The sequence below is a fragment of the Pseudomonas batumici genome (genome assembly GCF_000820515.1).
In the GTDB taxonomy this organism is placed as follows: domain Bacteria; phylum Pseudomonadota; class Gammaproteobacteria; order Pseudomonadales; family Pseudomonadaceae; genus Aquipseudomonas; species Aquipseudomonas batumici.
Genome location: NZ_JXDG01000058.1, coordinates 56,968 through 113,713, shown reverse-complemented (window position 1 = coordinate 113,713; position 56,746 = coordinate 56,968). Strand labels below are relative to the sequence as shown.

Sequence of the window (56,746 nt, the reverse complement as noted above, 5' to 3'; positions counted from 1 at the left end):
CCGCCCAGTGCGCAAAGCGAACCGTATTGCAGGGTGTCGCAGAGGTCCTTGAGGATGATCGCCTGCTGATCGCGACCGTTCTGGTCGGGGGCGGCCAGCAGACGGTCGATTACCTCCACGCCGCGGGTCGAGCCGATGCGGCAGGGGGTGCATTTGCCACAGGATTCCTCGGCGCAGAACTGCAGGGCGAAGCGGGCCATGTGGGCCATGTCCAGGCTGTCATCGGCCACCACCACACCGCCGTGACCGAGCATGGCGCCGATGGCGGCGAAGGTTTCGTAATCCAGCGGGGTGTCGAATTGGTGGGGTGGCACCCAGGCACCGAGAGGGCCGCCCACTTGTGCGGCCTTCAGCGGCCGGCCACTGGCGGTCCCGCCGCCGTAGTCTTCCACCAGTTCCCGCAGGGTCAGGCCGAAGGCCCTTTCCACCAGGCCGCCGTGACGAATATTGCCCGCCAGCTGGAAGGGCATGGTGCCCAGGGAGCGGCCCATGCCGTAATCGCGATAGAACTGCGCGCCTTTGGCCAGGATCAGCGGCACCGAGGCCAGGGTCAGCACGTTGTGCACCAGGGTCGGCAGGCCAAACAGGCCCTTCAGGGCGGGGATCGGCGGCTTGGCGCGGACGATCCCGCGCTTGCCTTCGAGAGAATCCAGCAGCGCGGTTTCCTCGCCGCAGATGTAGGCGCCGGCACCGACACGCACTTCCATGTCGAAGGCCTGGCCGCTGCCGCTGACATTGGTGCCGAGGTAACCGGCGGCGCGAGCAATCTCCAGCGCTTCGCGCAGTGTGGCGACGGCCTGTGGATATTCCGAGCGCACATAGATGTAGCCGTAGCTGGCGCCGACGCTGAGACCGGCAATGGCCATGCCTTCGATCAGTAGGAAGGGGTCGCCCTCCATCAACATGCGATCGGCGAAGGTGCCAGAATCGCCTTCGTCGGCGTTGCACACGATGTATTTCTGCGCCGCCTGGGCGCTGCGCACCGTGCGCCATTTGATCCCGGCCGGGAAGGCCGCGCCGCCACGGCCACGCAGGCCAGAGTCGAACACGGCGGTGGCGGTCTGCTCGCCGCCCAGGGCGATGGCTTGGGTCAAGCCCTCGAAGCCGCCGTGGGCCCGGTAGTCCTCGAGGGACAGCGGTCGGGTAATGCCGGCGCGAGCGAATAGCAGGCGCTGTTGAGTCTTCAGGTAAGGCAACTGCTCCACCGGGCCCAAGGCCAGTGGGTGAGCGGACGGCTCGCCTTGCAGTGCATCGAGCAGGGACGGCACGTCGGCGACGGTCAGCGGGCCGAAGCCGATGCGGCCTTGCGGGCTGTCGATTTCCAACAGCGGTTCCAACCAGTACAAGCCGCGCGAGCTGGTGCGTTGCAGGTCCAGCGGCAGATTGCGTTCCCGGGCTTGAGTGGCCAGGGCCACGGCCACTTCGTCGGCACCCACGGCACGGGCAACGGAATCAACGGGTAGATAGAGGCTTGGCATCATGCGTCCTCCTGGCAGGCATCGAGCAGGGCATCCAGGCGTTCGGCGCTGAGCCGCGCATGCACCTGGCCATCCAGCTCCAGGGCGGGCGAGCAGGCGCAGGCGCCGAGGCAATACACCGGGCGCAGGCTGATGTTGCCGTCGGCGCTGCTGCCGTGGTCGTCCAGTTGCAGACGTTCGCGCAACTGCGCGGCGAGCTGCTCGGCGCCGCGACTCTGGCAGGACTCGGCCCGGCACAGCCGCAGGATATGCCGGGCCGGAGGCGCGGTGCGGAAGTCATGGTAGAAGCTGATCACCCCGCGAACCTCGGCCTGACTCAGGTTGAGGGCGTGGGCAATCTCGGGGACGGCGGCATCGGGGATGTAGCCGATACCCGCCTGAATCTCATGAAGGATCGGCAATAGCGCGCCGGGGGAGCCTTTGTGGCGCTCCAGCACGTTGTTGACCATGGGCAGGTGCAACATCTCATCAGGCATACGGCATTCCTCACGGTCACGGACGAACCAGGTGGTTGTCGGTTGTCCGAAAGTGTCGGCTGCGGCGCTCACGCCACGTCACGGTATCGTGGCATTTTCAGGCCGTTGGCCAGGCACCCTGGGCGGGTATCTTGTTGGGCCCGGTGCGGTCTTCGCCACACCTCTTCAGGGCATAAAAGGCAGCTTGCCATGCTGTCTTTGATTCGTGCGCACCAAAGCGACGTGGGCGGTTCTTTCTGCGACTGCCCGTTGAGTCTAGAAGAACGGGGCTCAAGGCGTTGTCCCTGAGGGGCGTGATGCTCCTCTTCCCTGAAAGTCGAGACGAAAAAAAACCGCCTTAGTAGGGCGGTTTTTTCCGCAAGTCTGGCATTAAGCCAGCTTGCATATCTCACAGAGACCATCGATGTGGATTTTCAGTGTACTGGTGTCAGCATGCCTCATGCAACGCTGTGCTTGCTTCGTGACAACAAGGATTATTGAGTCCTGATTGACCACGAAATATTTGGCCTCAAACGCTTTCTTGAGCGCTGACAACCGTCCGCTATCCTTCTCCTGTCGCTGCCAATCCAGCGACCGGGCCTGGAAACCTGTGGAACAATGGGCGCATAGGCGCCACCATTCATCACGACTGCTGGTGCCTTTTTGTGCCAGTCTCTGCGTGTTATGGCGGCTGTGCGCGGGAGGCCCTCGGGGTCTGCCGGGTTTTCCTATTGTCCCGGTTTCCAGCCTGCGTACAGCTGCCACCCATTCGCCTGGAAACGAACGTGGTAGCTCCCTCACATTAGGAGTTCTGCGTATGAACGTTTTTGATGGATCGACTTTGCATGTTCTAACCCCCAGCACTCAGCTCAATGCCGGAGGTGCCCAATGACCAAGCCACCCTCAAACAAAACCCTTGGTGTCATCACCTTTTCTCAGTGCGGCTCCCAAGGTCGTGAACTGTTCCGGGTAAACCCCGGCGTTCCCATTCTGGAAGCCATGGAGCATGCATCTCTCCTGCTCTATTGCGCCAAAGCACTCTCCCTCGATGCCGCTCTGGAAAGCGATGGCGAACGCTACGCCTGGGCATCGCATTACCTGGGTGAGATGGGCAAGGCGGTCATTGATGATTTGACGCAGGGAATGTTGCGCGGGACGTCGGTGTAGGCAGGTAGTTTTCGGTTGATGCCGATTTTGGCGGTGGGTCTTGGCAGGCTCACCGCGTTATCGTTCTTCGTCGGAATGCCGCCCGGAGCAAGCTCGGCTCCTACAAGAGGTTGGTGTTTATCGCTTTTCTGGAGGCGAAAAAAAGACCTTGAGGCCCAAGGTCCTTTTAAAACAAGCAACAAGAGAAGACTGGGGGAGCAGGCCTAGACCTTCAGGCCATCCTGACTTCGTTCAGCAGCTCAGGATGACGGTCGAGCACTTTGAGCAATTTCACCAATGCCAACGAGGGTTTGGTTTTACCATTCTCGTACCGGGAGAAGGCATTGATACCCCCACCAAAGATCTCCGCTGCCTCGCGCTGGTCAAGGGAGAGTTTTTTACGCACGCTGGTAATAAATCCGGGATCGACAATTGCCGCGTTCACCTGTTTCGAGAAGGCACGCATTTCACGCATGACTCGATCCGACTCAACCGTATCCAGGACAGACTCGGCGCAGGCTGGGCAGAAGTCTCCCGTCACCGAAGTGATGACTGTGGTTTCGCCTTTGTAGGTGTAGGGCAGGTCGCGGGTATCGTGGATCAGCTCTGCCGCGCCGCAAACAGGACATTTCATGTTCATAGCTCCTTGAAGGATACGATCAGCACGTCATCGATAACCGTCAGCTTCAAATATACGTCGCCCACCTGCGTGCTTGGGCGGTACACGTCTTGCCAGATCGTGTGATCGGCATGAGTCGTCATGCTCTTGTAGAAGTCCGTTTCTGTCAGCGCCGTCACGACAGTCAGCATATCTGACAGCCCAAGCCCCAACTCATTCGCGCCCACTCGTGCAGTGTGGGTGGTGCGTACCTTTCCTGCCCCGATTAAGGCTTTGACTATTGATAGCTTGCAATGAGGGGTGCTTTTTTCCATGAGATTAGATACTAACCTATTAGGTTTTTATTTGGCAATTTGGTTGGCGTTTCGCTTGCACTGTGAGCGAGCTTACTCCGCAGAGGTGGATGCGGCTTCAGGGGTGTATTTCAAGATTTGAATCGCTTGAGGGAGGTATTCGAGAGCAGGCCACGAATGCCTCGATAGCCGGGGTGATGGGCAGTGTGCTGATCGATGATTTGACGCAATGGATTTTGCGCGGGGAGAGGAGTAAGAGCCGGGCGATCTTCGATTGATGTCGAGATTGGCTGCGGTGGAGGGCAGGCTCACCGCGTCATCGTTCATCGCCAGCAAGCCGGCTCCTACAGGGTTGTGGTGCTTTTCTGTAGGCGAAAAAAAAGACCTTGAAATTCAAGGTCTTTTTCAATTTTGGTGCCCCGAGGGAGACTCGAACTCCCACTCCTTTCGAAAACGGATTTTGAATCCGCCGCGTCTACCAATTCCGCCATCAGGGCTCAATGGCGGCGAAGTATAGAGACGTGATTACCGTTGGTCAATCGGCTTTCGTGGTCAATTTTTACGATTTCCGCTAAACTTCCCGGCCCTGCTGAACGAACCCCATCATGCGCGTCGCTGACTTTACTTTCGAGCTCCCCGATTCCCTGATCGCTCGCCATCCCCTGGCCGAGCGACGCCTCAGTCGCCTGCTGACCCTCGACGGCCCCAGCGGCGCTCTCGCACATCGTCAATTTACTGATTTGCTTGAGTATTTACGCCCAGGCGATCTGATGGTGTTCAACAACACCCGGGTCATTCCAGCCCGCCTGTTCGGCCAGAAAGCCTCCGGTGGCAAGCTGGAAATCCTCGTGGAAAGGGTCCTCGATACCCACCGCGTGCTGGCCCATGTGCGCTCCAGCAAATCACCCAAACCCGGCTCGAAGATCCTGATCGAGGGCGGCGGCGAAGCCGAGATGCTTGCCCGCCACGACACGCTCTTCGAACTGGGTTTCGACGAGGAAGTGCTGCCGCTGCTGGAGCGCGTCGGCCATATGCCGTTGCCTCCTTATATAGACCGCCCCGATGAAGGCGCGGACCGCGAGCGCTACCAGACGGTCTACGCCGAACGCCTCGGCGCTGTGGCCGCACCTACTGCCGGGCTGCATTTCGACCAGCCGCTGCTGGACGCCATTGCCGCCAAGGGCGTTGAAACCGCCTTCGTCACCCTGCACGTTGGTGCCGGGACCTTCCAGCCGGTGCGCGTGGAACGTCTCGAAGACCACCACATGCACCACGAATGGCTGGAAGTCAGCCAGGAAGTGGTGGACGCCGTCGCCGCCTGCCGCGCGCGCGGTGGTCGGGTGATCGCCGTGGGCACCACCAGCGTCCGTTCGCTGGAAAGCGCCGCCCGCGATGGCGTGCTCAAGCCGTTCAGCGGCGACACCGACATCTTTATCTACCCGGGCCGTCCCTTCCACGTGGTCGACGCCCTGGTGACCAATTTCCACCTGCCCGAATCCACGCTGCTGATGCTGGTTTCGGCCTTTGCCGGTTACCCCGAGACCATGGCCGCCTACAAGGCCGCCGTGGACAACGGCTACCGCTTCTTCAGTTACGGTGATGCCATGTTCATTACCCGCAACCCGGCGCCTGCCGCACCCAAGGATCGGGCCCCAGAGGATCAAGCATGAGTCGCACCTGTCGTATGTCGTTCGAGCTGCTCGCCACCGATGGCAAGGCTCGTCGCGGTCGCCTGACCTTTCCCCGTGGTACCGTCGAAACCCCGGCCTTCATGCCGGTGGGCACCTATGGCACGGTCAAGGGCATGCTGCCACGGGATATCGTCGCCACCGGCGCCGAGATCATCCTCGGCAACACCTTCCACCTGTGGCTGCGCCCCGGCACCGAGGTGATCAAGGAGCACGGCGACCTGCACGACTTCATGCAGTGGAAAGGCCCGATCCTCACCGACTCCGGCGGCTTCCAGGTGTTCAGCCTGGGCGCCATGCGCAAGATCAAGGAGGAGGGCGTGACCTTCGCCTCGCCGGTCGACGGCGCCAAGGTGTTCATGGGCCCGGAAGAGTCGATGCAGGTGCAGCGCGACCTGGGCTCGGACATCGTGATGATTTTCGACGAGTGCACGCCGTACCCGGCTGACGAAGACGTCGCCCGCGTGTCCATGGAGCTGTCGCTGCGCTGGGCCCAGCGCTCGAAAAATGCCCACGGCGACAACACCGCCGCGCTGTTCGGGATTGTCCAGGGCGGCATGCACGAGAACCTGCGCAAGCGCTCCCTCGAAGGCCTCGACAAGATCGGCTTCGACGGCCTGGCCATCGGCGGCCTGTCGGTGGGCGAGCCCAAGCACGAGATGATCAAGGTGCTGGATTACCTGCCCGGCCTGATGCCTGCTGACAAACCTCGTTACCTTATGGGTGTTGGCAAGCCGGAAGATCTCGTGGAGGGTGTGCGCCGCGGGGTGGACATGTTCGATTGCGTGATGCCAACCCGTAATGCCCGCAATGGGCATCTGTTCATCGATACCGGCGTGCTGAAGATCCGCAACGCGTTCCATCGCCACGATGAGTCGCCGCTGGATCCGACCTGCGATTGCTACACCTGCCAGAACTTCTCCCGCGCTTATCTGCATCATTTGGACAAGTGCGGCGAAATGCTGGGGAGCATGTTGAATACGATCCACAATTTGCGCCATTACCAGCGCCTGATGGCTGGTTTGCGCGAGGCTATTCAACAGGGTACATTGGCCGCCTTTGTCGATGCCTTCTACGCCAAACGCGGACTTCCCGTGCCGCCTTTGGACTGAATATTCAGAATTGAATTCTTGCAACTGGAGTGCTAAATGAGCTTTTTCATCTCTAATGCGTTCGCGGACGGCGCGGCACCTGCTGCTGCGGCGCCCACGGCTGGCTTCGAATGGATCTTCCTGGTCGGTTTCCTGGTCATCTTCTACCTGATGATCTGGCGTCCACAGGCCAAGCGCGCCAAGGAGCAGAAGAACCTGCTGGGCAACCTGGCCAAGGGCGACGAAGTGGTCACCACCGGTGGTATCGCCGGCAAGATCACCAAAGTGACCGACGATTTCGTGGTTCTGGAAGTGTCCGACACCATCGAAATGAAGTTTCAGAAGGGTGCTATCGCGGCCACCCTGCCTAAAGGCACGCTGAAAGCGATCTAAGTTTCAACTTTCAACAATCGACGGGGCGCGCAAGGCGCCCCGCGTCATAAGCGGGCGGCGTGATGCTGAACAAATACCCTCTGTGGAAATACCTACTGATCCTGGCGGTGCTGGCGGTCGGTTTTATTTATTCCGCTCCCAATCTCTATCCTGACGATCCGGCGATCCAGGTCAGCGGCGCCAGCACGGCGTTGCAGGTCAACCAGGCCGATCTGGATCGCGTGAGCAAGGCGCTCACCGACGCCGGGATTGCCGTCAAGGGCGCCACACTGGCCGCCGGCGGCAAGGGCGGGCTGGTGCGTCTGACCAAGCCGGAAGACCAACTGCCGGCCAAGGATGTGGTGCGTAAAGCCCTCGGCGACGACTATGTCGTGGCCCTGAACCTGGCACAGACCACCCCGCAATGGCTGCGCGGCCTTGGCGCGCACCCGATGAAGCTGGGCCTGGACTTGTCCGGTGGTGTGCACTTCCTGCTGGAAGTGGACATGGAAAAGGCCGTGGACGCCCGCCTGAAAGTCTATGACGGCGACGTCAAGAGCCTGTTGCGCAAGGAGCGTGTACGTTATCGCACGCTGCCGCCGTTCAATGGCGCCATCCAGCTGGGCTTTGCCGACGCGGATACCCGTGACCAGGCCCGTGTGCTGATCCGCAAGAACTTCAACGATTTCGACATCGTACCGGCCGACCTCAACGATCAGCTGGTGCTGCGTCTGGCGATGACCCCGGCCAAGCTGGCGGAAATCCGCGAATACTCCATCAAGCAGAACCTGACCACGGTGCGTAACCGCGTCAACGAGCTGGGTGTCGCCGAGCCACTGGTGCAGCGTCAGGGTGCCAACCGCATCGTGGTCGAGCTGCCGGGCGTGCAGGACACCGCTGAAGCCAAGCGGATCCTCGGCAAGACCGCCAACCTGGAGTTCCGTCTGGCCGCCGAGCCGGGTGCTTCCAAGGCCACCTCCGAGGAATTCGAGTTCCGTGAAGGCAAGCGTCCTCCCGCGCAGATCGAGCGTGGCCTGATCATCACCGGTGACCAGGTGACCGACGCCCAGGCGAGCTTCGACGAACACGGTCGTCCACAGGTGAACATCAAGCTGGATGGCCACGGCGGCGACCTGATGAGCCGCGCGACCCGCAGTAACGTCGGTCGCAGCATGGCGGTGATCTTCATCGAGCAGAAGCCGATCACCACCTACACCAAGCAGGTCGTGAATGGCGTCGAGAAAGACGTGCCGGTGCAGAGCTTTAAGGAAGAGAAGAAGATCATCAGCCTGGCGACCATCCAGTCGCCGCTGGGCAGTCAGTTCCGCATCACCGGCCTGAACGGCCAGGGCGAATCCTCGGAACTGGCGCTGCTGCTGCGTGCCGGTGGTCTGGCCGCGCCGATGTACTTCGCGGAAGAACGTACCATCGGTCCAAGCCTGGGTGCGGACAACATCACCAAGGGTATCGATGCGTCGCTGTGGGGCATGCTGTTCGTCTCGCTGTTCATCATGGCCATCTACCGCTTCTTCGGCATCATCGCCACCGTGGCGCTGGCCTTCAACATGGTCGCCTTGCTGGCGCTGATGTCCCTGCTGGGGGCGACGCTGACCCTGCCGGGTATTGCCGGTATCGTCTTGACCATGGGTATGGCGGTGGATGCCAACGTGCTGATCTTCTCGCGGATACGTGAAGAGATTGCCGCGGGGATGACGGTGCAGCGGGCAATCAATGAAGGCTTCAGTCGCGCCTACACGGCGATTGTCGACGCCAACCTGACCACGCTGCTGGTGGGTGGCATCCTCTTTGCCATGGGTACCGGTCCGGTCAAGGGCTTTGCGGTGACCATGTCCCTCGGGATCTTTACCTCGATGTTCACGGCCATCATGGTGACCCGCGCGATGGTCAACCTGATCTTCGGCGGTCGTGACTTCAAGAAGTTGTGGATTTAAGGGGCTGCCATGTTACGTACTATCAACTTCATGGGTGTTCGCAACGTTGCGTTCGGCGTCACCCTGTTCCTGACCGCATTGGCGTTGTTCAGCTGCTTCCACAAGGGCATGAACTACGGCCTGGACTTCACCGGCGGTACGCTCATCGAGCTGACCTACGAGCATCCGGCGGATGTGGCCAAGGTCCGCGCGCAACTGACCGAATCCGGTTATCACGAGGCGATCGTGCAGAGTTTCGGCGCGACCACCGACTTGCTGGTGCGGATGCCGGGTGAAGATCCGCAGCTGGGCCATCAGGTGGCCGATGCGCTGCAGAAGGTCGGCGGCGACAACCCGGCGCAGGTCAAGCGCGTCGAGTTCGTCGGTCCCCAGGTGGGTGAAGAGCTGCGCGACCAGGGCGGCCTCGGTATGCTCATGGCGCTGGGCGGCGTGCTGATCTACCTGGCGTTCCGCTTCCAGTGGAAGTTCGCGGTGGGCGCCATCGTCTCGCTGGTCCACGACGTGGTGGTGACCGTGGGTATCCTGTCGTTCTTCCAGGTCACCTTCGACCTGACGGTACTGGCGGCGGTGCTGGCGATTATCGGCTACTCGCTCAACGACACCATCGTGGTCTTCGACCGGGTGCGGGAGAACTTCCGTGTGCTGCGCAAGGCCAGCCTGATCGAGAACATCAACATCTCGACCACGCAAACCCTGCTGCGGACCATGGCAACGTCGATCTCCACCCTGCTGGCGATTTCCGCGCTGCTGTTCTTCGGTGGCGACAACCTGCACGGCTTCTCCGTTGCCCTGTTCGTCGGTGTCATGGCGGGTACCTACTCGTCGATCTACATCGCCAACGTGGTGCTGATCTGGCTGAACCTGAACAGCGAGGATTTGATTCCTGCTGTCAGCACCCAGAAGGAAGTCGACGACCGTCCTTGACGGAAATCCTTCCCCGGGTTGTCAGCTGAAAAGGCGCGAGTGTTGAACTCGCGCCTTTTTTTATACTCCAAAGCCATAGAGAAGCGCGGGGAATGGACCCGCTTGTGATGGTCAGGAGGTTCACGTGAACAAGTCGTTGCTGGTAGGTGCGGTATTGGGTGCTGTCGGTGTGACTGCCGGGGGTGCTGTTGCTACCTATAATCTGGTAAAAAGCGGCCCTGAGTATGCGCAAGTATTGGCGGTGGAACCGATCAAGACACAAATCAAGACCCCGCGCCAAGTCTGTGAGGATGTCGCGGTGACCCGGCAGAAGCCGGTCCAGGATGAGCACCGTATCGCGGGTACCGCGTTGGGTGCCATCGGTGGCGGTCTGCTCGGCAACATGGTCGGTGGCGGTCGCGGCAAGACCCTGGCGACCGTGGTCGGTGCGGTAGGCGGTGGTTATGCCGGTAACAAGGTGCAGGAGGGCATGCAGCAGCGTGACACCTATACCACGACCCAGAAGCGTTGCAACACGGTCAGCGATGTCAGCGAAAAACTCGTCGGCTACGATGTGCGCTATCAGGTGGGCGGCAAGGAAGGCAAGGTGCGGATGGACCATGATCCGGGTAACCAGATCCCGCTGGACAAGGAGGGTCGCCTGATCCTTGGTCAGAACCAGGGCCAGCCAGCCCAGTAATACTGGCCGTTGAGGCATAAAAAAATGCCCCGTATCGCAAGATACGGGGCATTTTTGTGGGCGGTGAAGGCTTAGCGCTTCAGCGACGCCGGCAGGTGCGGCTGGATCGCCGTCAGTACTGCCTTGAAGCACTTGGTGTTGCCGGCAACGATATGGCCTTTTTCCAAGAAGTCGTGACCGCCGGTGAAGTCGCTCACCAGGCCGCCGGCTTCTTGAATCAGCAGGGCACCGGCTGCCATGTCCCATTCGGACAGGCCCGACTCCCAGAACGCATCGAAACGACCGGCGGCCACGTAGGCCAGGTCCAGGCTCGCAGCACCGGCGCGGCGGATGCCGGCGGTCTGGCCGACCAGGGCGCGGAACATGCCCAGGTAGTTGTCCAGGTTGTCCATCTGGTCGTCACGGAACGGGAAACCGGTACCCAGCAGGGCGCCGTCCAGGCTGGTGCGACCGCTGACGCGCAGGCGACGGCCGTTGAGCTGGGCGCCACGGCCGCGGGAGGCGGTGAACTCTTCCTGGCGAACCGGGTCCAGGACCACGGCGTGCTCCAGGCGGCCACGGTATTTGCAGGCGATGCTGACCGCGAAGTGCGGGATGCCACGCAGGAAGTTGGTGGTGCCATCCAGTGGGTCGATGATCCACAGGTATTCTTCGCCTTCACCGCTGCCGGCATGGAAACCGGTTTCTTCGCCACGGATGCCGTGGGTCGGGTAGGCCTTGCGCAGCGCGTCGATGATTTTCTGCTCGGCGGCGCGATCCACTTCGGACACGTAGTCCTTGGCGTCTTTTTCGTCGACCTTGATGCTATCCAGGCGCTCGATGGAGCGGAAAATCAATTCACTGGCGCTGCGGGCGGCGCGCAGCGCGATATTCAGCATGGGCTGCATGGACATTTCACCTAGAGTGTTAAAGAAAGCCGAACATTCTACCAGAAAAGTCCCAGGGGAGAAGGACGACATTGGCGCTCGTGGCGCAATCCCCAGTGCTTCTGTAAGATTTGCTCCCCTTCGCCGAGTCTGAGAGCGCCTCTCGTGTTGCAAAATATTCGTGTTGTCCTGGTCAATACCAGTCATCCGGGCAATATCGGCGGGGCCGCGCGGGCCATGAAAAACATGGGGTTGTCGCGCCTGGTGCTGGTGGAACCGCGGGTCTTTCCCTCCGCGGAAGCCGATGCACGGGCTTCCGGTGCCACCGATATCCTTGAAAACGCGCAAGTCGTCGCCACCTTGGAAGACGCGTTGGTCGGCTGCAACCTGGTGTTCGGCACCAGCGCCCGCGACCGGCGGATTCCCTGGCCGTTGCTCGATCCCCGTGAGTCCGGGGTGAAGGTGGTCGAGGAGGCCGGGCAGGGCGCCGAGATCGCCTTGGTATTTGGTCGTGAGGATTCCGGCCTGACCAACGACGAGCTGCAGCGATGTCATTATCACGTGCATATCCCGTCCGATCCGGACTTCAGTTCGCTCAACCTCGCCACGGCGGTGCAGGTGCTGGCCTATGAAGTGCGGATGTCCTGGCTGGCGTCCGTAGGGCAGCCGAGCAAGGTAGAGAAGCATGAAGTGGCGTCGACGCGTAGCGAAGAGCTGGCGACCATGGATGAGATGGAGCGGTTCTACGACCATCTGGAGCAGACCCTGGTGGCCATCGACTTCCTCGACCCGGAAAAACCGCGCCATCTGATGGCCCGGTTACGTCGTTTGTACGGGCGCAGTGCGGTCAGTCGCGCCGAGATGAATATTTTGCGGGGCATCCTCACGGAAACCGAAAAAGCGGCCCGGGGTGAGCTCCTTAAGCGGAAGGATCAGTGATGTTCGAGCGTTTGCGAGAAGATATCCAGAGCGTATTCCACCGTGATCCGGCGGCACGTAATGCCTTTGAAGTCCTGACCTGCTATCCGGGCCTGCATGCCATCTGGCTGCATCGCCTGGGGCATGCGTTGTGGGGCATGGGCTGGAAGTGGCCGGCGCGGGTGGTGTCGAACTTCGGTCGCTGGCTGACCGGCATCGAGATCCATCCCGGGGCCAAGGTCGGACGGCGGTTCTTTATCGACCATGGCATGGGTATCGTGATCGGCGAAACCGCCGAGATCGGCAATGACGTGACTATCTATCAGGGCGTGACCCTGGGCGGTACCAGCTGGAACAAGGGCAAGCGTCACCCGACCCTGGAGGATGGCGTGGTGGTGGGGGCCGGCGCCAAGGTGCTGGGGCCGTTTACCGTCGGTGCCGGGGCCAAGGTGGGTTCCAATGCGGTGGTGACCAAGGCGGTACCGCCAGGGGCGACGGTTGTCGGTATTCCGGGGCGGATCATCATGAAGGTCGATGATCAGGTCGAAGCCAAGCGCAAGGCCATGGCGGAAAAGATCGGTTTCGATGCCTATGGTGTCAGCGAAGACATGCCGGATCCGGTGGCACGTGCCATTGGCCAGTTGCTCGATCATCTGCAGGCTGTGGATGGACGCCTGGAAGGTATGTGCGGGGCGCTGAAGGACCTGGGCAGCACTTATTGCGCCAAGGAGCTGCCGGAGTTGCACTGCGACGGGTTTGTCGAGGTGAAAGGCGAGACCGAGGCCAAGGCCGGTTGATGATGTCGGGCTTGCCGGTCTCATCGCTGGCAATCGAGCGTCGACCGGCGCTCCTACAGAGGATTGTGGGTGGCTCGGATAGTGTGTGAGCCGGCTTGCCGGCGATAGCGTCCTCAAGGGCAGCCAAAATCCATTGGTCCAGCGCGATGCCATTACGCCGCGGACTTTGCTACAATTCGCGCGCTCTTTTGCCGGTAAACCCGACTAAAGCACTAGGTCTTATAGTTGACTTAAATACTCGGGAATAGCATACTCTTCCCCATCCCGATCCCGTAACTCCGTGGTACCTGTCCATGCGACTGACTACAAAAGGCCGATATGCCGTGACCGCCATGCTCGACCTGGCGTTGCACGCGCAACGCGGGCCGGTGTCTCTGGCCGATATCTCCGAGCGCCAAGGCATCTCCCTATCCTACCTCGAACAGCTTTTCGCCAAGTTGCGCCGCAGCAACCTGGTGTCCAGTGTGCGCGGTCCCGGTGGCGGTTACCAGCTGTCACGCGATATGCAGGGGATCCAGGTTGCACAGGTGATCGATGCCGTGAACGAATCGGTCGATGCCACCAAATGCCAGGGGCTGGGCGATTGCCATGGCGGCGATACCTGCCTGACCCACCACCTGTGGTGCGACCTCAGCCTGCAGATCCACGAATTTCTCAGCGGTATCAGCTTGGCGGACCTTGTCACTCGCCGTGAAGTGCAAGAGGTCGCCCAGCGTCAGGATCAGCGCCGCTGTAATAGCAAGGCGCCGCACCTGGATAAGATCGAAGCGTCCGCCGTCGAATGACAGCCAAAGAGCCCGCGGTGCGCCAGCCAGCCTGATTTAGGAGAGTGTCCATGAAATTGCCGATTTACCTTGATTACTCAGCGACCACCCCGGTTGATCCGCGTGTCGCGCAGAAAATGAGTGAATGCCTGCTGGTTGACGGAAACTTCGGTAACCCGGCGTCCCGTTCCCACGTGTTCGGCTGGAAAGCCGAGGAATCCGTGGAAAACGCTCGTCGTCAGGTGGCCGACCTGGTCAATGCCGACCCGCGTGAAATTGTCTGGACCTCCGGTGCCACCGAGTCCGACAACCTGGCGATCAAGGGTGTCGCGCATTTCTACAGCACCAAGGGCAAGCACCTGATCACCAGCAAGATCGAACACAAGGCGGTCCTCGATACCATGCGCCAACTGGAGCGCGAAGGTTTCGAAGTCACCTACATCGAGCCGGGTTCGGATGGCCTGATCACCCCGGCCATGGTCGAAGCCGCGCTGCGCGACGACACCCTCCTGGTCTCGATCATGCACGTGAACAACGAGATCGGCACCATCAACGACATCGCCGCCATTGGCGAGCTGACCCGCTCGCGCGGCGTTCTGTTCCATGTGGATGCTGCCCAGTCCACCGGCAAGGTCGATATCGACCTGCAGAAGCTGAAAGTCGACCTGATGTCCTTCTCGGCCCACAAGACCTACGGCCCTAAAGGCATCGGCGCGCTGTACGTCAGCCGCAAGCCGCGGGTTCGCCTCGAGGCGACCATGCACGGCGGCGGTCACGAGCGTGGTATGCGTTCCGGTACCCTGGCGACCCACCAGATCGTCGGCATGGGCGAAGCCTTCCGCGTGGCCAAGGAAGACATGGCCGCCGAGAACCTGCGCATCAAGGCCCTGAGCGAGCGTTTCTTCAAGCAGGTCGAGCACCTGGAAGAGCTGTACGTCAACGGCAGCATGACCGCCCGTGTACCGCACAACCTGAACCTGAGCTTCAACTACGTCGAAGGCGAGTCGCTGATCATGGCGCTCAAGGACCTGGCGGTTTCCTCCGGTTCCGCTTGCACCTCGGCTTCGCTGGAGCCTTCGTACGTTCTGCGTGCCCTGGGCCGCAACGACGAACTGGCGCACAGCTCGATCCGCTTCACCTTCGGTCGTTTCACCACCGAGGAAGAAATCGATTACGCCGCGCAGAAAGTCTGCGAGGCTGTCGCCAAGCTGCGCGCACTGTCGCCGCTGTGGGACATGTTCAAAGACGGCGTCGATATCTCGAAGATCGAGTGGGCGGCACACTAAATAAAGAAGCCGCCACAGACAGGTCCTGTCGCGACGCGGCAATCAACAGCTGGCGTAACGACGGGACCGAGAGCGGCCCTGATGAGTGAGGATTAAGTACCATGTCTTACAGCGAAAAGGTCATCGACCACTACGAAAACCCGCGTAACGTCGGCAAGATGAACGCGGAAGACCCGAATGTCGGCACCGGCATGGTCGGCGCCCCGGCGTGTGGCGACGTGATGCGCCTGCAGATCAAGGTCAACGAGCAGGGCGTCATCGAAGACGCCAAGTTCAAGACCTACGGCTGCGGTTCGGCTATCGCCTCCAGCTCCCTGGCCACCGAGTGGATGAAAGGCAAGACTCTGGATGAAGCAGAGACCATCAAGAACACTCAACTGGCTGAAGAACTGGCCCTGCCGCCAGTGAAGATCCACTGCTCGGTACTCGCCGAAGACGCCATCAAGGCCGCCGTTCGCGATTACAAGCAGAAGAAAGGTCTGATCTAAACGATCCGGCGTTCAAGATTTGGGCGAAGAGTAAGTAAGGAGTCACCGATGGCTATCAGCATGACAGAAGCGGCTGCTCGACACGTGCGACGCTCCCTTGACGGGCGCGGCAAAGGTGAAGGGATTCGTCTGGGTGTTCGCACCACAGGCTGTTCCGGCCTTGCCTATGTGCTGGAGTTCGTCGACGAGGTGGTGGCGGAAGACCAGGTGTTCGAAAGTCACGGCGAGAAAGTGATCATCGACCCGAAAAGCCTCGCTTACCTGGACGGCACCGAGCTGGATTTCGTCAAGGAAGGGTTGAACGAAGGCTTCAAGTTCAACAATCCCAACGTGCGCGGTGAGTGTGGCTGCGGCGAAAGCTTCAACGTCTGAGGCGATTCGTGGGTACTCCTTGTCATTTCGCTTTATTCGAGTTGCAGCCGAGCTTTACGCTGGATCTCGAACAGTTGGCCGCGCGTTATCGTGAACTGGCGCGCGGCGTTCACCCGGACCGCTTTGCCGACGCTTCCGAGCGTGAGCAGCGCCTGGCGCTGGAGCGGTCCGCCAGTCTCAACGAGGCCTACCAGACCCTCAAGAGTCCTCCCAAGCGCGCGCGCTACCTGCTCGCCATGGGCGGCCACGAGTTGCCGCTGGAGGTCACGGTGCACGATCCCGACTTCCTCCTGCAGCAGATGCAATGGCGTGAGGAGCTCGAGGAGTTGCAGGACGAGGCGGACCTGTCTGGTATCGCCTCGTTCAAGCGCCGCTTGAAAGTCGCCCAGGATCAATTGAACGACAGCTTCGCAGCCTGTTGGAACGATGCCGCGCAACGCGAACAGGCCGAACGCCTGATGCGGCGCATGCAGTTTCTCGACAAGCTCACCTACGAAGTGCGCCAGTTAGAAGAGCGCCTCGACGATTAACCCAGTGCCGCCTCGGTCGCACGCCTGATATTCAGATAAGTCCAGATAACGATGGCCCTACTGCAGATCGCCGAACCCGGCCAGAGTCCTCAACCGCACCAGCGTCGCCTGGCTGTGGGGATCGACTTGGGCACTACCAATTCGCTGGTCGCTGCGTTGCGCAGTGGTCTTTCCGAACCGTTGCCCGATGCCGACGGGCAGGTGATCCTGCCGTCCGCGGTGCGCTATCACGCCGACCGCGTTGAAGTCGGCCAGTCGGCCAAGCGGGCCGCCGCCAGTGATCCGCTCAATACCGTCTTGTCGGTGAAGCGCCTGATGGGCCGCGGCCTGGAGGACGTCAAGCAACTGGGCGAGCAGCTGCCTTACCGCTTTGTCGGCGGTGAATCGCACATGCCGTTCATCGAGACCGTGCAGGGCCCGAAAAGCCCGGTGGAAGTCTCCGCGGACATCCTCAAGGTGCTGCGTCAGCGCGCCGAGTCGACCCTGGGCGGCGAACTGGTGGGGGCGGTGATCACCGTACCGGCCTATTTCGACGAGGCCCAGCGCCAGGCGACCAAGGATGCGGCCAGGCTGGCCGGGCTCAATGTGCTGCGACTGCTCAATGAGCCGACGGCGGCGGCGGTGGCCTATGGTCTGGACCAGAATGCCGAAGGCGTGGTCGCCATCTATGACCTGGGTGGCGGTACCTTCGATATTTCGATTCTGCGCCTGACCGGCGGTGTTTTCGAAGTGCTGGCCACCGGTGGCGACAGTGCCCTGGGCGGCGATGACTTCGATCACGCGATTGCCGGCTGGATCATCGAGCAGGCCGGTTTGTCCGCCGATCTCGATCCGGGGGCGCAGCGCCATCTGCTGCAGATTGCCTGCGCCGCCAAGGAAGCCCTGACCGATACGGCTTCGGTCGAGGTGGTGTATGGCGATTGGCGTGCCGCCTTGAGTCGTGAGGCCTTCGACGGGCTGATCGAGCCGATGGTTGCGCGCAGCCTCAAGGCTTGCCGTCGCGCCGTGCGTGACTCGAACGTGGAGCTCGACGAAGTCAGCGCCGTGGTCATGGTTGGCGGTTCGACCCGTGTGCCGCGCGTCCGTGAGGCGGTCGCCGAGATGTTCGGTCGCCAGCCGTTGACCGAGATCGACCCGGATCAGGTGGTGGCCATCGGTGCCGCGATCCAGGCCGATACCCTGGCCGGCAACAAGCGCGATGGCAGCGAGTTGCTGCTGCTGGACGTGATCCCGTTGTCCCTGGGCCTGGAAACCATGGGCGGCCTGATGGAGAAGGTGATTCCGCGCAACACCACCATTCCCGTCGCCCGCGCCCAGGACTTCACCACCTATAAAGACGGCCAGTCGGCCATGATGATTCACGTCCTGCAAGGCGAGCGTGAGCTGATCAGCGACTGCCGCTCCCTGGCGCGCTTCGAGCTGCGCGGTATCCCGGCCATGGTGGCGGGTGCGGCGAAGATTCGCGTGACCTTCCAGGTCGATGCCGATGGCCTGCTCAATGTCACGGCCCGCGAACTGGTGTCGGGGGTCGAGTCGAGCATCCAGGTCAAGCCGTCCTACGGTCTGACCGACGGCGAAATAGCCAGGATGCTCAAGGATTCGTTCCAGCACGCCGGCGACGACAAGGTTGCCCGCGTGCTGCGTGAACAGCAGGTCGATGCCCAGCGCCTGATCGAGGCGGTGCAGGCTGCCGTGGCGGCTGACGGCGACCGCCTGCTCGATGCCGATGAGCGCATGGTCATCGAAATGCAGGTGCAGGAACTGACCGAACTGATGAAAGGTACCGATGGCCATGCCATCGAGCAGCAGACCAAGCGTCTGTCGCAAGTGACCGATGCCTTTGCTGCCCGCCGCCTGGATTCGACGGTGAAAGCCGCGCTGGCGGGGCGCAACCTGAACGAGATTGAGGAATAACGATGCCGCAGGTGATTTTTCTGCCACACGAAAGGTTCTGCCCGGAGGGCATGGTCGTGGAGGCTGAGACGGGGGTTTCGATCCTCGAACTGGCTCATCAGCACCATATCGAGATGGAAAGTGCCTGTGGTGGCGTTTGTGCCTGCACCACCTGTCACTGCCTGATTCGCGAAGGCTTCGACTCGCTGGAAGAGGCCGACGAGCTGGAAGAGGACTTCCTTGACAAGGCCTGGGGGCTGGAAGCCCAGTCGCGCCTGGGCTGCCAGGCAAAAGTCGGGACTGAAGACCTCACCGTCGAAATTCCGAAATACTCGCTCAACCACGCCGCCGAAGCGCCGCACTGATTCTGGGAGCTGACATGAGCCTGAAATGGGTTGATGTGCTTGATATTGCGATCGAGCTGGCTGAAAGCAAGCCCGACGTGGACCCGCGTTACGTAAACTTCGTCGATCTGCACAATTGGGTCGTAGCTTTGCCGGAGTTCGGCGACGATCCTGAGCGTGGCGGCGAAAAGGTTCTCGAGGCCATCCAGGCCGCGTGGATTGAAGAAGCCGACTGAGCCGCGCGGCAGGTTAGGCAATACCCTGGAACCCGCGTATAATTCGCGGGTTTAATTTTTGGCAAATCACTGTCTTTGGAGTTACACCATGGCTGTTCAACGTACTTTCTCCATCATCAAGCCTGACGCCGTTGCAAAAAACGTGATCGGCGAGATCACCACCCGTTTCGAAAAAGCCGGCCTGCGCGTTGTAGCTTCGAAACTCAAGCAACTGTCCAAAGCCGAAGCTGAAGGCTTCTACGCTGAGCACAGCGCTCGTGGTTTCTTCGGCGACCTGGTTGCCTTCATGATCTCCGGTCCGGTTGTCGTTCAGGTTCTGGAAGGCGAAAACGCTATCGCTCTGAACCGTGAGCTGATGGGCGCTACCAACCCTAAAGAAGCCGCTCCTGGCACCATCCGCGCTGACTTCGCTGATTCCATCGACGCCAACGCCGTACACGGTTCGGACTCCGAAGCCGCTGCTGCTCGCGAAATCTCGTACTTCTTCGCAGCTACCGAAGTAACCACTCGCTAAGCACGGGCTTGGGAGTGAGGGTGAATCCATGACTGTATCGATCGGCAAGACAAACCTGTTGGGTCTGACTCAACCGGAAATGGAAAAATTCTTCGACTCAATCGGGGAGAAACGTTTCCGTGCCGGTCAGGTCATGAAATGGATTCACCACTTTGGCGTCGATGATTTCGACGCCATGACGAACGTCAGCAAGGCCTTGCGCGAAAAGCTCAAGGCGGTTGCTGAAGTGCGTGGTCCCGAAGTGGTCAGCGAGGACATTTCCAGCGACGGCACCCGCAAGTGGGTGGTGCGCGTGGCGTCCGGCAGCTGCGTCGAGACCGTCTACATTCCCCAGGGCAAGCGCGGCACCTTGTGCGTTTCGTCCCAGGCGGGCTGTGCCCTGGACTGCAGTTTCTGCTCCACCGGCAAGCAAGGCTTCAACAGCAACCTCACCGCCGCCGAAGTGATCGGCCAGGTGTGGATTGCCAACAAATCCTTTGGCAGCGTCCCGGCGACCGTCGACCGTGCCATCACCAACGTGGTGATGATGGGCATGGGTGAGCCGCTGCTGAACTTCGACAACGTCATCGCGGCCATGCACCTGATGATGGACGACCTGGGCTACGGCATCTCCAAGCGCCGCGTGACCCTGTCGACCTCCGGCGTGGTACCGATGATCGATGTGCTCGCCGAGCACATCGACGTCTCCCTGGCGTTGTCGCTGCACGCACCCAATGACGCATTGCGTAACCAATTGGTGCCGATCAACAAGAAGTATCCGCTTAAGATGTTGCTCGAGTCGTGCCGTCGCTACATGGCGACCCTCGGCGAGAAACGTGTCCTGACCATCGAGTACACCCTGCTCAAGGATGTCAACGACCAGGTCGAGCATGCCGTCGAGATGATCGAGCTGCTCAAGGACACGCCCTGCAAGATCAACCTGATTCCGTTCAACCCGTTCCCGCATTCGGGCTACGAGCGGCCGAGCAACAATGCGATCCGGCGTTTCCAGGATCTGTTGCATCAGGCCGGCTACAACGTCACGGTACGCACCACCCGCGGTGAAGACATCGACGCGGCCTGTGGTCAACTGGTGGGGCAGGTGCTGGATCGCACCCGGCGCAGCGAACGCTACATCGCCGTACGTGAGCTGAGCGCCGATGCCGACAGTGGGCAAAGCGCCGCGAACCGAAACTGAGAGAGGACCTCCATGACCTTGCGCGCTGCGCTCCTTGTTGTATTCGTCGGCCTGCTGGCCGGCTGCGTTTCATCGGGTAATGTCGACCCGTTGAGTACCAGCAAGGGGCGCGATGAAGCGCGCGCGGCTTATGTGCAACTGGGCATCGGCTACCTGCAGCAAGGCCAGACCGAGCAGGCCAAGGTCCCGCTCAGGAAAGCCCTGGAAATGAACGGCTCCGATGCCGATGCCAATGCCGCCCTGGCGCTGGTGTTCCAGGCCGAGGGTGAGCCGAAACTGGCCGAGGAGCACTTCCAGAAGGCCCTGGCGACGCGGCCTGGCGATGCACGGATTCTCAACAACTACGGCAGCTTCCTGTTCGAGATCAAGCGCTACAAGGACGCCTACGAGCGTTTCGAACAGGCCGCCGCCGACAGCCTCTATACCGAACGCTCCCGGGTCTTCGAAAACCTCGGCCTGACCGCCCTGGCCCTTGGCCAGCGGGATCTGGCCCTGCAGCATTTCGACAAATCCCTGCGCCTGAATCGTCAACAGCCACGTGCTTTGCTGGAAATGGCTGAGTTGTCTTACGAAGACAGGCATTATGTGCCCGCACGCGATTATTACGACCGCTTCAGCCTGCTGAGCGAGCAGAATGCGCGTAGCCTATTGCTCGGTATCCGCCTGGCGAAAATCTACGAAGACCGTGACAAGGCCGCCAGCTACGGCCTGCAATTAAAACGACTCTATCCCGGTACGCCGGAATATCAGCAATACCTGTCGGAGCAAAGATGAAAGCGGCGCAACCCGAATTTGTAGCAGCGACTCGCGTCAACCCCGGTGAGACCCTGCGTCAGGCCCGCGAAAGCAACGGTTGGACGCTGGCCGAGGTGGCCCTGAAGCTCAACCTCACGGCGTCGTCCCTGAGTAACCTGGAAGCCGGTGCCTTCGACAAGCTGCCGGGGCATACCTTTGCCCGGGGTTATATCCGCGCCTACGCCAAGTTGCTGGGCATGGACCAGGCCGTCCTGGTTCAGCAGTTCGACCAGTGCACCGGTACCGACTCCCAGGGCAGCAGTGTCCAGGCACTGGGGCGTATCGAAGAGCCGGTGCGGTTTTCCCATACGCTCCTGCGCATTGTCAGCCTGTTGCTGCTGATCGCCGTGATCGGCGGCGGTTTCATCTGGTGGCAGGACCAGGCCAGCCTGCGTACCAAGGACCAGGCCGCCATCAGCATGGAGCACGTCGAAGTCGAAAGCGCCGACGGCACCACGCAGATTCATCCGATCGACGAGCCGGAAGACCAGGCCGTGACCGAGAACCAGGCGGCGCCGGAGCCGGCGGCGACTGAAGGCGCCAGCGAAGCTCAGCCGGCGGCCCCAGCGCCGGCGGCCAGCGCTCCGGCAACGCCGGCTGTCGTAGCGGTGCCCCATGCGGCCCAGACCCAGGTCGTGGCCCCGACGCCTGCGCCGGCCCCGATTGCTCCGGTCGCGCCGAGCGCCCCGGTCAACGCTGCGCCGGCTGCCGCCGAGCCGGTTGCCGGTGCCGGCCAGGTGCACCTGAACTTCACCGCCGATTGCTGGACCCAGGTGACCGACGGTAATGGCAAGGTGCTGCTCAGCGGCCTCAAGCGCAAGGGCGAGAGCCTCGACCTCAGCGGCAAGCCACCTTTTGCCGTGCGCCTGGGCTATGCCCGTGGTGCGCAGATCACATACAACGGTCAGCCGGTCGATATCGCACCGTTCACCAGTGGCGAGACCGCTCGCCTGAAGCTAGGTCAATAAGTCATGCACGGCCAATCCCCTATCAAGCGTCGCGAATCCCGTAAAATCTGGGTCGGTTCGGTACCCGTAGGCGGCGATGCACCGATCTCGGTGCAGAGCATGACCAACAGCGACACCAACGACGTCGCGGCCACCGTGGCGCAGATCAATCGCCTGGAAGCCGCGGGCGTCGATATCGTCCGGGTTTCCGTACCGGACATGGACGCCGCCGAGGCCTTCGGTCGCATCAAGCAGTTGGTCAAGGTGCCGCTGGTCGCCGATATTCACTTCGACTACCGGATCGCCCTGCGCGTGGCCGAGCTGGGTGTCGACTGCCTGCGTATCAACCCGGGCAACATCGGTCGCGAAGATCGTGTGCGCGCGGTGGTCGATGCCGCCCGTGATCGCGGTATTCCGATCCGCATCGGCGTCAACGCCGGCTCCCTGGAAAAAGACCTGCAGAAAAAGTACGGCGAGCCCACGCCGGCGGCGCTGGTCGAGTCGGCCCTGCGCCATGTCGAACACCTGGAGCGCCTGAACTTCAAGGACTTCAAGGTCAGCGTAAAGGCCTCCGACGTGTTCATGGCGGTAGAAGCCTACCGCCTGCTGGCCAAGGAAATCGTCCAGCCGCTGCACCTGGGGATCACCGAAGCCGGTGGTTTGCGTTCAGGCACGGTGAAATCCGCCGTCGGCCTCGGTATGCTGCTGGCCGAAGGGATTGGCGATACTATTCGCATCTCGTTGGCGGCCGACCCGGTCGAGGAAGTGAAAGTCGGCTACGACATCCTCAAGTCCCTGCACCTGCGTTCCCGTGGCATCAACTTCATCGCCTGCCCGAGCTGCTCGCGGCAGAACTTCGATGTGGTCAAGACCATGAACGAGCTGGAAGGGCGCCTGGAAGATCTGCTGGTGCCGCTGGATGTGGCGGTGATCGGTTGTGTGGTCAACGGTCCGGGCGAGGCCAAGGAAGCCCATGTCGGCCTGACCGGTGGCACGCCGAACCTGATCTACATCGACGGCAAGCCGTCGCAGAAACTGACGAATGACAACCTGGTGGATGAGCTGGAAAAGCTGATCCGGCAGAAGGCGGCCGAAAAGGTCGAAGCCGACGCGGCGTTGATCGCCCGCGGCTGATCAAAGAATTTAAGGATATTTTGTGAGCAAGTCTTTGCAAGCCATTCGGGGCATGAACGACATCCTGCCCGAGCAGACGCCCCTGTGGCGCTATTTCGAGGACACCGTCGCGCGCCTGCTGGATAACTACGGTTACAAGCAGATCCGCATGCCGATCGTCGAATTCACCGAGCTGTTCAAGCGCTCCATCGGTGAAGTGACCGACATCGTCGAAAAAGAGATGTACACCTTCGAGGACCGCAACGGCGATTCGCTGACCCTGCGTCCGGAAGGCACCGCGGCCTGCGTACGCGCTGTGCTGGAGCACGGCATCACCGGTGCCGGCCAGCCGCAGAAGCTCTGGTACGTCGGCCCGATGTTCCGTCACGAGCGTCCGCAGAAAGGCCGTTATCGTCAGTTCCACCAGATCGGTTGCGAAGTCTTCAATATCGACGGTCCCGACATCGATGCCGAGCTGATCGTGCTGACCTGGCGCCTGTGGGGCCTGCTGGGCATCCGCAACGCGGTCAAGCTCGAACTCAACAGCCTGGGCACCAGCGAGGCCCGTGGGCGTTATCGCGAGGCCCTGGTGGAATACCTCAGCGCGCGTCTCGAGCACCTGGACGAAGACAGCCAGCGCCGCCTGAAGACCAACCCGCTGCGCGTGCTCGACACCAAGAACCCTGAGACCCAGGCCGTGCTGGTGGATGCGCCGAAACTCGCCGACTACCTCGACGAAGAGTCGCGCGTGCACTTCGACGGCCTCAAGGCCCGTCTCGATGCCGCCGGTATCCCGTACGTGATCAATCCCAAGCTGGTGCGCGGGCTGGATTACTACAGCAAGACCGTTTTCGAATGGGTCACCGACCAGTTGGGCGCCCAGGGCACGGTCTGTGCCGGTGGTCGCTACGACGGCCTGGTGGAGCAGATGGGCGGCAAGCCGACCCCGGGCGTGGGCTTTGCCATGGGCATCGAGCGGCTGATCCTGCTGCTGGAAACCCTGGAGCAGGTGCCGGAAGAAATTTCCCGTCAGGTCGATGTCTACCTGTGCGCATTCGGCGAGGCCGCGGAGCTCGCGGCCCTGGCCCTGAGCGAGAAGGTCCGCGACCAGTTGCCGAACCTGCGCCTGCAGGTCAACGCCGGTGCCGGCAGCTTCAAGAGCCAGTTCAAGAAAGCTGACAAGAGTGGTGCGCTGTACGCCTTGATTCTCGGTGACGACGAATTGGCCCAGCAAGTGGTAGGTTTCAAACCCCTGCGTGGCCAGGGCGAGCAACAAAGCATTGCCTGGGAGGCTCTTTCCGAGCACTTGGCCACCTGCGTCGTGCAGGGTTGAAGCTGTAAAACAGCCGATTTAGAGAATAAGGAGTATTGGGGTGTCGAGTAGCGAAGAAGATCACTTGGCGGAGTTGAAGGAATGGTGGCAGCGTAACGGCAAACCCCTGGTCACCGGCGGCTTGCTGGCCCTGGTCGTGGTGTTCGGCTGGCAGGCCTGGCACAAGTACCAGAGCAACCAGGCGCAAGGCGCCTCGATGCTCTATCAGCAACTGCTGGAAGCCTCGCTGACGCCGGACGGCAAGCCTGACCCTGCGCGCGTGGCCGACCTGGCCAGCAAGCTCAATACCGACTTTGCCGGGAGTGCCTATGCACAGTACGGCAGCCTGTTCGTGGCGAAAGTCGCCGTCGATACCGGCAAGCTGGACGACGCCGCCCGTGAGCTGAAAGCCGTTACCGACAAACCGGCCAACGCCACCCTGGGTGAAGTCGCGCGTCAGCGCCTGGCCCAGGTACTGGCGGCACAGAACAAGGTCGACGAGGCACTGAAACTGCTCGACGGCGATGCTGACAAGGCGTTCCTGGCCAGTCGCGAAGAGCTCAAGGGGGACCTGCTGGTTCAACTGGGTCGGACCGATGAAGCCCATGCCGCGTACCAAAAGGCCAAGGCGGCGCTGTCTGATGAAGCGGCGGTCGGTGGCTTACAAATCAAGCTGGACGACCTGGCCAAAGGGGATGCGTGACGTGATCCGTTGGAAACATGCAGCATTGCTGGCTCTGGCCATTCTGGCCGCGGGTTGCAGCAGCAACAGCAAGAAAGAACTGCCACCGGCGGAGCTGACTTCCTTCAAGGAGGAAGTGGTTCTGAAGAAGGAGTGGAGCCGTTCCATCGGCGACGGCCAGGGCAAGATCTACAACCTGCTGGTGCCGGCGATTGACGGCGATACCATCTACGCGGCCGATGACACCGGCATCGTGATCGCCATGGACCGCATGAATGGCGACGTGAAGTGGAAGAAGGACCTCGAGCTGCCGGTTTCCGGTGCGATCGGCGTCGGCTACGGCCTGGTGCTGATGGGCACCCTCAAGGGCGAAGTGATTGCCCTGGATGCCAGCAGCGGCGAACAGAAATGGCGTGCCCAGGTGACCAGCGAAGTGCTGGCGCCGCCGGCCACCAACGGTGACGTGGTGGTCGTGCAGACCCAGGACGACCGTGTGATTGGCCTGGATGCCGACACCGGTCACCAGCGCTGGTTGTATGACAGCACCCCGGCGGTCCTGACGTTGCGCGGCACCGGTGCGCCGTTGGTGACCAACCGCCTCGCGGTGGCGGGTCTGTCCACTGGTAAAGTGGTCGCCCTGGACACCCACAATGGCGTGCCTGCGTGGGAAACCCGCGTGGCTATTCCGCAAGGGCGTTCGGAGTTGGAGCGGGTGGTCGACATCGACGGCGGCCTGCTGTTGTCCGGCGGTAACCTGTATGTCGCCAGCTACCAGGGCCGCATGGCGGCACTGGAGCTGGAAAGCGGTCGGGTGCTCTGGCAGCGTGATGCTTCCAGTTACTCGGGTGTTGCCCAGGGTTTCGGCAGTGTCTATGTCGCCTTGGCGTCCGGCACCGTTGAAGGCGTCGACGAACGTTCGACCACGGCGCTCTGGAGCAACGACAGCTTGGCTCGCCGCCAGTTGACGGCACCGGAAGTGTTCTCCAGCTACGTCGCAGTGGGCGACTTCGAAGGCTACCTGCACCTGCTGAGCCAGGTGGACGGTCGCTTCGTCGGTCGCGAGCGCATCGACAGCGACGGCCTGCGTGCCCGTCCGCTGGTGGTGGGTGACATGATTTACGTGTATGGCAACAGCGGCAAACTGGAAGCCCTGACCATCAAGTAAAGGTTTGACTATGCTTGGGGGTACCCCCAAGCGGCCTTGCTCCGGCAAGGTTTGCGGCACCTCCCGGTGCTGCCCCGAGCACCAGCCGCTGCCTTGCAGCGGCTTTTGTATTTTCCGAAATAACGAAGTGGAGAGCCGCATGGTTCCCGTAATCGCCCTGGTGGGCCGACCGAACGTCGGTAAATCCACCTTGTTCAACCGCCTGACCAGGACCCGTGACGCCATTGTCGGCGACTTGTCCGGTCTGACCCGTGATCGCCAATACGGTGAGGCAAAGTGGCAAGGGCGCACCTATATCCTGATCGACACCGGTGGTATTTCCGGCGACGAGCATGGCATGGACGAAAAGATGGCCGAGCAGTCGCTGCTGGCCATTGAAGAAGCCGATGTCGTGCTGTTCCTGGTGGATGCCAAGGCCGGTTTCACTGCCGCTGACCAGATGATCGGCGAGCACCTGCGCAAACGTAACAAGCGCTCCTACGTGGTTGCCAACAAGGTCGACAACATCGACCCGGACATGGCTCGCGCCGAATTCAGCCCGATGGGCCTGGGCGACGCGATCCCGATCGCCGGCGCCCACGGTCGCGGTATCACCCAGATGCTGGAAATCGCCCTGAGCGACTTCCCGAAGGACGACGAGGAAGCACCGGAAGAGGGTGAAGCCGAAGACGTCGCCGAAGGTGAAGAAGCCAAGCGCATTCCCGGACCGAGCGAGAAGGATGGCATCAAGATCGCCATCATCGGTCGTCCGAACGTCGGCAAGTCGACCCTGGTCAACCGCATGCTTGGTGAAGACCGGGTGATCGTCTATGACCAGCCCGGCACCACCCGCGACAGTATCTATATCCCGTTCGAGCGCAACGAGGAAAAGTACACGCTGATCGACACCGCCGGTGTGCGCAAGCGCGGCAAGATCCACGAGGAAGTCGAAAAGTTCTCCGTGGTGAAAACCCTGCAGGCGATCAAGGACGCCAACGTGGTGATCTTCGTCATGGACGCCCGCGAAGGGGTGGTCGACCACGACCTCAACCTGCTCGGGTTTGCCCTGGAGTCCGGGCGCGCACTGGTGATCGCGCTGAACAAATGGGACGGCATGACCCCGGGCGAGCGTGATTTCGTCAAGGTCGAGCTGGAGCGCCGGTTGTTCTTCGTCGACTTCGCCGACATCCACTTCATCTCGGCCTTGCACGGCACGGGCGTGGGCAACCTGTACCAGTCGGTGCAGAACTCCTTCAAGTCGGCGGTGACCCGCTGGCCGACCAGTCGCCTGACCCAGATCCTCGAAGATGCGGTGAGCGAGCACGCGCCACCGATGGTCAACAGCCGTCGGATCAAGCTGCGTTATGCGCACCTGGGCGGGGCCAACCCGCCGCTGATCGTGATCCACGGCAACCAGGTGGAGAAGGTGCCGAAGTCGTACGTCCGCTACCTGGAAAACACCTACCGCCGCGTGCTGAAACTGGTGGGTACGCCGATCCGCATCGAGTTCAAGGGCGGCGAGAACCCGTACGAAGGCAACAAGACCGCGCTGACCGACCGCCAGGTCAACAAGAAGCGCCGGATGATGTCGCACCACAAGAAGGCCGACAAAAAGCGTCGCGACAAGAAACGCTGATTCAGGTCATGGAAACGGGCGCTGCGGCGCCCTTTTTCATGCCTGCCGTTTACGTTATCCTCGAAGCCCCCGTGCCCCTAGAGCCGGGTGTTCAGTAGGGAAAACGACCCCATGATCACCAGCAAGTTGCCGAATGTCGGCACCACCATCTTTACCCGCATGTCTGCGCTCGCGGTGGAAACCGGCGCGCTGAACCTGTCCCAGGGGTTCCCGGATTTCGAGGGGCCACAGGCCCTGCGCGATGCCGTTGGCCGGCACGTCAACAACGGCCACAACCAGTATGCTCCCATGACCGGGTTGCCGGCCCTGCGCCAGCAGGTGGCGACGAAAATCTCCCGCAGCTACGGCGTGCATGTGAACGCCGATGCCGAGATCACCATCACCCCCGGCGCGACCCAGGCGATCTTCTGTGCGATTCAGGCGGTGATCCACCCTGGCGACGAGGTGATTGTCTTCGACCCCTGCTATGACAGCTACGAACCGGCGGTGGAATTGGCCGGTGGGCGTTGCGTGCATGTGCAGCTCGGGCTGGATGACTTTTCCATCGACTGGCAGAAGCTCACCGATGCGCTGAGTCCGCGCACCCGCATGATCATCCTCAACAGCCCGCACAACCCCAGCGGCGCGTTGATCACCCATGCCGAGCTGGACCAGTTGGCGACACTGATCGCCGACCGTGATCTCTACCTGGTCAGCGACGAAGTCTACGAGCACCTGGTGTTTGACGGCGTGCCCCATGCCAGCGTACTGGCCCACGAGGCGCTGTATCAGCGTGCCTTTGTGATCAGCTCGTTCGGCAAGACCTACCACGTCACCGGCTGGAAAACCGGCTATGTGGTGGCGCCGCCGGCCCTCACCGCCGAACTGCGCAAGGTCCACCAGTACGTCAGCTTCTGCGGCGTGACGCCGTTGCAGTATGCGTTGGCCGATTTCATGGCCATGCGCCCCGAGCATGTCGAGGAACTGCCGGCGTTCTATCAGGAGAAGCGCGACCTGTTCTGCGACCTGCTCGGCGAGTCGCGTTTCAGCTTCACCCGGGCGGCGGGGACCTACTTCCAGTTGGTGGACTACTCGCAGATCCGTCCGGACCTGAACGACGTCGACATGGCGGTGTGGATGACCCGCGAACATGGCGTGGCGAGCATTCCGGTGTCGGTGTTCTACCAGAATCCACCCAAGGGGCAGCGCCTGGTGCGCCTGTGTTTTGCCAAGCGCGAGGAGACGCTGCGTACAGCTGCGGAAAAACTATGCGTGATTTGAGTACCCTGCCGGACCTGAAGGTCGCGTTGGTGCAGACCACCCTGGCCTGGCATGACCGCCAGTCCAACCTGGAGCATTTCGAAGGGCTGCTGGAGCAGGCCGTGGGGGCTGACCTGGTGATCCTGCCGGAGATGTTCACCACCGGATTCTCCATGGAGTCGCAGACCCTCGCCGAAGCTGAAAACGGTCCCACCAGCCGCTGGCTGCGCGAGCAGGCGAAAAAACTCGATGCGGTGATCACAGGTAGCGTGATTATCCGCGCCGCCGATGGCAGCTATCGCAACCGCCTGTTGTGGGCGCGGCCGGATGGCGAGGTGCTGCACTACGACAAGCGCCACCTGTTCCGCATGGCGGGCGAGCATCACCATTACACCGCGGGCGAACGCCAGATGCGGTTCGAGCTCAAGGGCTGGCGGGTACGGCCATTGATCTGCTACGACCTGCGTTTCCCGGTGTGGAGCCGCGATGCCCAGGACACCGACCTGCTGCTGTACACCGCCAACTGGCCGGGCGCGCGGCGGTTGCACTGGAATCGGCTGTTACCGGCACGGGCCATTGAAAACCTGTGCTATGTGGCGGCGGTGAATCGGGTCGGTACCGATGGCAAGGGTTTCGCCTATACCGGCGACAGCCAGGTGCTGGATTTTCAGGGCGAGTCGTTGTTGGGAGCAGGGGAGGCCGATGGCGTGTTCCAGGTCATCTTGAGCGCAGCAGAGCTGGCGGCCTATCGGACGCGGTTCCCGGCGCACCTGGATGCGGACGGCTTCGAGCTGCATCAGTGACACCGCGTTATCGTTCATCGCCGGCAAGCCGGCTCCCACAGGGTTCGCGTCGTACTCAAGGCATGTGATCTACGCGGACACTTGTAGGAGCCGGCTTGCCGGCGATGGCGTACTCAAAGACGCAAAAAAAGGCCCCGGGGTTCACACCACCGGGGCCTTTTCATTTCAACCGACGCTTACGCCGCCTGGGTGGTATCCACCTGGCTCAGCGAGCGGTTCAGCGCACTGAACAGGGCCTTGAAGCTGGCGGTGGTGATGTTCTCATCGATCCCCACGCCGTGCACCGCACGTTCGCCGTTGACCCGCAGCTCGATATAGGCCGCCGCCTTGGCGTTGGTCCCGGCACCGATGGCGTGTTCGTTGTAGTCCATGATCTCCACCGGCAGCGGCAGACCGGCCACCAGTGCTTCCAGGGCGCCGTTGCCCTTGCCGCGCCAGTGCAGGTTGGTCTCGCCCTGGCCCTTGCTCGCCACTTCCACTTCCACGGCGCTGTGGCCGTTTTCTTCTTGCAGGCGATGGCTGACCAGCGCATACGGGGTGTTGGCCTGCAGGTATTCGCTGTGCAGCAGGGCATGGATCTGTTGCGCGGTCATTTCCAGGCCCAGGCGGTCGGTTTCACGCTGCACCACCTGGCTGAATTCGATCTGCATGCGACGCGGCAGGCTGATGCCGTATTCCTGCTCCAGCAGGTAGGCGATGCCGCCTTTGCCCGACTGGCTGTTGACGCGGATCACCGCCTCGTAGCTGCGACCGATATCGGCCGGGTCGATCGGCAGGTACGGCACTTCCCACAGGGCGTCGTCTTTCTGCTGGGCGAAACCCTTGCGGATCGCATCCTGGTGGGAGCCGGAGAACGCGGTATGCACCAGGTCGCCGACATACGGGTGGCGTGGGTGCACCTGGATCTGGTTGCACTCCTCGACCACCTTGCGCACGCCGTCGATGTCGGAGAAGTCCAGCTCGGGGTCCAGACCCTGGGTGTACATGTTCAGGGCCACGGTGACCAGGTCGACGTTGCCGGTACGCTCGCCGTTGCCGAACAGGCAGCCTTCGACACGGTCGGCGCCGGCCATCAGGCCCAGTTCGGTGGCGGCAACGCCGGTACCACGGTCGTTGTGGGTGTGCAGGCTGATGATCACGCTGTCACGACGGTTGATATGGCGACCGAACCACTCGATCTGGTCGGCGTAGACGTTCGGTGTAGCGCACTCGACCGTCGCCGGCAGGTTGAGGATCACCTTGTGCTCGGGCGTCGGGTTCCAGACGTCGATCACCGCGTCGCAGACTTCCTTGGCGAACTCCAGTTCGGTGGCGCTGAAGGTCTCTGGCGAGTACTCGAACGTCCACTGGGTTTCCGGCTGCTGGGCGGCATATTTGACGAACAGCTTGGCGGCGTTGACCGCGATGGCCTTGATCCCGTCCTTGTCCTGGTTGAAGACAATGCGGCGGAAGGACGGCGAGGTGGCGTTGTACAGGTGCACGATGGCTTTCTTCGCCCCGCGCAGCGATTCGAAGGTGCGGGCGATCAGGTCTTCACGGCCTTGGGTCAGCACCTGGATGGTGGTGTCCTCGGGGATGTGGTTGTCTTCGATCAGGGTGCGCACGAAGTCGAAGTCGGTTTGCGAAGCGGCCGGGAAGGAGGCTTCGATTTCCTTCACGCCGACGCTGACCAGGGTTTTCCAGAAACGCAGTTTCTTCACCGCGTCCATCGGCTCGATCAGCGACTGGTTGCCGTCGCGCAGGTCGGAGCTGCACCAGATCGGCGCGGTGGTGATGGCTTTCGACGGCCAGGTGCGATCGGGGAGATCGATGGTCGGGAACGCGCGGTATTTCGAAGACGGGTCTTTGAGCATGCTCATGGGAAATTCCTTGGGTTCAGGGCCGAAAAAAGGCGGCCAGCCGGTGAAGCGTTATCAGGGAGAAAACCGGGGGCGAGGTCGTGCGATTCAGCCTGGCAGTCGTGCGCTGACGAGGCAGAGGCTGCGATGTTGACGTCGCTGAATGAGGGTGTGAGAGGTTTTCATGTCTTCAACCCTAACCACTGGGGTGAAAGATGGCAAGCCTGTGGGAAAAATTGAGAGGAATACTCGGAAAATAAACTTTTCCGAGATTTTATTCTGCTGGACTGGCTGAAAGTCTAGAACAATTGCGCACTATTTTGGACCTGCGCAATCTTTGCCGACGGGGTAATTAGTTGCTACACCGATTGCCCAGACTGAACACGGTTACTGTGGGAGCCGGCTTGCTGCGGGCGGCGTTCCGACGATGGCGGCCGGATAGTCGCTGCAAGACTCAAGGGCCTCATCGCTGGCAAGCCAGCTCCTACAGAAGCCGGGCATACCGATATTTCTGTGGTGGAACACCAAACTGTAGGAGCCGGCTTGCTGGCGATGGCGGCCGGCCAGTCGCCGCAAGGCTCGAGGGCCTCATCGCTGGCAATCGAGCGTCGACCGGCGCTCCTACAGGGGAGTGTGGTGCCCAGGGGATCAGGGTTGGAATGCGCCGATAAAGATCGCCGGATCGACCCGTGCGTCATTGAGGCTGACGTTCCAGTGCATATGCGGCCCGGTGGCGCGGCCCGTGGAGCCGACCTTGCCCACCACGGCACCGCGTGCCAGGGATTGGCCCATCTGAACGTCGATCTTCGACATATGGCAGAACATGCTGATGAAGCCCTGGCCGTGGTCGACGAACACCGTGTTGCCATTGAAGAAGTAATTGCCGATCAGAATCACCTTGCCCGCCGCCGGGGTCTTGATCGGGGTCCCCGCCGGCACCGCGAAGTCCAACCCGGCGTGGGGGTTGCGTTCCTCGCCGTTGAAGAAGCGGCGCACGCCGAAGCGGCTCGACAGCGGGCCGTTGACCGGCTTGTCCAGCAGCAGGTTGCTCGGCGTGCCGGGGCTGAAGCTGCGATAGGCGCGAATCTGCACCGCCAGTTCGTCATCGATGCGCTTGAGATCGGCCGGGTTCGGGTTGACCTGCCGGGTGTTCTTCAAGGTGATGTGCTGTTCCGGGTACTGCTTGCTGCCGACGCTGAAACTCAGGTTGCGCCCCGCCGAGCTGATCTGCTGGCTGCCCGGTTTCACGCTCAGGGGAATGCCGACAATCGCCAGCCAGTTGTTCTGTTCCTTGACCACCAGCACCGGCTTGCCCTGGTAGCTGGCCTTGGGCGCCTGGGCGTTCGGGCCGAGATCGACCACGGCCACGCCGCCGGGCACGGGCTTGTTCAGCAGGCGGGTGAGATAACTGTCGGCGTGAGCGTTGAAAGTGAGGCCCAGCAACAGCAGGGCAGCAAGAAAACGGGGCATGCTCGGATCCCTTGAAAGTCAGTCCAGTAGAGACAGGGTGACAGGCGTCAGGTGATTGTCCTCGACCCGCACCTGCAATTCGCCCTCGGCGAGTTTCGCCTTCAGGCGTTGGCCGGTGTGGGTTTGCCCAGCGCTGCGAATGGCCTGGCCGCGCTCGTCCAGCAGAATGCTGTAGCCACGACCCAGGGTGGCCAGGGGACTGACTACATGCAAGGTCTGCATCTGGCTTTGCAGCTGCAGGCGCCGGGCTTTCAGCCCCTCGCGCATGGCCCGGGGCAGGCGTTCGGACAGGCTCTCCAGGCGCTGGCGCAACAGCGCCAGTTGACGCCCCGGATGTTGCCCGGCGAGACGGGTTTCCAGGCGCAGCAGTTTTTCCCGGCGGCTATTGAGCTGGCGCTCGAAGGCCCGGCGCATGCGCATGTCCAGGTCATCCAGGCGCTGGGCTTGCTGGCGCAGGCGTTCGCCGGGGTGGCGCAGGCGCCGGGCCAGGCCGTCGAGGCGCAGGCGGTCGCGCATCAGGCGGTCGCGGATCCGCATCACCAGGCGCCGGTGCAGGCTCTCGACCCGGCGTTGCAGGTCGCTGGAGTCCGGGGCCAGCAGTTCGGCGGCGGCGGACGGAGTCGGCGCGCGGACGTCGGCGACAAAGTCGCTGATGGACACATCGGTTTCATGGCCGACGGCACTGACGATCGGTGTGACGCAGGCATCCACCGCCCGGGCCACGGCTTCTTCGTTGAAGCACCAGAGGTCTTCCAGCGAACCACCGCCACGGGCCAGGATCAGCGCGTCGAAGCCCTTGGCATCGGCGATTTTCAGGGCCCGGACGATCTGTGCAATGGCTTCGCGGCCCTGGACGGCAGTGGGGATCAGCGTCAGCTCCACCTGCGGTGCGCGGCGGCGGAAGACGCTGATGATGTCGCGGATCACCGCGCCGGTGGGCGAACTGATAATGCCGATGCGTTGCGGGTGGGCGGGCAGCGGGACCTTGCGTTCGGCGCTGAACAGGCCTTCGGCGCCGAGTTTTTCCTTCAGGGCCTCGAAGGCCAGGCGCAGGGCGCCATCGCCGGCCGGTTCCACGGTATCGAGGATCAGCTGATAGTCGCCGCGGCCTTCGAACAGGGAGACCTTGCCGCGCACCTTGACCGCCAGGCCGTCCTTCAGCGCCTGGCGCACGCGGGCGGCGTTCTGGCGGAACAGGGCGCAGCGCACCTGGGCGCCGCTGTCCTTGAGGGTGAAATAGATATGGCCGGACGCCGGGCGGGCGAGGTTGGAGATCTCGCCTTCGACCCAGATATTGCTGAACACATCTTCGAGCAACACCCGCGCGCGGCCGTTGAGCTGGCTGACAGTGAGGACTTCGCGGTCGAGGCCCAGGCGTGAAAAGGGATCTTTAATCATGGGGCGGCATGATAAAGGCATTTGCTTGCCAATCTCCATGATTGTGAACACTTCCCTGTGTGGGAGCCGGCTTGCCGGCGATGGCGTCCGAATGGACGCAGCAAGGCTTACTGGCCTCATCGCTGGCAAGCCAGCTCCCACAGGTTTCGCGGTGCTTTCAGGGGCGCTGCAGGTCTTCGCGAAACCGCTCGACGAACTGTGCCACCAGCGGTGTCGGCTCCTGGCGGCAGGCCAGGGCCAGGGTGCTCTGGCAATCCGGGTCCTTGAGCGGCAGGAAATGGATGTTCGTCGGGGCGATGTCCCGCATCGATTCGGGCAGCAGCGCGATGCCGAACCCGGCCTGGATCAACTGCAACTGGGTAGTCTTGCGCGACACCACCCGCGCCGCCCGGGGAAAGAAGCCCTGGCGCATGCACAGCTCGGCCGAGAGATAACTCAAGCCGCCGCGCTGCGGATGCGGAATGGAAATAAAGGCTTCGTCCTTCAGCCCTGCCAGGTCGATGCCCTCGGTCGAGCCCGCCAGCGGGTGATTCGGCGGCACCGCCAGCAGCAGGCGCTCGCTGAACAGCGGCAGGATCTGCACGCCCTCGCGTTGGCGCAGCACCGGCAGGCGCAACAGGCCGATATCCAGCCGCCCCTCGGCGAGTTCTTCGAGCTGGGCTTCGGAGGACAGCTTGACGATATCCATCGACGCCCCGGGACTCTGCTCCAGATAATGACTGATCGCCCGCAGCAATCGACCGCTCATCGGCACCGTGCTGGAATGGCTCAGACGCAAGGTCCCCAGTTGCCCGTTGCCCACCTGGGTCGCGAGCGCGCTGGCCTTGTTCAGCTCGCTCAGCAGATTCCTGGCCCGGGGATAAAAAGCTTCGCCGGCCGCGGTCAGTCTCGGCTGGCGAGCCGTGCGTTCGAACAAGGGGGTCTGCAAATGATTTTCCAGCGCCTTGATTTGCCGGCTCAAGGCCGATTGGGCGATAAACAGGCGTTCGGCGGCGACGCTGAAGCTGCCGGATTCGGCGATCTCGACGAAGTAGCGCAGTTGGCGGGTGGAAATCACGAGTCATGCCTTTTCGAGATGGGTGGCGGGCTTTGAATATATTAGTCGCAAGGCTCCGCGCTGGCTAAAGTCAATCGAACCCATTGTGGAAGTGTGCGTCATGAATCTTGTTGCCCTATTGAACCAGTGGCCTTTCAGCGCCACCGATTGGCTGGTGGTGGAGCTGGGTGTCGCCCTGGCCTATATCGTGTTCGGCGTGGCGGGTTTCGGCACGGCGCTGGTGGCGGGGCCGATCCTGATCCTGTTCATGCCGCTGTCGAAGATCGTGCCCTTGCTGGTGCTGCTGGATTTTGTCGCGGCCTTTGGCAATCTGCTGCCTTCGCGCAAGGACGTCGTCAGGCCCGAGTTGCTGCGGTTGCTGCCCTGCATGGCGGTGGGCTGCACCCTGGGGGTGATCTTCCTGTTGAACCTCAAGGCCAACATCCTGTTGCTGCTGATGGGCTTGTTCATCAGTGCCTATGCGGTCTACAGCCTGTTGGTGAAGGTGCGACCGGCGCAGCTGGCGGCGGGGTGGTCGGTGCCCATGGGCACGGTAGGCGGGATGTTTGGCGCGCTGTTTGGCAGCGGCGGCTTTTTATATGCGATCTACCTCAACAGCCGGTTGCCCAAGGATGCGGCCCGGGCGACGCAAAGTGCGCTGATCAGTTGCAGCACGGTGGTGCGTCTTTCGCTGTTCGTGATCGCCGGGGTCTATGCCGAGCTACCCTTATTGATGCTGGCGGTGTGTTTACTGCCGGCGATGGCGTCGGGTTTGTGGGTGGGGCGGCGGCTGACGGCGAAGTTGTCGCGTGAAGCGTTCGTCCGCCTGGTGACCTGGCTGGTGCTGGCCAGCGGCATAGCCTTGATCACGCGGTACTTGAGCACTTGACCTGAGGGCGTCAGGGATTAAGCTGCCGGCCCACAAAGAGCGCTACCACTATTTGCTCCAGGCCGTACCCATGAATTCCCAAAGCATCATCGTCCCGAAGATTTCCACCCTGCCGGTCCACGAACCCCGGGCCCGGGCCATCGTGCGCTGGCTGGTGCGCAAGAACATCATCGAGGAACCGCTGAGCACCTGCGGTCGCACCGGCAACCGCATGGCCCATGCCATTGCCCCGGGCGCCGCCAGCGTGGTCCTGCGTCCGGAAGCGCTGCCGTTCCATGAGCCGATCAACGGTCTGGAGATCGTCACCAAGCGCTGCATCTATACCCCGGCCAAGGGCTTTCTCGGGGAAGCGGGTTGCGCCGAGTGTCGCCAGGAAGTCGGCGAGGCGCTGTTCGACAGTCTTGAAGATTGGATGCCCGGGCGCACCGAGAACTTCATCTGCCCGCTATGTGGTCATGAGGACGATATCAACGGCTTCCTGTTCCTGCAGGAATGCGCCTTCTCCAACCTGGGTTTTATCTTCAACAACTGGCTCGAGGCCGGCTTCAAGCAGAGCTTTCTCGACGAGTTCGCCGACTGGCTGGATCAGCCGGTCGCCTGGGTGAAGGTGGAGCTTTAAATAAGCCAAGGTTTACATTGAGCCCAGGGCTCTATCTGAGTATAATGGCGCGCTTCCATTTTCCCGCTCGGGAGCCCCCGCGATGCTGCGTATCAGCCAAGAAGCCCTGACCTTCGACGACATTCTCCTAGTGCCCGGTTATTCCGAGGTTCTCCCTAACGAAGTCAGTCTCAAGACCCGCCTTACCCGTGGCATCGAGCTGAATATTCCGCTGGTTTCCGCCGCCATGGATACCGTGACCGAAGCCCGTCTGGCCATTGCCATGGCCCAGGAAGGCGGTATCGGCATTATCCACAAGAACATGACCATCGAGCAGCAAGCTGCCGAAGTGCGCAAGGTCAAGAAGTTCGAAGCCGGCGTGGTCAAGGACCCGATCACCATCGAGGCCGATGCCACGGTGCGTGACCTGCTCGATCTGACCCGCATGCACAACATCTCCGGTGTGCCGGTGCTGCACGACGGCGACCTGGTCGGCATCGTCACTTCCCGTGACGTGCGTTTCGAAACCCGCCTGGATGTCCCGGTTCGCGAAGTGATGACGCCCAAAGAGCGCCTGGTCACGGTCCGCGAAGGCGCCAACAAGCACGAAGTCCGCGAGTTGCTGCACAAGCACCGCCTGGAAAAAGTGCTGATCGTCGACGACAAGTTCGCCCTCAAGGGCATGATGACCGTCAAGGACATCGAAAAATCCAAGGCCTACCCGCTGGCCAGCAAAGACGACCAGGGTCGCCTGCGTGTCGGCGCCGCGGTCGGCACTGGTAAAGATACCGGTGATCGCGTCGCGGCACTGGTCAACGCCGGTGTCGACGTGGTGGTGGTGGACACCGCCCACGGTCACTCCAAAGGCGTGATCGACCGCGTTCGCTGGGTCAAGCAGAACTTCCCTGAAGTGCAGGTGATCGGCGGCAACATCGCCACCGGCGCTGCTGCCAAGGCCCTGGCCGAAGCGGGCGCGGACGCGGTCAAGGTCGGTATCGGCCCGGGCTCGATCTGCACCACCCGTATCGTTGCCGGTGTCGGCGTGCCACAGATCAGCGCCATCGCCAACGTCGCCGCCGCCCTTGAAGGCACCGGCGTGCCGTTGATCGCCGACGGCGGCATCCGTTTCTCCGGTGACCTGTCCAAGGCCATCGTGGCCGGTGCTTCCTGCGTGATGATGGGCTCGATGTTCGCCGGTACCGAAGAGGCTCCAGGCGAAATCGAACTGTTCCAGGGCCGTTCCTACAAGGCTTACCGCGGCATGGGTTCGCTGGGGGCGATGTCGCAGTCCCAAGGTTCCTCCGACCGCTACTTCCAGGACTCCTCCGCGGGTGCCGAGAAGCTGGTGCCGGAAGGTATCGAAGGTCGCGTACCGTACAAGGGCACCCTGACCGCCATCGTTCATCAACTGATGGGCGGCCTGCGTTCCTCGATGGGCTACACCGGCAGCGCCAACATCGAAGAAATGCGCACCAAGCCTGAATTCGTGCGTATCACCGGTGCCGGCATGGCCGAATCTCACGTTCACGACGTGCAGATCACCAAGGAAGCTCCAAACTATCGCGTAGGTTGATAGTGATCGCCTCCTGGCCGAGGTCGGGAGGCGATTGACGAATTTGAACCGGGGCTGTTGAAGACAGCCCCGTGTTGTTTCTGATTTCACTGACGAGAATGACTCATGGCCCTCGACATTCACGCCCACCGCATCCTGATCCTCGACTTCGGTTCCCAGTACACCCAGCTGATCGCCCGCCGCGTGCGTGAAATCGGCGTGTACTGCGAACTGCATCCGTTCGACATGGACGACGAAGCGATTCGCGAATTCGCACCGCGCGGGATCATCCTCGCCGGCGGCCCGGAATCGGTTCACGAAGCCAACAGCCCGCGTGCCCCGCAAGCCGTCTGGGACCTGGGTGTGCCGGTGTTCGGCATCTGCTACGGCATGCAGACCATGGCCGAGCAACTGGGCGGCAAGGTCGAGGGTTCCGAGCTGCGTGAGTTCGGTTACGCCCGTGTCGATGTGGTCGGCAAGAGCCGCCTGCTCGACGGCATCGAAGACCATGTGGATGCCGACGGCGTCCTGGGTCTCGACGTCTGGATGAGCCACGGCGACAAGGTCACCCGGATCCCGGACAACTTCCATATCCTGGCCAGCACCCCGAGCTGCCCGATCGCCGGCATGGTCGACGATGCGCGCGGCTACTACGGTGTGCAGTTCCACCCGGAAGTGACCCACACCAAGCAGGGCGGTCGCATCCTCTCGCGTTTCATCCTCGACATCTGCGGCTGTGAAGCCCTGTGGACGCCTTCGCACATCGCCGAAGACGCCATTGCCCAGATCCGTGCCCAGGTCGGCAGCGACAACGTCCTGCTGGGCCTGTCCGGCGGCGTCGACTCCTCGGTGGTCGCGGCGCTGCTGCACAAGGCCATCGGCGACCAGTTGACCTGTGTCTTCGTCGACAACGGCCTGCTGCGCCTGCACGAAGGCGAGCAAGTGATGGCCATGTTCGCCGAGAACATGGGCGTCAAGGTGATCCGCGCCAATGCCGAAGAGCAGTTCCTGAACAACCTGGCCGGCGAGTCGGACCCGGAGAAGAAACGCAAGATCATCGGCCGCACCTTCATCGACGTGTTCGATGCCGAGTCCTGCAAGCTGGACAACATCAAGTACCTGGCCCAGGGCACCATCTACCCGGACGTGATCGAGTCGGCCGGCGCGAAAAGCGGCAAGGCCCACGTGATCAAGTCCCACCACAACGTCGGTGGCCTGCCGGAAGAGATGAACCTCAAGCTGGTCGAACCGCTGCGCGAGCTGTTCAAGGACGAGGTCCGTCGCCTCGGCCTGGAACTCGGCCTGCCGTACGACATGGTCTACCGTCACCCGTTCCCGGGCCCGGGCCTGGGCGTGCGGATCCTCGGTGAAGTGAAGAAGGAATACGCCGACCTGCTGCGTCGCGCCGACCACATCTTCATCGAAGAACTGCGCAAGGCCGACTGGTACCACAAGGTCAGCCAGGCGTTCGTGGTGTTCCAGCCGGTGAAATCGGTGGGCGTGGTAGGTGATGGTCGTCGTTACGCCTGGGTCGTGGCCCTGCGTGCGGTGGAAACCATCGACTTCATGACCGCCCGTTGGGCACACCTGCCTTACGAGCTGCTGGAAACCGTCAGCGGCCGGATCATCAACGAGATCGACGGCATCTCCCGCGTCACCTACGACGTGTCGAGCAAGCCGCCGGCAACGATTGAGTGGGAGTGAGTTTGTAGCGTAAGTATTTGGTTATAAACAGAATAACCGCTCTGCCGATCGTTTATTCTGTATCACCAATGGCATTTTGATACTATCGGTTGGAGTAGCGGCTGCTTGACTCGCCAATACCATGAAGAGGGCCTGTTGCGGTTTCATGGTATCGGCGTTGCATACCTGTTGGGTATCGGGTGATTCCAACTGAGCTGGCTACTGAAACATCAAACCGAGGAAACGAATCTTGTGGAAATCGACGGCCGCTGCCCTTGCTCCGCTGATCCTCGCAGGCGCGGCCACCGCCGGTACGCTAAGTCCCTGCGAGCGCATGCTCAAGAAATTGGATTCACAACTCGCCGACGCCAGCTGCGTCGAAAGCCCCGATCTGACGACCCGCAACCCCGGCACCACGCCGGCCGATAACTCGTTGCCCGGCCTGCCTCCTTTGGCGTTTATGCCGCAGGCCGACCGCGCAATACTCGTGGCGAATGCTGCCAGCAGGCCGCCGATCAAGAAGGCGGTCCCCGGCTTGCAGATTCAGGCTCGCTTCGCCAAGGATCCGCAGGGGCAGGCGCGCTTCCTGCTACGGCTGCCCAAGGACTGGAACGGCAGCCTCGTTGTTGCAGGCGCCTCCGGTGCGCGCAGCGAATTCAACGGCGACTTCGTCTGGAGCGATTACGTGCTTCAGAAGGGCTATGCCTATGCTTCGCAGAACAAGGGCGTGCTCAGCGCGCAAGCGAGCACGGCGGCTGATCCGTTGGCGTGCCGAACCGGGCCTGCGGACAAGCCAAGCTATGTCCACTACTACGACGACGATCCTGGCCAGGAGTTCGCCCGCTGGCGTGACTTCATGGTGATGGCCGCCGACCTGGCACGCCTCGGCGTCCAGGCACAGTACGGCCACGAGCCACGCTATACCTATGCCGTCGGCACGTCGAACGGCGGCTACCAGGTGCGCCGCGCGATCGAAACAGCACCGGAATACTTCGACGGCGGTGTTGATTGGGAGGGTACTTTTATCGATCCCCGCGGGCCGAGTCTGCTGACTGACCTGCCCCCGGCGATCCTCAACTACCCCGACTATCTCGCCTCCGGCCGCTCGCCGACGAGCACCGCCGCGTTGAACATCATGGCGGCCGGCTATCCGCCCGATCTCGTCGCCGACACAGCCAGCGGCCCGGCCTCGCTATGGGGTAGCCACGCTGGCTCATTCTGGGAGCCTACGCAGTGCCAATGGCAAAAGCGCTTGGATCCTACCTACAACACCTATGGCGCCGGGCCAGGCAGGTACAACTACTTGGCACGACTGTCGGCCTCGACGACAGGTGAGAATGTGGCTGCCATCGCCACCAGCGGCAAGATCAAGCGTCCGCTGATCACGGTCGCTGGCACGATGGATGCGTTGCTGCCCATCGACCACCATGCGCGAGCCTATGCGCGGCAGGTTGCTGCGCAAGGCGGCGAGCACGCCCCAGCCTATCGCCTCTATGAGATCCAGAACGGCAATCACGTCGAGAGCTACGCGAACATCTTCCCTCAGCTTGAGCTGATCGAGCCGCACGCTCAGCACGCCTTCGACCTGCTCGTCCGCTTTGTCGAACAAAAAGCGCCACTGCCGCCCGATCAGTGCGTCGCTCGCGGCGGTGCGATTACCGACGCGCCGGCGCAGGCGGGGCACTGCCCGAGTTTGCTGGTGCCTTGATGAACGCCTCTCCAGAGGTCGCAGATGGAGGATGCGGCCGGCTAGGGACAAGGAGCGTCGTCGCGAGTGATTTCAAAGGAGCGCCGAAATGTTGAAGGCCACCCTCGGGAAGATGCGAAGTTCATCTGTCCGCATGTTCATCGGAGCCGGGATGATTTTATGCCATCTGATGATGGGGGCCGGCGCTCGTGCCGACGATACCGCTATCAGCTGGCAGATGCCGGGCAATCCACCGGTCAGCATTACCGATGGCCCCTATAAGGGCCAAGGGTACGCAGACGTGTTTCTGCAATATTTCATTGAACGCACGCCCGAGTACCACAGCGTCATCGAACGCTCCAGCCTGGCACGCGTCTCCGGCCTGATGAAGCAGGGCCTGCAAGTTTGCCAGCCTAGCCTGCTCAAGACGGTCGAGCGCGAGGCGTATATGGAGTTCAGCAACCCGGTTGAGTTCGTGCTCCCGTACTACATCGTCGTGCGATCCGATCGGGTGGCCCGCCTGGCGGCCTACCGCAATGCCGAAGGGGCCGTGGACATCACCCGACTGATGCATGACCTGTCGTTGACTACCGTCCGCCAAGAGATGCGGGGTTACCCGCCTGTCGTTCTGGCTGCTTTCACGGCGGCAGCCGGACAGAAGAACGTCCTCCAGACGAGTGCCGACGACGAAGCTCCTTTCAGCCAGTTAGCCAGCGAGTGGGTGGACTACATCATTACCTACCCGGACGAGGTCTATTGGTTCGCCAGGCACTTGAAAATGCCTGCGGCGGCCAAGTTTGTTTACGTTCCCATCGCCGGTCAACCTGAATACACGCTCGGATATGTGGCTTGCACCAAGGGACCGTGGGGACGAAAGATCGTCGAGCGGGTCAACGAGGTCGTTGCCCAGGCAGGAAAACGTCCGCCGTGGATCGAGGCAGAAGCCCGCCTGCTCGATCCGGAAGCGGCCAAACTCTATGAGGACGTCTACGCCCGCTATTCACCGTTTCGTAGGCAGGCCAAGTAAACATGGATGCAAATCTCCGGGCCAGGAATAGCGACCGATCGTGCAATAATTCCCTTTTGATTCTCATTGCGCCGCGTGGACTTGCGCGACGCATGCTGGTCTGGATCCTCTGCATCAGCACGACGGCGGCGCTAGTCGCGACCTCGTTGCAGTTGTTTTTCGACTACCGACGCGATGTGTCCGAACTAGAGCAGGGCATGCGCTACATCGAGCAGAATCAATTGCCTGGTCTTGCCGATGCGGCATGGAACTTCAACGTCGCCGGCATGCAGGTGCAGCTCGATGGTATCGGTCATTCGACCTGGGTCGCTGGCGCCACGATCCACTACGGCCCCAGCCAGTCGGCCGCGCTGACAACCGGACAGGTTGATCCTGACGCGGGGAGGCGCTTCGAGTACGTTTTGCGGCGCAATGAGGTGGTCGTCGGCAAGATCTACATCGCGCCCAATCTGCACACGCTTTATGGCCGAACCCTTGATCGCATTGGCATCGTGCTGGCAACACAAGGGGGCAAGTCGCTGGTCACTTCGATCAGCATCCTCTTGCTGATCTCATGGATGATCACGCGACATCTGACGCAGATGGCGGAGTTCGCCAAGTCCTTCGAGCCGGGGAAGAGTTTCACGCCCTTTGTGCTGCGCCGCAGTCCACGGACGCCGCACGATGAACTGACGGTGCTGGTCGATGGGTTCAACGATGCCTACGGCCGACTCCAAAAGGCCCACGAGTTCCAGGTGCGCCACAACGAAATTCTGAGCCAGGAGGTCGCGTTGCGAACCGCCGAGCTGCTTGACGCGCAGCAGACGCTGGCCAAGCTGGCAGTGACCGACAAGCTGACCGGCACGGTCAACCGCCTGGGCCTGGACGAGGCTTTCAAGAGCGCCATGACGCTGGCCGACCCTGACAGCCACCCGCTTGCGGTGATCCTGAGCGACATCGACAAATTCAAGTCCGTCAACGACAACCATGGGCATCTGGCTGGAGACAGCCTACTCCAGGAATTCACCGGCATCTTGAGTCGCGTGGTGCGGGCGACCGACACCGTGGGCCGTTGGGGCGGCGAGGAGTTCCTGATTCTTTGTCCTCAGACTACTCTGGAACAGGCCTTGCACCTGGCCGAGCGCTTGCGCGCCGGTGTGCAAGCGCATGCCTTTGCCGAGATTGGCAGCAAGACCAGCAGCTTCGGCGTTGCGGTTCTGCGCAAAGGAGAAACATCGGACGATCTGGTGAGGCGGGCAGATGAAGCCCTGTATCGGGCCAAGGAGGGTGGACGCAACAGGGTCTGCCCGGAAACCCCAGCTATCGTGAGCTGAGCTTGAAGGAAATTCGGGGTCGCATGAATAAGAACGTCGCGTTCCTCGCTCCCAAACCTGGGCGTATTGGCCGAGCGGATCTCTGCTCGGCCTTTACCGCGTAGGAAGCTGACCCCGGCGGCGGGTTCAAGTCCTGTTGATCGATAGCCCGCCGTCGATCAACGAAGCGGTACCGGACACGAAGCTTGAATCGTCGGAGGCTAGATAAAGTACCGAACGAGCCAACTCTTCCGGTGTTGCCACTCTCTTCAGGGCATGTAGCTGCGTGACGAACTGGGCCTTGTCCGGTGTGTCATTCATTGCACGGTACATGTCGGTATCGACAGCACCTGGCAGGATTGCATTGACCCGTATATTGCTCGGACCGAACTCGACAGCCAGCGCCTGCGTCAAGCCGATCAGGCCGGACTTGCTGGCGGCGTAGGCGGCGACACCTGGAAATGCGGCGCTGTATCCGACGAATGTCGAAGTGAAGATCACCGAGCCTCCTCCGTGCTTGAGCATCTGCGCAATTTGATGCTTGGCGCCAAGGAAGGAGCCTGTGAGGTTGATCGCGATGGCGTCGTTCCAGCCTTCTTCCGATACGCCGGTGGACGGACCTGCTTCACCCAACGTACCGGCGTTATTGAACGCAATGTCGAGTCGGCCATATTGTTCGACAGCCAGGGCGACCAACGCCTTGGCGTAGTCTTCCGAACGTACATCTCCGGCCAAGCTGACTGCCTGGCCTCCTGCGGCCTTGATCTCCGTGACGAGACTGGCCAGTTCCTCCTGACGGCGTGCGCCCAAGATCACCTTGGCGCCCTCGGCGGCGAACAGCTTGGCTGTGGCGCGACCGATGCCGGCGCTGGCGCCCGTTACGATTGCGACTTTGTTGGTCAAACGTCCCATGAGAAATCTCCTCGAAAATTGATTCTGATCTGGTGAGAGGTAAAGGTTTATTCGATGAAGCCTTTGATCGCCGCAATCGTCGCTGCCGGTGCCTCTTCCATCAGCCAGTGGCCCGCATCGGGAATTACGACTTCGGTGACATCGGTGGCGGTATTGCGCATCACGATGGCTTCGTTCGCGCCGAAGGACTTGGCACCGCCAATGGCGAGCACTGGCATGTTCAGCTTGTTGCCCATCACCTTCTGGTTCTGTTCCGCGTCCTGGTTGATACTCAGGAACTGTGCGAATGCCGAATGCATTGCACCTGGGCGAGCATAGAATTGGGTGTAGTGCTGGCGGGTCGCGTCGTCAATTTTCGCGGGATTGCCGGCGAACTCGTTCCAGAATCGGTCCAGATAGATACGTTCACGACCGGCGACTAGGCGTTCTGCATCCTTGCCACCGAAGTTGAAATGCCACAGCGCAGGCATGCGCACGATCTGATCCCATGGCGGGATGCCCGGTACCGGGGCGTCCATCACGACCAGGCGGTCGGTCTTGTCCGGGTAGCGGGCAGCGTAGGCATACGCGACCATGGTGCCGATGTCATGCCCGACAATCGCGGAATGCTCGATACCCAGCTTGATCAGCACGGCGCGGATATCCGCCGCCTGGTTCCATTTGTCGTAACCTCCCTCTGGATGAGACGACAGCCCCATGCCACGCAGGTCGGGGACGACGACGGTATGGGTCTTGGCCAACTCGGCGGCCAGTGGAGACCACATGTCGCCCGTGTCACCAAAGCCATGGATCAGCACGACGGCTGGGCCTTGTCCGCCGGTGACGACATGGAGGGTCGCACCGTTGGCTTGAATCTCTTGCGTGTGGAATGTCTTGGGGAATGGCTTGACTTCGGCGGCTGCCGGCAGGGCCAGAGCCAGTGTGATCGCGGTCGCGGCAAAGTACTTGAGCATATTTGACTCCTAACCCTGCGGGGATGGCCACCTGGCGATCACTATTGGTCCGAGGGAGTGAGGCGAGTATGGTCTTGCGCAATCTGACGGAGTAGCCTTCAAATTCCTGATCAGGATTTCGGAAAAACCGAACAATCATGAAGCTCGATGGTATTGCGACCTTTGTCACGGTCGCCGAATGCAAGTCTCTAAGTGAAGCAGCTCTCAGGCTCCGCGTATCCCGATCCGTGGTGAGTGAGCGAATTGTCGAGCTCGAAAAAGAGCTGGGCACCAGCCTGCTTCAGAGAACGACCCGCAAGATTTCGGTGACTGAAGACGGGCATGAGTTTCTGCGGCGCGCCATCAGAATTGTAAGGGAGGTCGAGGAGGCGTCAGCCGTCATGTCCGAGCGCCGCGGCATGCTTGCCGGCCCGTTGCGGATCTCGGCACCTGTGACCTTCGGGCGAATGCATCTTGGGCCGGCCTTGTACCCGTTTCTGGCGCGGCACCCGGAGATACAGATCACGCTGGATTTGAATGATCGTCGGGTAGACCCTTCCGCCGACGGGTTTGACGCCATCGTCCGGCACGGTGTGATCGAGGACCGCTATCTTGTGGCATGGACCTTGGCGACCAGCAAGCGGGTACTGGTCGCGTCGCCGGAGTACCTGGCGCGCAATGGCAAGCCGACCACGCCCGCCGAACTGGAAGGGCATCGAGGTATTTTCTACTCGAATCGCGGGGGGGCGGATTGGCGTTTCATGCAGCAGGGACAAACCCTCATCGTCCATGGTCAGTCCGGTTTGGTGCTCAATAACGGGGACATGATGCGCGATGCGGCGGTGGCCGGTCTGGGTATCACGTTACTGCCGCAGTTCATTGTCGGCGATGCCCTCAAGGCCGGTTCCCTGGCGAGGGTCGATATCGGCATAGAGGCCGAGCAGGAGTCCATCTATATTGCCCATCCTGACGGTCAGCACCCCTCGGCGAAGCTCAGGGCACTTGCAGACTGGCTCCGTGAGGCATTTGGGAGCCCGCCCTATTGGGATGCAGACTGACGCAACTATTAGGAAATTCCTGATAGTTTGCCAGGTTATGTAAGTCCTAGCGCTGAATCAATGGCGGTCGATACCTCGGTATGACCGCCATTGTCGTTTCAGTCGGTAGGAAAAATCGTCGTCATCACTTTTGAAATACCCCGCAAACACATTGATCTATCAACGTTTTTTGCCTTCCTAGACTGTAAGAAGCTGGCACTCAATTGACGCGTCGGCCGAGTCATTTTTTGTCGATAAATGGATTTGGTTGTCAGTTGACAACCTTTCCGTGTGGAGCAAGACTGGAGGCTACGGATGGCTAGAGCAAGACACCCGATCAAGGAGATCGAGAACGTACTGCGTCATGCAGAGGCATTGGGCTGGCGAATCAAAGTAGGCGGTTCGCATGCCTGGGGCAGGATGTACTGCCCGCTCAACAGTGAGTTGTGTCGATGTGGCGAGTTTTGCATTACGAGTGTGTATAGCACACCGCGTAACGTTTACAGGCATGTCCGTGATTTGCGGCTGGTGGTTGATAACTGCGATCTGAACCGCGTCAGTAGTGATCCCCTGGCTATGCCTCTTGAGGAGTAGAAGCATGGAATATCAATTCACTCTGAGATACCAACTCTCAGAGCAGAACAACGATCAGGACGCATTGATCGAGCGCTTATGTGAGTGTGGTTGTGATGATTCGTTGATCGGCAGCGGCGTTCCAGGCAGGTTGGCGTTGGCGTTTTCCCGGGACGCTATCAGCGCCAGTCAGGCGTTGCTCAGTGCCTTGCAGGACGTCAAGAAGGCCATCCCCGATGCCCGACTCATAGAGGTCGTACCCGATCTGGTCGGTCTTTCAGACATTGCCGATATCGTCGGCGTTTCGCGGCAGAACATGCGCAAGCTCATGCTCGCTCACGGGGCGTCATTTCCGTTGGCGGTCCACGAAGGCAGCGCTTCCGTCTGGCACTTGGCGGAGGTACTGGTCTGGCTCGAAAGTCGCGGCTATGACCTTGAGCCCCTGATGATTGAAACCGCGCAGGCGGCCCAGGAGATCAATCTCACGAAAGCCTCCAGCAAGCTCAGCGAGGTGAACCCCGAATGGCTGGCATTGGTGTTGTGAACCGCTGCGTGTCAGCGGCTCAGCGCCGGGCCACATCCGAAAAGTAGAACTTGTCCAGGGTGTGCCGCGACTCGGTGTATTCGAACTGCCGGCCATCCTGCAGGAACGTCTGGTTCTTCACCACGATCACATGGCTGGCCCCATCGAGGTCCAGATGCTGCTGGTCGTCCCGGCTACAACGGGCTGCCTGGATGGTGCGCTGGGCGAAGCTGATGCTCAGTTGCAGGGTCTGTTCGATATAGGCGTAGATCGAGTGTTCGGCGATGTCCCGGGTCAGGCCGGGGATCAGCTCGGCGACGAAATAGTTGATGTCGAGGATGATCCGCTTGCCGTCGATGCGCCGCACCCGCTTGATGCGGATCACCGGGCTGCCCGGTTCGGCATTCAGGCGCTCCAGGAGCGGACCTTCAAGGGCGATCTCGCTGAACTCCACCACTTCGGTGCCAATGTTGCTGCCAAGGCTGGTGTGAGCCTCCTGGAAGCTGACGATACCGCCCAACTGGAATTCGATCGGGCTGCGTGACAGCACGAAGGTGCCCTTGCCATGGATCTTCTGGGCGAAACCGCGCTCCTGCAATTGCTCGATGGCCTTGCGCACGGTGCCCCGGCTGGCCTGGTAGCTGTCCATCAGTTCGGTTTCCGACGGCAGTCGGGCACCTTTTTCCAATTGCTCGGTGGTAATGCTGGCAAGCAGATCACTGTAGATCTGGTTGTATTTGCTCATGCTGTTCGCTCTGGATCGAAAATGCTCGCCAACAGGGTAGCCGCCGCGATGTCCTAGGCCTGGAACCTTAAGGGCAGCTCGCCGCTTTGTCCATTTGTCGGATCTTTTACCGATAAACCCTAAACTCGTCTGTACGAGTTGTTGCTTTAACTCGTACAGACGAGTATTTTTCTTTCCTGTGTGCCGCCAACACCCTCCAATAACAAGAAACAGTGGAAGAAAAGCATGAGCCACGACTATCCGAATATCGCCCGCGAGCTGCTGCAAGGCCTCGGCGGCGCTGAAAACCTCGAGCAGGCCGCTCACTGTGTCACCCGCCTGCGCCTGGCCCTCAAGGACCCGAGTCGGGTCGACAAGGCCGCGTTGTCCCACATCGACCTGGTGAAAGGGTCGTTCTTCACCGGCGGTCTGTTCCAGATCGTCATCGGTCCGGGGGAGGTGGAAAAGGTCTACGCGGCCTTGCGCGAGATCACCGGGATGGCCGTCTCGACCATCGCCGACGTCAAGCAGAAGGGTGCCGACAAGGCCAACGCCATGCAGCGCCTGGTGCGGGTGTTTTCCGATGTGTTCATGCCGATTTTGCCGGCGCTGATCATTGCCGGCCTGCTGATGGGGGTGAACAACCTCATGGGCGCCAAGGGCATGTTCATCGAGGGCAAGACCCTGCTGGAGGCCTACCCGTCGCTGGACGGCGTATGGAGCCTGATCAACCTGATGGCCAACACCTCCTTCGTGTTCCTCCCGGCCCTGGTGGGCTGGTCGGCGGCCAAGCGTTTTGGCGGTAGCGAAATCCTCGGCATCGTGCTCGGCCTGATGCTGGTGCACCCCGACCTGCTCAATGCCTGGAACTACGGCAAGGCGGTCGCCGGCCTGGACGGGCAGAGCCTGCCGTACTTCGATATCTTCGGCTGGTTCCGCATCGAGAAAGTCGGCTACCAGGGGCAGATCCTGCCAATCCTGATGGCCGCCTATGTCATGAGCATCATCGAGAAATGGCTGCGGGCGCGGGTGCCGAATGCCATCCAGTTGCTGGTGGTGCCCATCACCACCATTGTGATCACGGGGGTGCTGGCCCTGGCCGTGATCGGTCCGGTGACCCGTCACCTGGGCATCCTGATCACCGAAGGCGTGGTCTGGCTGTTCGATGTGGCGCCCGTCCTGGGTGGTGCGATCTTCGGGATGCTCTATGCGCCGCTGGTCATCACCGGCATGCACCACATGTTCCTGGCGGTGGACCTGCAACTGATCGCCACCCATGGCGGTACCTTCATCTGGCCGATGATCGTCATGTCCAACCTGGCCCAGGGTAGCGCGGCACTGGGGGTGTTCTACATGAGCCGCAATGCACGGGATCGCAGCATGGCTTCGACCTCGGCGATTTCCGCCTATTTCGGCATCACGGAACCGGCGATGTTCGGCGTCAACCTGCGCTACAAGTTTCCGTTCTATGCGGCGCTGATCGGCTCTGGCCTGGCGAGCATCTTCCTGTCGCTGAACAAGGTCCTGGCCTCGGCCATCGGCGTCGGTGGCTTGCCGGGCTTCATCTCGATCATTCCGCAGTACATCCCGATGTTCATCGTCGGCATGGTCATCGCCATCGTCGTGCCGTTCCTGCTGACCTGCGGGTTGAGCATGAAGATCATCCGGCCCGGCTACCGCGTGGCCTGACCCGGTCCTACAGGCGCGAGCGTGCTCGCGCCGACGTCCGCAAGCACCACACAGATATCACTGGCACCACCAAGGAATCCCCATGCAAGACTGGCAGCGTTCGGTGATCTACCAGATCTACCCGAAAAGTTTCTACAGCCATTCCGGCCAGGCCACCGGCGATCTGCTGGGCGTGGTCGACAAGCTCGACTACCTCAAGTGGCTGGGCGTCGACTGCCTGTGGATCACGCCGTTCCTGCGCTCGCCGCAGCGCGACAACGGCTACGACATCAGCGACTACTACGCTATCGACCCGAGCTACGGGACCATGGCCGACTGCGAGTTGCTGATTGCCGAAGCGGGCAAGCGCGGCATCAAGCTGATGCTCGACATCGTGGTCAACCACACCTCCATCGAGCACGAATGGTTCCGCCAGGCCCGCAGCAGCCTCGACAACCCGTACCGGGACTTCTACATCTGGCGCGACCAGCCGAACAACTGGCAGTCGAAGTTCGGGGGCAATGCCTGGGAGTACGAGGCCCAGACCGGCCAGTATTACCTGCACCTGTTCGACCACACCCAGGCCGACCTGAACTGGGACAATCCCAGGGTGCGCCAGGAAGTGTTCAAGATGATGCGCTTCTGGCGCGACAAGGGCGTCGGCGGATTCCGCCTGGACGTGATCAACCTGATCTCCAAGCCGGCCGATTTTCCCGAGGACGCCAGCGACGGCCGTCGTTTCTACACCGACGGCCCGAACGTGCACGACTACCTGCAGGAAATGCACCGCGAAGTCTTCGAAGGCCATGACCTGATCAATGTCGGCGAAATGTCCTCCACCAGCCTCGCGCACTGCATCCGCTATTCGCGGCCGGAGTCCCGCGAGCTGTCGATGACGTTCAACTTCCACCACCTGAAGGTCGATTATCCGAACATGGAGAAATGGGTGTGCGCCGATTTCGATTTCCTCGAACTCAAGCGCATCCTCTCCGACTGGCAGACCGGCATGCAGGCCGGTGGCGGTTGGAATGCGCTGTTCTGGTGTAACCACGACCAGCCGCGGGTGGTTTCGCGTTTCGGCCATGAGGGTGAATACCGGGACGTGTCGGCCAAGATGCTCGCTACCGCGTTGCATTTCCTCCAGGGCACGCCGTACATCTACCAGGGCGAAGAGCTGGGGATGACCAACCCGGGCTTCGAGTCCATCGAGCAGTATCGCGATGTCGAAACCCTGAACATCCACCGGATCAAGCGCGAAGCCGGCGAATCCGAAGCCCTGAGCATGGCGGCGATCAAGCAGAAGTCCCGGGACAACGGACGCACGCCGATGCAATGGGACGCGGGGCCGAATGCCGGCTTCAGCAGCGCACAGCCCTGGATCGGTGTGCCGGCGAACGCGGCCCGGATCAACGTCGAGCAACAGTTCGACGATACCGGCTCGGTGCTGCATCACTACCGCGCCCTGGTCGGTTTGCGGCGCCACGAAGCGCTGATGGTGGACGGCGTCTACCGCCAGTTGCTGCCCGAGCATCCACGGGTCTGGGCTTATGTGCGCGAAGGGCAGGGCGAGCGACTGCTGGTGGTGAACAACTTCTATGCCGAGCCCTGTGAAGTCGAGTTGCCTGAAGGTGTCTTCATGGCGAGTCAGACCCAGCGTCTGGTGATCGGCAACTACGACGATTGCCTACCGTGTAGCCGACAACTGTCGCTGCGACCTTACGAATCCTTTGTGCTGCATCTGTCGGAAAAGTAAGGCGTTTCATTCATTCAATGCTGTTCGCACCCCATCGTGCGCGGGGAGGCTGCGCCCGATAATCAGGTGCCAAGACACAATAAAAATAATGGGGAAGCCAATGAAAACAACAATAAATCATCGTCTTGCGGTGTCTTGCCTGTGCCTGGGATTGCCGTTCTCGGCCCAGGCCCTGGAGTTCGCCGGTTACTTGCGCAGCGGCATGGGCAGTTCGGTCAACAGCAGTTCGCAAAGCTGTTTCCAGTTGCCCGGCGCACCGTCCAAATATCGACTGGGCAACGAGTGCGAGCAGTACGCCGAACTGGAATTGCGCCAGGACCTGCTGACCCTCGACGACGGTTCGGTGTTCAGCGTCGACGGGATGGCGTCGCTCTACAACAAGTACGATCACAACCCCAGTTTCGACGGTGACAACGGTACGGTCCGCATGCCGCAGATGTACGCCCAATGGTCGAAGCTGCCCTCGCTCAACGGCGGTTCGCTGTGGGCCGGACGTCGTTACTACAAGCGTAACGACATCCATATTTCCGACTTCTACTACTGGAACCAGAGCGCGACCGGTGGCGGTATCGAGGACGTGAAGATCGGCGATCTGAAATACAGCTACGCCTTCTCGCGCAAGGACAACCTGTACCAGAAGGATTATATAAATCGTCACGACTTCAACGTCGCCGGCTTCAAGGTCAATCCGGACGGCGAACTGGAGTTCGGTGCCAGTTACATCGACGCGCCGAATCGCCGCGATACCCATCAGGGGTGGGCAATCACCGCGCAGCATGTGCAGAAGAACTTCCTCGGCGGCAAGAACAAGTTCGCCTTGCAATACGGCGAAGGGCCGGGCACCGGGCTGGGCTATACCGGCGACACGAGCCTGGATACCAGCAACAAGAGCTACCGCGCCGTGGAGTTTTTCGACTGGCAGGTGACGCCGCGCTTTGGCGGGCAGATCGAGGCGGTGTACCAGAAGGATATCCGCCCCGACGGCCAGGGCCAGACCTGGATGTCCCTCGGTGTGCGCCCGTCCTATGCGATTACCGAGCAGTTCAAGCTGGTGACCGAACTGGGCCACGACCAGATCGAGGCCCCGGGCGGCACCCGCAAGCTCAGCAAGTTTACCTTCGCTCCCACCTGGTCACCCAAGGGCCCGGATTTCTGGGCGCGCCCCGAGGTCCGTGTCTACTACACCTATGCCAGTTGGAACGCGGCGGCCCAGCGTGCGGCCAATGAGCTGGCGGCCGGTTCGGCACTGTCCGATACCGGTGCCTTCGGCAGCGATCTGCACGGCTCCAATTTTGGTGTGCAGGTCGAGTATTGGTGGAAATAAGTCTTATGCTGGCGGGGCCTTCGCAGCGCCGGCGCGTCAAAGAACAATGATAAAGGTGATGTCATGAGCGCAACCCCTTCCCTGGAATTGCTCGCGCCCCTGTCCGGGGTGCTGATCGAGCTGGATCAGGTACCTGACCCGGTGTTCTCCAGTCGCATGATCGGCGACGGCCTGTGCATCGACCCGACGTCCGGGGTGCTGTGCGCACCGTTGGCCGGGGTGGTGAGCAATCTCCAGGCCAGCGGCCACGCCATCAGCATTACCGACGATCAAGGGGTGCAGGTGTTGATGCATATCGGCCTGGACACCGTGCAACTGGCGGGCAAGGGCTTCACGGCCCGGGTCCGCGAGGGCGAGCGGGTCGTGGCCGGGCAGGCGTTGATCGAGTTCGATGCCGACTACATTGCCTTGCACGCCCGCAGCCTGCTGACCCTGGTGCTGGTGGTCAGTGGCGAGACCTTCACGCGGCCGGCGGCGGCCAATGGCCTGATTGCAAGCGGCGAGCCGCTGATGCGGATCGAGCGCAACGCTTCACCCGCGGGCGCCTTGGTGGAAGAGGAGGGCGAGGCGTTGTTCTCCAGCCCCGTGACCTTGCCCAATGCCAATGGCCTGCACGCGCGTCCGGCGGCGGTGCTGGCCCAGGCGGCCAAGGGGTTTGCCGCGAGCATCTGTGTGCACCGGCGCCAGGACAGCGCGAACGCCAAGTCACTGGTGGCGATCATGGCCCTGCAGACGGTGCGTGGCGACGTGTTGCAGGTCAGCGCGGTGGGCGAGGACGCCCAGGCTGCGGTCGATGCGCTGGCGGCACTGCTGGCCGACGGTTGTGGCGAAGCGGTCGAACCTGCGGCGGCGGTGGTAGTCCCGGTGGTGGTCGAGGCCCCTTCGCCGACCTTGTTGCGTGGTGTGTGCGCCTCGCCGGGATCGGCGTTCGGTCGAGTGGTACAGGTCGCCGAGCAGCAACTCGACGTGCCGGAGTTCGGTGGCGATGAAGCCCATGAGCGCGCGTCGCTCGAACGGGCCCTGGATGAGGCGACCCGGGCTTTGCAGACCTTGCGGGATAACGCCGAGGGCAGCGCCCAGGCGCAGATTTTCCACGCGCACCAGGAGTTGCTGGAGGACCCGAGCCTGTTGGAGCAGGCCCAGGTGTTGCTCACCCAGGGCAAAAGCGCGGCGTTCGCCTGGCGCCAGGCCACCGAGGACACCTGCGCGTTGTTCGAGCGCTTGGGCAGCCACTTGCTGGCAGAGCGCGCGCTGGACTTGAAGGACGTCGGCCAGCGCGTGCTGCGGCTGATTCTCGGTGTCCAGGAGCGGGTTGCCGAACTGCCGGACGATGCGATCCTGATTGCCGATCAACTGACCCCGTCGCAAACGGCGGGGCTCGATACCCGCAGGGTTCTCGGGTTCGCCACCGTCGGTGGCGGGGCGACCAGCCATGTGGCGATTCTGGCCCGGGCGTTCGGTCTGCCGGCCCTCTGCGGCTTGTCCGCCGAAGTCCTGAAGGTGCCCGCCGGTACCCAGGTGCTGCTCGATGCCGACCTCGGGCGCTTGCACCTGATGCCGGAAGAGGCCGATGTCCAGCGCCTGCTGCTCAAGCGCCAGGAACAACGCCAGCGCCGTCAGCGCGAGACGGAACAGGCGGCCGAGGCGGCCCTGACCCGTGACGGTCATCGTGTCGAGGTCACCGCCAACGTCGCCTCGCTGCAGGAGGTGGAGCAGTCGTTGACCCTGGGCGGCGAAGGCGTCGGCTTGCTGCGTTCCGAGTTCCTCTATCTGGAACGCCAGAGCGCACCGGGTGTCGAGGAGCAGAGCGCGACGTATTCGGCCATTGCCCGGGCCCTGGGACCGGCGCGCAATCTGGTGGTGCGCACCCTCGACGTCGGCGGCGACAAGCCCCTGGCCTATGTGCCGATGGACAGCGAAGCCAACCCCTTTCTCGGCATGCGTGGCATTCGCCTGTGCCTGCAACGCCCGGAACTGCTGCGCCAGCAACTGCGGGCGATTCTCGCCTGTGCCGGACTGACGCAACTGCACATCATGCTGCCGATGATCACCCAGCTGTCCGAATTGCGCCAGGCGCGGCAGTTCCTCGAGGATGAAGCCCTGGCGCTGGGCCTCAAGGCACTGCCGAAACTGGGGATCATGATCGAAGTGCCGGCGGCGGCCTTGATGGCCGATCTGTTCGCCCCCGAGGTGGACTTCTTTTCCATCGGCACCAATGACCTGACCCAGTACACCCTGGCCATGGACCGCGATCACCCGCAACTGGCGAGTCAGGCC

54 protein-coding genes and 1 tRNA gene (2 of these 55 running past the window's edge) are annotated in these 56,746 nt (G+C 61.7%); 42 read left to right on the top strand and 13 right to left on the bottom strand.

The features are described 5' to 3' along the window. Together UCMB321_RS22200 and UCMB321_RS22195 are read right to left on the bottom strand one after the other, a co-directional pair. On the bottom strand, positions 1-1,481 hold the 5' portion of the coding sequence (locus tag UCMB321_RS22200) for a formate dehydrogenase beta subunit (RefSeq protein WP_209437198.1). The gene continues 82 nt to the left of window position 1, outside the view; only the first 1,481 of its 1,563 coding nucleotides appear in the window; its start codon is at positions 1,479-1,481; the stop codon falls past the left edge of the window. After that, the gene (locus UCMB321_RS22195) at positions 1,478-1,954 is read right to left on the bottom strand and encodes a formate dehydrogenase subunit gamma (RefSeq protein WP_040070648.1); all 477 of its coding nucleotides are present in this window, start codon (positions 1,952-1,954) and stop codon (positions 1,478-1,480) included. Before UCMB321_RS22195 ends, UCMB321_RS22200 begins: the two co-directional genes overlap by 4 nt. 867 nt (positions 1,955-2,821) lie before the next feature. Here UCMB321_RS22195 and UCMB321_RS22190 point away from each other — a divergent pair. Continuing rightward, positions 2,822-3,100, top strand: coding sequence for a DUF3077 domain-containing protein (locus UCMB321_RS22190; RefSeq protein ID WP_040070647.1), 279 nt, complete (start codon positions 2,822-2,824; stop codon positions 3,098-3,100). Between the two features lie 211 nt (positions 3,101-3,311). Here UCMB321_RS22190 and UCMB321_RS22185 read toward each other — a convergent pair whose 3' ends face one another. The 3 genes from UCMB321_RS22185 to UCMB321_RS22175 all read right to left on the bottom strand — a co-directional run bounded on the left by UCMB321_RS22185 (position 3,312) and on the right by UCMB321_RS22175 (position 4,488). Continuing rightward, a complete protein-coding gene (locus UCMB321_RS22185; protein WP_040070646.1) occupies positions 3,312-3,713 on the bottom strand; it encodes a type II toxin-antitoxin system MqsA family antitoxin in 402 nt (133 codons plus the stop codon). A 2-nt stretch (positions 3,714-3,715) separates the two neighbouring features. Next, entirely contained in the window at positions 3,716-4,012 is a 297-nt protein-coding gene (locus UCMB321_RS22180) for a type II toxin-antitoxin system MqsR family toxin (RefSeq protein ID WP_040070644.1), read from the bottom strand. Between the two features lie 391 nt (positions 4,013-4,403). Next, a tRNA-Leu gene (locus tag UCMB321_RS22175) sits at positions 4,404-4,488 on the bottom strand. Between the two features lie 108 nt (positions 4,489-4,596). On the opposite strand from UCMB321_RS22175, the gene queA reads away from it, so the two are divergent. The 6 genes from queA to UCMB321_RS22145 all read left to right on the top strand — a co-directional run bounded on the left by queA (position 4,597) and on the right by UCMB321_RS22145 (position 10,697). Beyond that, a complete protein-coding gene (gene queA / locus UCMB321_RS22170; protein WP_040070643.1) occupies positions 4,597-5,661 on the top strand; it encodes a tRNA preQ1(34) S-adenosylmethionine ribosyltransferase-isomerase QueA in 1,065 nt (354 codons plus the stop codon). A 14-nt stretch (positions 5,662-5,675) separates the two neighbouring features. Then, on the top strand, positions 5,676-6,791 hold the full coding sequence (tgt, locus tag UCMB321_RS22165) for a tRNA guanosine(34) transglycosylase Tgt (protein ID WP_167337458.1): 1,116 nt from the start codon (positions 5,676-5,678) through the stop codon (positions 6,789-6,791). Between the two features lie 36 nt (positions 6,792-6,827). Next, positions 6,828-7,163, top strand: coding sequence for a preprotein translocase subunit YajC (yajC, locus tag UCMB321_RS22160; protein WP_040070641.1), 336 nt, complete (start codon positions 6,828-6,830; stop codon positions 7,161-7,163). A gap of 62 nt (positions 7,164-7,225) precedes the next feature. After that, the gene (secD, locus tag UCMB321_RS22155; protein ID WP_040070640.1) at positions 7,226-9,094 is read left to right on the top strand and encodes a protein translocase subunit SecD; all 1,869 of its coding nucleotides are present in this window, start codon (positions 7,226-7,228) and stop codon (positions 9,092-9,094) included. Between the two features lie 9 nt (positions 9,095-9,103). Continuing rightward, the gene (gene secF, locus UCMB321_RS22150) at positions 9,104-10,018 is read left to right on the top strand and encodes a protein translocase subunit SecF (RefSeq protein ID WP_040070639.1); all 915 of its coding nucleotides are present in this window, start codon (positions 9,104-9,106) and stop codon (positions 10,016-10,018) included. A gap of 124 nt (positions 10,019-10,142) precedes the next feature. Further along, positions 10,143-10,697 (top strand): glycine zipper 2TM domain-containing protein, encoded by a 555-nt coding sequence (locus UCMB321_RS22145; protein ID WP_040070638.1) that lies wholly within the window; start codon positions 10,143-10,145, stop codon positions 10,695-10,697. Between the two features lie 71 nt (positions 10,698-10,768). Here the strand turns inward: UCMB321_RS22145 and suhB are convergent, their stop codons facing one another. Further along, positions 10,769-11,584 carry a type III secretion system regulator SuhB gene (suhB, locus tag UCMB321_RS22140; protein ID WP_040070636.1) on the bottom strand — a complete coding sequence of 272 codons (816 nt, stop codon included), beginning with the start codon at positions 11,582-11,584 and terminating at the stop codon, positions 10,769-10,771. Positions 11,585-11,728: 144 nt separating this feature from the next. Here suhB and trmJ point away from each other — a divergent pair, with 144 nt between their 5' ends. From trmJ to UCMB321_RS22035, 21 genes are all read left to right on the top strand, one after another. Beyond that, positions 11,729-12,502: a tRNA (cytosine(32)/uridine(32)-2'-O)-methyltransferase TrmJ gene (gene trmJ, locus UCMB321_RS22135; protein WP_040070634.1), complete on the top strand. Its 774-nt coding sequence runs from the start codon at positions 11,729-11,731 to the stop codon at positions 12,500-12,502. Then, positions 12,502-13,278 carry a serine O-acetyltransferase gene (cysE, locus tag UCMB321_RS22130; protein ID WP_040070632.1) on the top strand — a complete coding sequence of 259 codons (777 nt, stop codon included), beginning with the start codon at positions 12,502-12,504 and terminating at the stop codon, positions 13,276-13,278. The genes trmJ and cysE overlap by 1 nt, the downstream gene beginning before the upstream one ends. Before the next feature lie 293 nt (positions 13,279-13,571). Then, complete coding sequence (gene iscR / locus UCMB321_RS22125; RefSeq protein ID WP_040070630.1) at positions 13,572-14,063, top strand: Fe-S cluster assembly transcriptional regulator IscR; 492 nt, start codon at positions 13,572-13,574, stop codon at positions 14,061-14,063. A gap of 50 nt (positions 14,064-14,113) precedes the next feature. Further along, a complete protein-coding gene (locus UCMB321_RS22120; protein WP_040070628.1) occupies positions 14,114-15,328 on the top strand; it encodes an IscS subfamily cysteine desulfurase in 1,215 nt (404 codons plus the stop codon). A gap of 101 nt (positions 15,329-15,429) precedes the next feature. Next, entirely contained in the window at positions 15,430-15,816 is a 387-nt protein-coding gene (gene iscU / locus UCMB321_RS22115) for a Fe-S cluster assembly scaffold IscU (protein WP_040070627.1), read from the top strand. 48 nt (positions 15,817-15,864) lie between these two features. Further along, positions 15,865-16,188, top strand: coding sequence for an iron-sulfur cluster assembly protein IscA (gene iscA, locus UCMB321_RS22110; RefSeq protein WP_017904917.1), 324 nt, complete (start codon positions 15,865-15,867; stop codon positions 16,186-16,188). An 8-nt stretch (positions 16,189-16,196) separates the two neighbouring features. Next, entirely contained in the window at positions 16,197-16,718 is a 522-nt protein-coding gene (gene hscB / locus UCMB321_RS22105; protein WP_040070624.1) for a co-chaperone HscB, read from the top strand. Positions 16,719-16,769: 51 nt separating this feature from the next. Then, a complete protein-coding gene (hscA, locus tag UCMB321_RS22100; protein ID WP_040070623.1) occupies positions 16,770-18,632 on the top strand; it encodes a Fe-S protein assembly chaperone HscA in 1,863 nt (620 codons plus the stop codon). A 2-nt stretch (positions 18,633-18,634) separates the two neighbouring features. Then, a complete protein-coding gene (gene fdx, locus UCMB321_RS22095; protein WP_040070622.1) occupies positions 18,635-18,976 on the top strand; it encodes an ISC system 2Fe-2S type ferredoxin in 342 nt (113 codons plus the stop codon). Between the two features lie 14 nt (positions 18,977-18,990). Continuing rightward, positions 18,991-19,191: a Fe-S cluster assembly protein IscX gene (gene iscX, locus UCMB321_RS22090; protein ID WP_040070621.1), complete on the top strand. Its 201-nt coding sequence runs from the start codon at positions 18,991-18,993 to the stop codon at positions 19,189-19,191. Positions 19,192-19,279: 88 nt separating this feature from the next. Next, a complete protein-coding gene (ndk, locus tag UCMB321_RS22085; RefSeq protein WP_040070619.1) occupies positions 19,280-19,705 on the top strand; it encodes a nucleoside-diphosphate kinase in 426 nt (141 codons plus the stop codon). 28 nt (positions 19,706-19,733) lie between these two features. Further along, positions 19,734-20,882 (top strand): dual-specificity RNA methyltransferase RlmN, encoded by a 1,149-nt coding sequence (rlmN, locus tag UCMB321_RS22080; protein ID WP_040070617.1) that lies wholly within the window; start codon positions 19,734-19,736, stop codon positions 20,880-20,882. Positions 20,883-20,894: 12 nt separating this feature from the next. Then, positions 20,895-21,656: a type IV pilus biogenesis/stability protein PilW gene (gene pilW / locus UCMB321_RS22075; protein WP_040070616.1), complete on the top strand. Its 762-nt coding sequence runs from the start codon at positions 20,895-20,897 to the stop codon at positions 21,654-21,656. After that, a complete protein-coding gene (locus UCMB321_RS22070; protein WP_040070614.1) occupies positions 21,653-22,645 on the top strand; it encodes a RodZ domain-containing protein in 993 nt (330 codons plus the stop codon). The genes pilW and UCMB321_RS22070 overlap by 4 nt, the downstream gene beginning before the upstream one ends. 3 nt (positions 22,646-22,648) lie before the next feature. Next, positions 22,649-23,758, top strand: coding sequence for a flavodoxin-dependent (E)-4-hydroxy-3-methylbut-2-enyl-diphosphate synthase (ispG, locus tag UCMB321_RS22065; protein ID WP_040070612.1), 1,110 nt, complete (start codon positions 22,649-22,651; stop codon positions 23,756-23,758). A gap of 22 nt (positions 23,759-23,780) precedes the next feature. Then, complete coding sequence (gene hisS, locus UCMB321_RS22060) at positions 23,781-25,070, top strand: histidine--tRNA ligase (RefSeq protein WP_040070611.1); 1,290 nt, start codon at positions 23,781-23,783, stop codon at positions 25,068-25,070. Positions 25,071-25,110: 40 nt separating this feature from the next. Beyond that, a complete protein-coding gene (locus tag UCMB321_RS22055) occupies positions 25,111-25,752 on the top strand; it encodes a tetratricopeptide repeat protein (RefSeq protein ID WP_040070610.1) in 642 nt (213 codons plus the stop codon). Then, a complete protein-coding gene (gene bamB / locus UCMB321_RS22050) occupies positions 25,745-26,896 on the top strand; it encodes an outer membrane protein assembly factor BamB (RefSeq protein WP_040070608.1) in 1,152 nt (383 codons plus the stop codon). The genes UCMB321_RS22055 and bamB overlap by 8 nt, the downstream gene beginning before the upstream one ends. 139 nt (positions 26,897-27,035) lie before the next feature. Further along, positions 27,036-28,511: a ribosome biogenesis GTPase Der gene (der, locus tag UCMB321_RS22045; protein ID WP_040070607.1), complete on the top strand. Its 1,476-nt coding sequence runs from the start codon at positions 27,036-27,038 to the stop codon at positions 28,509-28,511. A gap of 111 nt (positions 28,512-28,622) precedes the next feature. Continuing rightward, positions 28,623-29,771: a pyridoxal phosphate-dependent aminotransferase gene (locus tag UCMB321_RS22040; protein ID WP_040070606.1), complete on the top strand. Its 1,149-nt coding sequence runs from the start codon at positions 28,623-28,625 to the stop codon at positions 29,769-29,771. Beyond that, entirely contained in the window at positions 29,759-30,553 is a 795-nt protein-coding gene (locus tag UCMB321_RS22035; protein WP_040070605.1) for an amidohydrolase, read from the top strand. The genes UCMB321_RS22040 and UCMB321_RS22035 overlap by 13 nt, the downstream gene beginning before the upstream one ends. 176 nt (positions 30,554-30,729) lie before the next feature. Here the strand turns inward: UCMB321_RS22035 and leuA are convergent, their stop codons facing one another. The 4 genes from leuA to UCMB321_RS22015 form a co-directional block, all read right to left on the bottom strand. After that, positions 30,730-32,412, bottom strand: a complete 1,683-nt coding sequence (gene leuA, locus UCMB321_RS22030; RefSeq protein WP_040070603.1) for a 2-isopropylmalate synthase — start codon at positions 32,410-32,412, stop codon at positions 30,730-30,732. A 627-nt stretch (positions 32,413-33,039) separates the two neighbouring features. After that, entirely contained in the window at positions 33,040-33,861 is an 822-nt protein-coding gene (locus UCMB321_RS22025; RefSeq protein ID WP_040070602.1) for a peptidoglycan DD-metalloendopeptidase family protein, read from the bottom strand. 18 nt (positions 33,862-33,879) lie between these two features. Further along, positions 33,880-35,259, bottom strand: coding sequence for an exodeoxyribonuclease VII large subunit (gene xseA / locus UCMB321_RS22020; protein WP_040070601.1), 1,380 nt, complete (start codon positions 35,257-35,259; stop codon positions 33,880-33,882). A 157-nt stretch (positions 35,260-35,416) separates the two neighbouring features. After that, positions 35,417-36,316 carry a LysR family transcriptional regulator gene (locus tag UCMB321_RS22015; protein WP_040070600.1) on the bottom strand — a complete coding sequence of 300 codons (900 nt, stop codon included), beginning with the start codon at positions 36,314-36,316 and terminating at the stop codon, positions 35,417-35,419. A 100-nt stretch (positions 36,317-36,416) separates the two neighbouring features. Here UCMB321_RS22015 and UCMB321_RS22010 point away from each other — a divergent pair, with 100 nt between their 5' ends. The 7 genes from UCMB321_RS22010 (at position 36,417) to UCMB321_RS29585 (ending at position 45,044) form a co-directional block, all read left to right on the top strand. Beyond that, positions 36,417-37,184, top strand: coding sequence for a sulfite exporter TauE/SafE family protein (locus UCMB321_RS22010; protein ID WP_040070599.1), 768 nt, complete (start codon positions 36,417-36,419; stop codon positions 37,182-37,184). A 70-nt stretch (positions 37,185-37,254) separates the two neighbouring features. Beyond that, on the top strand, positions 37,255-37,803 hold the full coding sequence (locus UCMB321_RS22005) for a hypothetical protein (protein ID WP_040070598.1): 549 nt from the start codon (positions 37,255-37,257) through the stop codon (positions 37,801-37,803). Positions 37,804-37,885: 82 nt separating this feature from the next. Beyond that, the gene (gene guaB, locus UCMB321_RS22000) at positions 37,886-39,355 is read left to right on the top strand and encodes an IMP dehydrogenase (protein ID WP_040070596.1); all 1,470 of its coding nucleotides are present in this window, start codon (positions 37,886-37,888) and stop codon (positions 39,353-39,355) included. Positions 39,356-39,460: 105 nt separating this feature from the next. Then, positions 39,461-41,038: a glutamine-hydrolyzing GMP synthase gene (gene guaA / locus UCMB321_RS21995; protein WP_040070595.1), complete on the top strand. Its 1,578-nt coding sequence runs from the start codon at positions 39,461-39,463 to the stop codon at positions 41,036-41,038. A 229-nt stretch (positions 41,039-41,267) separates the two neighbouring features. After that, the gene (locus tag UCMB321_RS21990; protein ID WP_157016034.1) at positions 41,268-42,725 is read left to right on the top strand and encodes a 3-hydroxybutyrate oligomer hydrolase family protein; all 1,458 of its coding nucleotides are present in this window, start codon (positions 41,268-41,270) and stop codon (positions 42,723-42,725) included. Between the two features lie 88 nt (positions 42,726-42,813). Continuing rightward, positions 42,814-43,731 carry a hypothetical protein gene (locus UCMB321_RS21985; RefSeq protein ID WP_040070593.1) on the top strand — a complete coding sequence of 306 codons (918 nt, stop codon included), beginning with the start codon at positions 42,814-42,816 and terminating at the stop codon, positions 43,729-43,731. A gap of 92 nt (positions 43,732-43,823) precedes the next feature. Next, positions 43,824-45,044 (top strand): GGDEF domain-containing protein, encoded by a 1,221-nt coding sequence (locus UCMB321_RS29585; protein ID WP_052451339.1) that lies wholly within the window; start codon positions 43,824-43,826, stop codon positions 45,042-45,044. A 126-nt stretch (positions 45,045-45,170) separates the two neighbouring features. Here the strand turns inward: UCMB321_RS29585 and UCMB321_RS21975 are convergent, their stop codons facing one another. Further along, positions 45,171-45,935: an SDR family oxidoreductase gene (locus tag UCMB321_RS21975; protein ID WP_040070591.1), complete on the bottom strand. Its 765-nt coding sequence runs from the start codon at positions 45,933-45,935 to the stop codon at positions 45,171-45,173. 47 nt (positions 45,936-45,982) lie between these two features. Beyond that, positions 45,983-46,888: an alpha/beta fold hydrolase gene (locus tag UCMB321_RS21970; protein ID WP_040070589.1), complete on the bottom strand. Its 906-nt coding sequence runs from the start codon at positions 46,886-46,888 to the stop codon at positions 45,983-45,985. Positions 46,889-47,025: 137 nt separating this feature from the next. On the opposite strand from UCMB321_RS21970, the gene UCMB321_RS21965 reads away from it, so the two are divergent. The 3 genes from UCMB321_RS21965 to UCMB321_RS21960 all read left to right on the top strand — a co-directional run bounded on the left by UCMB321_RS21965 (position 47,026) and on the right by UCMB321_RS21960 (position 49,021). Beyond that, complete coding sequence (locus UCMB321_RS21965) at positions 47,026-47,925, top strand: LysR family transcriptional regulator (protein ID WP_209437197.1); 900 nt, start codon at positions 47,026-47,028, stop codon at positions 47,923-47,925. Between the two features lie 294 nt (positions 47,926-48,219). Next, positions 48,220-48,498: a hypothetical protein gene (locus UCMB321_RS31510; RefSeq protein WP_084615131.1), complete on the top strand. Its 279-nt coding sequence runs from the start codon at positions 48,220-48,222 to the stop codon at positions 48,496-48,498. Between the two features lie 4 nt (positions 48,499-48,502). Continuing rightward, on the top strand, positions 48,503-49,021 hold the full coding sequence (locus UCMB321_RS21960; RefSeq protein WP_040070587.1) for a helix-turn-helix transcriptional regulator: 519 nt from the start codon (positions 48,503-48,505) through the stop codon (positions 49,019-49,021). 19 nt (positions 49,022-49,040) lie between these two features. On the opposite strand, the gene treR is transcribed toward UCMB321_RS21960, so the two are convergent. Then, positions 49,041-49,745, bottom strand: a complete 705-nt coding sequence (gene treR / locus UCMB321_RS21955; RefSeq protein WP_040070586.1) for a trehalose operon repressor — start codon at positions 49,743-49,745, stop codon at positions 49,041-49,043. A gap of 225 nt (positions 49,746-49,970) precedes the next feature. Between treR and treP the strand changes: the two genes are divergently transcribed. The 4 genes from treP to ptsP form a co-directional block, all read left to right on the top strand. Beyond that, the gene (gene treP, locus UCMB321_RS21950; protein ID WP_040070585.1) at positions 49,971-51,413 is read left to right on the top strand and encodes a PTS system trehalose-specific EIIBC component; all 1,443 of its coding nucleotides are present in this window, start codon (positions 49,971-49,973) and stop codon (positions 51,411-51,413) included. A gap of 82 nt (positions 51,414-51,495) precedes the next feature. Then, complete coding sequence (treC, locus tag UCMB321_RS21945; RefSeq protein WP_040070584.1) at positions 51,496-53,145, top strand: alpha,alpha-phosphotrehalase; 1,650 nt, start codon at positions 51,496-51,498, stop codon at positions 53,143-53,145. A 100-nt stretch (positions 53,146-53,245) separates the two neighbouring features. After that, the gene (locus tag UCMB321_RS21940) at positions 53,246-54,469 is read left to right on the top strand and encodes a maltoporin (RefSeq protein WP_040070583.1); all 1,224 of its coding nucleotides are present in this window, start codon (positions 53,246-53,248) and stop codon (positions 54,467-54,469) included. 63 nt (positions 54,470-54,532) lie between these two features. Further along, positions 54,533-56,746: the 5' portion of a phosphoenolpyruvate--protein phosphotransferase gene (gene ptsP, locus UCMB321_RS21935; protein ID WP_040070582.1), read on the top strand. Its footprint extends 324 nt past the window's final position; the window shows 2,214 of its 2,538 coding nt (coding positions 1-2,214); its start codon is at positions 54,533-54,535; its stop codon lies beyond the right edge, outside the window.

Excerpts from the sequence above, each read along its gene's own strand:
- UCMB321_RS22195 (WP_040070648.1), bottom strand. The coding sequence starts at position 1,954 with ATGCCTGATGAGATGTTGCACCTGCCCATGGTCAACAACGTGCTGGAG.
- UCMB321_RS22190 (WP_040070647.1), top strand. The coding sequence starts at position 2,822 with ATGACCAAGCCACCCTCAAACAAAACCCTTGGTGTCATCACCTTTTCT.
- UCMB321_RS22185 (WP_040070646.1), bottom strand. The coding sequence starts at position 3,713 with ATGAAATGTCCTGTTTGCGGCGCGGCAGAGCTGATCCACGATACCCGC.
- UCMB321_RS22180 (WP_040070644.1), bottom strand. The coding sequence starts at position 4,012 with ATGGAAAAAAGCACCCCTCATTGCAAGCTATCAATAGTCAAAGCCTTA.
- queA (WP_040070643.1), top strand. The coding sequence starts at position 4,597 with ATGCGCGTCGCTGACTTTACTTTCGAGCTCCCCGATTCCCTGATCGCT.
- tgt (WP_167337458.1), top strand. The coding sequence starts at position 5,676 with ATGTCGTTCGAGCTGCTCGCCACCGATGGCAAGGCTCGTCGCGGTCGC.
- yajC (WP_040070641.1), top strand. The coding sequence starts at position 6,828 with ATGAGCTTTTTCATCTCTAATGCGTTCGCGGACGGCGCGGCACCTGCT.
- secD (WP_040070640.1), top strand. The coding sequence starts at position 7,226 with ATGCTGAACAAATACCCTCTGTGGAAATACCTACTGATCCTGGCGGTG.
- secF (WP_040070639.1), top strand. The coding sequence starts at position 9,104 with ATGTTACGTACTATCAACTTCATGGGTGTTCGCAACGTTGCGTTCGGC.
- suhB (WP_040070636.1), bottom strand. The coding sequence starts at position 11,584 with ATGCAGCCCATGCTGAATATCGCGCTGCGCGCCGCCCGCAGCGCCAGT.
- cysE (WP_040070632.1), top strand. The coding sequence starts at position 12,502 with ATGTTCGAGCGTTTGCGAGAAGATATCCAGAGCGTATTCCACCGTGAT.
- iscR (WP_040070630.1), top strand. The coding sequence starts at position 13,572 with ATGCGACTGACTACAAAAGGCCGATATGCCGTGACCGCCATGCTCGAC.
- UCMB321_RS22120 (WP_040070628.1), top strand. The coding sequence starts at position 14,114 with ATGAAATTGCCGATTTACCTTGATTACTCAGCGACCACCCCGGTTGAT.
- iscU (WP_040070627.1), top strand. The coding sequence starts at position 15,430 with ATGTCTTACAGCGAAAAGGTCATCGACCACTACGAAAACCCGCGTAAC.
- iscA (WP_017904917.1), top strand. The coding sequence starts at position 15,865 with ATGGCTATCAGCATGACAGAAGCGGCTGCTCGACACGTGCGACGCTCC.
- hscA (WP_040070623.1), top strand. The coding sequence starts at position 16,770 with ATGGCCCTACTGCAGATCGCCGAACCCGGCCAGAGTCCTCAACCGCAC.
- fdx (WP_040070622.1), top strand. The coding sequence starts at position 18,635 with ATGCCGCAGGTGATTTTTCTGCCACACGAAAGGTTCTGCCCGGAGGGC.
- iscX (WP_040070621.1), top strand. The coding sequence starts at position 18,991 with ATGAGCCTGAAATGGGTTGATGTGCTTGATATTGCGATCGAGCTGGCT.
- ndk (WP_040070619.1), top strand. The coding sequence starts at position 19,280 with ATGGCTGTTCAACGTACTTTCTCCATCATCAAGCCTGACGCCGTTGCA.
- rlmN (WP_040070617.1), top strand. The coding sequence starts at position 19,734 with ATGACTGTATCGATCGGCAAGACAAACCTGTTGGGTCTGACTCAACCG.
- pilW (WP_040070616.1), top strand. The coding sequence starts at position 20,895 with ATGACCTTGCGCGCTGCGCTCCTTGTTGTATTCGTCGGCCTGCTGGCC.
- UCMB321_RS22070 (WP_040070614.1), top strand. The coding sequence starts at position 21,653 with ATGAAAGCGGCGCAACCCGAATTTGTAGCAGCGACTCGCGTCAACCCC.
- ispG (WP_040070612.1), top strand. The coding sequence starts at position 22,649 with ATGCACGGCCAATCCCCTATCAAGCGTCGCGAATCCCGTAAAATCTGG.
- bamB (WP_040070608.1), top strand. The coding sequence starts at position 25,745 with ATGCGTGACGTGATCCGTTGGAAACATGCAGCATTGCTGGCTCTGGCC.
- der (WP_040070607.1), top strand. The coding sequence starts at position 27,036 with ATGGTTCCCGTAATCGCCCTGGTGGGCCGACCGAACGTCGGTAAATCC.
- UCMB321_RS22040 (WP_040070606.1), top strand. The coding sequence starts at position 28,623 with ATGATCACCAGCAAGTTGCCGAATGTCGGCACCACCATCTTTACCCGC.
- UCMB321_RS22035 (WP_040070605.1), top strand. The coding sequence starts at position 29,759 with ATGCGTGATTTGAGTACCCTGCCGGACCTGAAGGTCGCGTTGGTGCAG.
- leuA (WP_040070603.1), bottom strand. The coding sequence starts at position 32,412 with ATGAGCATGCTCAAAGACCCGTCTTCGAAATACCGCGCGTTCCCGACC.
- UCMB321_RS22025 (WP_040070602.1), bottom strand. The coding sequence starts at position 33,861 with ATGCCCCGTTTTCTTGCTGCCCTGCTGTTGCTGGGCCTCACTTTCAAC.
- xseA (WP_040070601.1), bottom strand. The coding sequence starts at position 35,259 with ATGATTAAAGATCCCTTTTCACGCCTGGGCCTCGACCGCGAAGTCCTC.
- UCMB321_RS22010 (WP_040070599.1), top strand. The coding sequence starts at position 36,417 with ATGAATCTTGTTGCCCTATTGAACCAGTGGCCTTTCAGCGCCACCGAT.
- UCMB321_RS22005 (WP_040070598.1), top strand. The coding sequence starts at position 37,255 with ATGAATTCCCAAAGCATCATCGTCCCGAAGATTTCCACCCTGCCGGTC.
- guaB (WP_040070596.1), top strand. The coding sequence starts at position 37,886 with ATGCTGCGTATCAGCCAAGAAGCCCTGACCTTCGACGACATTCTCCTA.
- guaA (WP_040070595.1), top strand. The coding sequence starts at position 39,461 with ATGGCCCTCGACATTCACGCCCACCGCATCCTGATCCTCGACTTCGGT.
- UCMB321_RS21985 (WP_040070593.1), top strand. The coding sequence starts at position 42,814 with ATGTTGAAGGCCACCCTCGGGAAGATGCGAAGTTCATCTGTCCGCATG.
- UCMB321_RS29585 (WP_052451339.1), top strand. The coding sequence starts at position 43,824 with ATGCTGGTCTGGATCCTCTGCATCAGCACGACGGCGGCGCTAGTCGCG.
- UCMB321_RS21975 (WP_040070591.1), bottom strand. The coding sequence starts at position 45,935 with ATGGGACGTTTGACCAACAAAGTCGCAATCGTAACGGGCGCCAGCGCC.
- UCMB321_RS21970 (WP_040070589.1), bottom strand. The coding sequence starts at position 46,888 with ATGCTCAAGTACTTTGCCGCGACCGCGATCACACTGGCTCTGGCCCTG.
- UCMB321_RS21965 (WP_209437197.1), top strand. The coding sequence starts at position 47,026 with ATGAAGCTCGATGGTATTGCGACCTTTGTCACGGTCGCCGAATGCAAG.
- UCMB321_RS31510 (WP_084615131.1), top strand. The coding sequence starts at position 48,220 with ATGGCTAGAGCAAGACACCCGATCAAGGAGATCGAGAACGTACTGCGT.
- UCMB321_RS21960 (WP_040070587.1), top strand. The coding sequence starts at position 48,503 with ATGGAATATCAATTCACTCTGAGATACCAACTCTCAGAGCAGAACAAC.
- treR (WP_040070586.1), bottom strand. The coding sequence starts at position 49,745 with ATGAGCAAATACAACCAGATCTACAGTGATCTGCTTGCCAGCATTACC.
- treP (WP_040070585.1), top strand. The coding sequence starts at position 49,971 with ATGAGCCACGACTATCCGAATATCGCCCGCGAGCTGCTGCAAGGCCTC.
- treC (WP_040070584.1), top strand. The coding sequence starts at position 51,496 with ATGCAAGACTGGCAGCGTTCGGTGATCTACCAGATCTACCCGAAAAGT.
- UCMB321_RS21940 (WP_040070583.1), top strand. The coding sequence starts at position 53,246 with ATGAAAACAACAATAAATCATCGTCTTGCGGTGTCTTGCCTGTGCCTG.